47 protein-coding genes (2 of these 47 only partly in view) are annotated in these 56,722 nt (G+C 68.5%); 22 read left to right on the top strand and 25 right to left on the bottom strand.

Annotated features, from left to right (window positions below):
* The 3 genes in view from OV287_RS50190 to OV287_RS50180 are tightly spaced (each overlapping or abutting the next) and all read right to left on the bottom strand, a layout consistent with a single transcriptional unit that may run on beyond the window.
* Window positions 1-41, bottom strand: the 5' portion of a protein-coding gene (locus OV287_RS50190; RefSeq protein ID WP_267541208.1) for a hypothetical protein. The gene continues 151 nt to the left of window position 1, outside the view; 41 of the gene's 192 nt are visible here — the first part of the coding sequence; it begins with the start codon at window positions 39-41; its stop codon lies beyond the left edge, outside the window.
* On the bottom strand, window positions 38-1,027 hold the full coding sequence (locus OV287_RS50185) for a patatin-like phospholipase family protein (RefSeq protein ID WP_267541207.1): 990 nt from the start codon (window positions 1,025-1,027) through the stop codon (window positions 38-40). Before OV287_RS50185 ends, OV287_RS50190 begins: the two co-directional genes overlap by 4 nt.
* Complete coding sequence (locus OV287_RS50180) at window positions 982-1,851, bottom strand: hypothetical protein (RefSeq protein WP_267541206.1); 870 nt, start codon at window positions 1,849-1,851, stop codon at window positions 982-984. Before OV287_RS50180 ends, OV287_RS50185 begins: the two co-directional genes overlap by 46 nt.
* A gap of 154 nt (window positions 1,852-2,005) precedes the next feature.
* Between OV287_RS50180 and OV287_RS50175 the strand changes: the two genes are divergently transcribed.
* Entirely contained in the window at window positions 2,006-2,293 is a 288-nt protein-coding gene (locus tag OV287_RS50175) for a CBS domain-containing protein (RefSeq protein WP_267541205.1), read from the top strand.
* On the opposite strand, the gene OV287_RS50170 is transcribed toward OV287_RS50175, so the two are convergent.
* Entirely contained in the window at window positions 2,290-3,168 is an 879-nt protein-coding gene (locus tag OV287_RS50170; protein ID WP_267541204.1) for an alpha/beta fold hydrolase, read from the bottom strand. The genes OV287_RS50175 and OV287_RS50170 overlap by 4 nt on opposite strands.
* A 165-nt stretch (window positions 3,169-3,333) precedes the next feature.
* Between OV287_RS50170 and OV287_RS50165 the strand changes: the two genes are divergently transcribed.
* Window positions 3,334-4,032 (top strand): nucleotidyltransferase family protein, encoded by a 699-nt coding sequence (locus OV287_RS50165; RefSeq protein WP_267541203.1) that lies wholly within the window; start codon window positions 3,334-3,336, stop codon window positions 4,030-4,032.
* An 87-nt stretch (window positions 4,033-4,119) separates the two neighbouring features.
* Here OV287_RS50165 and OV287_RS50160 read toward each other — a convergent pair whose 3' ends face one another.
* From OV287_RS50160 to OV287_RS50130, 7 genes are all read right to left on the bottom strand, one after another.
* Window positions 4,120-5,094 carry a hypothetical protein gene (locus OV287_RS50160; protein ID WP_267541202.1) on the bottom strand — a complete coding sequence of 325 codons (975 nt, stop codon included), beginning with the start codon at window positions 5,092-5,094 and terminating at the stop codon, window positions 4,120-4,122.
* A 162-nt stretch (window positions 5,095-5,256) separates the two neighbouring features.
* Complete coding sequence (locus tag OV287_RS50155; protein WP_267541201.1) at window positions 5,257-6,309, bottom strand: type VI immunity family protein; 1,053 nt, start codon at window positions 6,307-6,309, stop codon at window positions 5,257-5,259.
* A 3-nt stretch (window positions 6,310-6,312) separates the two neighbouring features.
* Window positions 6,313-6,936 (bottom strand): hypothetical protein, encoded by a 624-nt coding sequence (locus tag OV287_RS50150; RefSeq protein WP_267541200.1) that lies wholly within the window; start codon window positions 6,934-6,936, stop codon window positions 6,313-6,315.
* A gap of 289 nt (window positions 6,937-7,225) precedes the next feature.
* The gene (locus OV287_RS50145) at window positions 7,226-8,062 is read right to left on the bottom strand and encodes an OmpA/MotB family protein (protein ID WP_267541199.1); all 837 of its coding nucleotides are present in this window, start codon (window positions 8,060-8,062) and stop codon (window positions 7,226-7,228) included.
* Between the two features lie 97 nt (window positions 8,063-8,159).
* Window positions 8,160-8,747: a hypothetical protein gene (locus OV287_RS50140; protein WP_267541198.1), complete on the bottom strand. Its 588-nt coding sequence runs from the start codon at window positions 8,745-8,747 to the stop codon at window positions 8,160-8,162.
* A complete protein-coding gene (locus OV287_RS50135; RefSeq protein ID WP_267541197.1) occupies window positions 8,744-9,430 on the bottom strand; it encodes a TetR/AcrR family transcriptional regulator in 687 nt (228 codons plus the stop codon). The genes OV287_RS50140 and OV287_RS50135 overlap by 4 nt, the downstream gene beginning before the upstream one ends.
* 77 nt (window positions 9,431-9,507) lie before the next feature.
* Window positions 9,508-12,078, bottom strand: a complete 2,571-nt coding sequence (locus OV287_RS50130; protein ID WP_267541196.1) for a GAF domain-containing protein — start codon at window positions 12,076-12,078, stop codon at window positions 9,508-9,510.
* Between the two features lie 274 nt (window positions 12,079-12,352).
* Here OV287_RS50130 and OV287_RS50125 point away from each other — a divergent pair, with 274 nt between their 5' ends.
* Window positions 12,353-14,980: an ATP-binding protein gene (locus OV287_RS50125; RefSeq protein ID WP_267541195.1), complete on the top strand. Its 2,628-nt coding sequence runs from the start codon at window positions 12,353-12,355 to the stop codon at window positions 14,978-14,980.
* 435 nt (window positions 14,981-15,415) lie between these two features.
* Complete coding sequence (locus OV287_RS50120; RefSeq protein WP_267541194.1) at window positions 15,416-16,267, top strand: HAD family hydrolase; 852 nt, start codon at window positions 15,416-15,418, stop codon at window positions 16,265-16,267.
* A 78-nt stretch (window positions 16,268-16,345) separates the two neighbouring features.
* Here the strand turns inward: OV287_RS50120 and OV287_RS50115 are convergent, their stop codons facing one another.
* A complete protein-coding gene (locus OV287_RS50115; protein ID WP_267541193.1) occupies window positions 16,346-17,974 on the bottom strand; it encodes a sigma 54-interacting transcriptional regulator in 1,629 nt (542 codons plus the stop codon).
* 82 nt (window positions 17,975-18,056) lie between these two features.
* Window positions 18,057-20,099, bottom strand: coding sequence for a serine/threonine-protein kinase (locus OV287_RS50110; protein WP_267541192.1), 2,043 nt, complete (start codon window positions 20,097-20,099; stop codon window positions 18,057-18,059).
* 255 nt (window positions 20,100-20,354) lie between these two features.
* On the opposite strand from OV287_RS50110, the gene OV287_RS50105 reads away from it, so the two are divergent.
* The 4 genes from OV287_RS50105 (at window position 20,355) to OV287_RS50090 (ending at window position 25,259) form a co-directional block, all read left to right on the top strand.
* The gene (locus OV287_RS50105; protein WP_267541191.1) at window positions 20,355-20,630 is read left to right on the top strand and encodes a hypothetical protein; all 276 of its coding nucleotides are present in this window, start codon (window positions 20,355-20,357) and stop codon (window positions 20,628-20,630) included.
* A 171-nt stretch (window positions 20,631-20,801) separates the two neighbouring features.
* A complete protein-coding gene (locus OV287_RS50100) occupies window positions 20,802-23,888 on the top strand; it encodes an ELWxxDGT repeat protein (protein WP_267541190.1) in 3,087 nt (1,028 codons plus the stop codon).
* Window positions 23,889-23,966: 78 nt separating this feature from the next.
* Window positions 23,967-24,929, top strand: coding sequence for a hypothetical protein (locus OV287_RS50095; RefSeq protein ID WP_267541189.1), 963 nt, complete (start codon window positions 23,967-23,969; stop codon window positions 24,927-24,929).
* Between the two features lie 3 nt (window positions 24,930-24,932).
* Complete coding sequence (locus tag OV287_RS50090) at window positions 24,933-25,259, top strand: hypothetical protein (protein ID WP_267541188.1); 327 nt, start codon at window positions 24,933-24,935, stop codon at window positions 25,257-25,259.
* 161 nt (window positions 25,260-25,420) lie between these two features.
* Here OV287_RS50090 and atpA read toward each other — a convergent pair whose 3' ends face one another.
* From atpA to atpH, 3 genes are all read right to left on the bottom strand, one after another.
* Window positions 25,421-26,968: a F0F1 ATP synthase subunit alpha gene (atpA, locus tag OV287_RS50085; protein ID WP_267541187.1), complete on the bottom strand. Its 1,548-nt coding sequence runs from the start codon at window positions 26,966-26,968 to the stop codon at window positions 25,421-25,423.
* A gap of 164 nt (window positions 26,969-27,132) precedes the next feature.
* On the bottom strand, window positions 27,133-28,608 hold the full coding sequence (locus OV287_RS50080) for a sensor histidine kinase (protein WP_267541186.1): 1,476 nt from the start codon (window positions 28,606-28,608) through the stop codon (window positions 27,133-27,135).
* A 133-nt stretch (window positions 28,609-28,741) separates the two neighbouring features.
* Entirely contained in the window at window positions 28,742-29,287 is a 546-nt protein-coding gene (atpH, locus tag OV287_RS50075; protein WP_267541185.1) for an ATP synthase F1 subunit delta, read from the bottom strand.
* A 198-nt stretch (window positions 29,288-29,485) separates the two neighbouring features.
* Between atpH and OV287_RS50070 the strand changes: the two genes are divergently transcribed.
* Complete coding sequence (locus OV287_RS50070; protein ID WP_267541184.1) at window positions 29,486-31,306, top strand: Hsp70 family protein; 1,821 nt, start codon at window positions 29,486-29,488, stop codon at window positions 31,304-31,306.
* A 12-nt stretch (window positions 31,307-31,318) separates the two neighbouring features.
* Here OV287_RS50070 and OV287_RS50065 read toward each other — a convergent pair whose 3' ends face one another.
* From OV287_RS50065 to OV287_RS50045, 5 genes are all read right to left on the bottom strand, one after another.
* Window positions 31,319-32,212, bottom strand: a complete 894-nt coding sequence (locus OV287_RS50065) for a hypothetical protein (protein ID WP_267541183.1) — start codon at window positions 32,210-32,212, stop codon at window positions 31,319-31,321.
* Between the two features lie 68 nt (window positions 32,213-32,280).
* Window positions 32,281-33,012 carry a YaaW family protein gene (locus OV287_RS50060; RefSeq protein ID WP_267541182.1) on the bottom strand — a complete coding sequence of 244 codons (732 nt, stop codon included), beginning with the start codon at window positions 33,010-33,012 and terminating at the stop codon, window positions 32,281-32,283.
* A gap of 137 nt (window positions 33,013-33,149) precedes the next feature.
* The gene (locus OV287_RS50055; RefSeq protein ID WP_267541181.1) at window positions 33,150-34,961 is read right to left on the bottom strand and encodes a serine/threonine protein kinase; all 1,812 of its coding nucleotides are present in this window, start codon (window positions 34,959-34,961) and stop codon (window positions 33,150-33,152) included.
* Window positions 34,962-34,974: 13 nt separating this feature from the next.
* Entirely contained in the window at window positions 34,975-35,835 is an 861-nt protein-coding gene (locus tag OV287_RS50050) for a DUF2381 family protein (RefSeq protein ID WP_267541180.1), read from the bottom strand.
* Between the two features lie 522 nt (window positions 35,836-36,357).
* Window positions 36,358-37,656: a galactose oxidase-like domain-containing protein gene (locus tag OV287_RS50045; RefSeq protein WP_267541179.1), complete on the bottom strand. Its 1,299-nt coding sequence runs from the start codon at window positions 37,654-37,656 to the stop codon at window positions 36,358-36,360.
* Window positions 37,657-37,992: 336 nt separating this feature from the next.
* On the opposite strand from OV287_RS50045, the gene OV287_RS50040 reads away from it, so the two are divergent.
* From OV287_RS50040 to lpdA, 3 genes are all read left to right on the top strand, one after another.
* Entirely contained in the window at window positions 37,993-39,438 is a 1,446-nt protein-coding gene (locus OV287_RS50040) for an ELWxxDGT repeat protein (protein WP_267541178.1), read from the top strand.
* 61 nt (window positions 39,439-39,499) lie between these two features.
* On the top strand, window positions 39,500-40,096 hold the full coding sequence (locus tag OV287_RS50035) for a TetR/AcrR family transcriptional regulator (protein WP_267541177.1): 597 nt from the start codon (window positions 39,500-39,502) through the stop codon (window positions 40,094-40,096).
* A 13-nt stretch (window positions 40,097-40,109) separates the two neighbouring features.
* The gene (lpdA, locus tag OV287_RS50030; RefSeq protein WP_267541176.1) at window positions 40,110-41,558 is read left to right on the top strand and encodes a dihydrolipoyl dehydrogenase; all 1,449 of its coding nucleotides are present in this window, start codon (window positions 40,110-40,112) and stop codon (window positions 41,556-41,558) included.
* A gap of 3 nt (window positions 41,559-41,561) precedes the next feature.
* Here lpdA and OV287_RS50025 read toward each other — a convergent pair whose 3' ends face one another.
* A complete protein-coding gene (locus OV287_RS50025) occupies window positions 41,562-43,466 on the bottom strand; it encodes a protein kinase domain-containing protein (protein WP_444546341.1) in 1,905 nt (634 codons plus the stop codon).
* A 74-nt stretch (window positions 43,467-43,540) separates the two neighbouring features.
* Between OV287_RS50025 and OV287_RS50020 the strand changes: the two genes are divergently transcribed.
* From OV287_RS50020 to OV287_RS49995, 6 genes are all read left to right on the top strand, one after another.
* Window positions 43,541-44,422 carry a hypothetical protein gene (locus tag OV287_RS50020; RefSeq protein WP_267541175.1) on the top strand — a complete coding sequence of 294 codons (882 nt, stop codon included), beginning with the start codon at window positions 43,541-43,543 and terminating at the stop codon, window positions 44,420-44,422.
* The gene (locus OV287_RS50015) at window positions 44,419-45,954 is read left to right on the top strand and encodes a putative metal-binding motif-containing protein (RefSeq protein WP_267541174.1); all 1,536 of its coding nucleotides are present in this window, start codon (window positions 44,419-44,421) and stop codon (window positions 45,952-45,954) included. The genes OV287_RS50020 and OV287_RS50015 overlap by 4 nt, the downstream gene beginning before the upstream one ends.
* A gap of 198 nt (window positions 45,955-46,152) precedes the next feature.
* Entirely contained in the window at window positions 46,153-48,210 is a 2,058-nt protein-coding gene (locus OV287_RS50010) for a beta-propeller domain-containing protein (RefSeq protein WP_267541173.1), read from the top strand.
* 125 nt (window positions 48,211-48,335) lie between these two features.
* Complete coding sequence (locus OV287_RS50005; protein WP_267541172.1) at window positions 48,336-49,715, top strand: MATE family efflux transporter; 1,380 nt, start codon at window positions 48,336-48,338, stop codon at window positions 49,713-49,715.
* Window positions 49,715-50,272 carry a papain fold toxin domain-containing protein gene (locus OV287_RS50000; protein WP_267541171.1) on the top strand — a complete coding sequence of 186 codons (558 nt, stop codon included), beginning with the start codon at window positions 49,715-49,717 and terminating at the stop codon, window positions 50,270-50,272. Before OV287_RS50005 ends, OV287_RS50000 begins: the two co-directional genes overlap by 1 nt.
* Window positions 50,269-50,637 carry a hypothetical protein gene (locus tag OV287_RS49995; RefSeq protein WP_267541170.1) on the top strand — a complete coding sequence of 123 codons (369 nt, stop codon included), beginning with the start codon at window positions 50,269-50,271 and terminating at the stop codon, window positions 50,635-50,637. The genes OV287_RS50000 and OV287_RS49995 overlap by 4 nt, the downstream gene beginning before the upstream one ends.
* A gap of 10 nt (window positions 50,638-50,647) precedes the next feature.
* Here the strand turns inward: OV287_RS49995 and OV287_RS49990 are convergent, their stop codons facing one another.
* Both OV287_RS49990 and OV287_RS49985 read right to left on the bottom strand, forming a co-directional pair.
* Window positions 50,648-51,361: an esterase family protein gene (locus tag OV287_RS49990; protein WP_267541169.1), complete on the bottom strand. Its 714-nt coding sequence runs from the start codon at window positions 51,359-51,361 to the stop codon at window positions 50,648-50,650.
* 110 nt (window positions 51,362-51,471) lie between these two features.
* Window positions 51,472-51,921, bottom strand: coding sequence for a hypothetical protein (locus OV287_RS49985; RefSeq protein WP_267541168.1), 450 nt, complete (start codon window positions 51,919-51,921; stop codon window positions 51,472-51,474).
* A 240-nt stretch (window positions 51,922-52,161) separates the two neighbouring features.
* Between OV287_RS49985 and OV287_RS49980 the strand changes: the two genes are divergently transcribed.
* A complete protein-coding gene (locus OV287_RS49980; RefSeq protein WP_267541167.1) occupies window positions 52,162-53,322 on the top strand; it encodes an AAA family ATPase in 1,161 nt (386 codons plus the stop codon).
* 18 nt (window positions 53,323-53,340) lie between these two features.
* On the opposite strand, the gene OV287_RS49975 is transcribed toward OV287_RS49980, so the two are convergent.
* Window positions 53,341-54,729, bottom strand: a complete 1,389-nt coding sequence (locus OV287_RS49975; protein WP_267541166.1) for a hypothetical protein — start codon at window positions 54,727-54,729, stop codon at window positions 53,341-53,343.
* Between the two features lie 37 nt (window positions 54,730-54,766).
* Between OV287_RS49975 and OV287_RS49970 the strand changes: the two genes are divergently transcribed.
* The 3 genes in view from OV287_RS49970 to OV287_RS49960 are tightly spaced (at most 52 nt apart) and all read left to right on the top strand, a layout consistent with a single transcriptional unit that may run on beyond the window.
* Window positions 54,767-55,621 carry a hypothetical protein gene (locus tag OV287_RS49970; RefSeq protein ID WP_267541165.1) on the top strand — a complete coding sequence of 285 codons (855 nt, stop codon included), beginning with the start codon at window positions 54,767-54,769 and terminating at the stop codon, window positions 55,619-55,621.
* Window positions 55,622-55,636: 15 nt separating this feature from the next.
* The gene (locus tag OV287_RS56650) at window positions 55,637-56,539 is read left to right on the top strand and encodes a type VI immunity family protein (protein WP_373371887.1); all 903 of its coding nucleotides are present in this window, start codon (window positions 55,637-55,639) and stop codon (window positions 56,537-56,539) included.
* 52 nt (window positions 56,540-56,591) lie between these two features.
* Window positions 56,592-56,722: the 5' portion of a bpX5 domain-containing protein gene (locus OV287_RS49960; RefSeq protein WP_267542579.1), read on the top strand. 319 nt of this gene lie beyond the right edge of the window; only the first 131 of its 450 coding nucleotides appear in the window; its start codon is at window positions 56,592-56,594; the stop codon falls past the right edge of the window.

Here is a 56,722-nt window from a genome sequence, read left to right as displayed (position 1 = left end):
ACTGGCTTCGCCACCAGCGTGTCCCCTCCGGCGTAGCTCACCTGGTAGCTCTTGCCCTTACCTCCACCGGCACGTCGAAGCGCAGGTTCTGGGGAACCTCGGCCTTGTAGTTCGTTCCCTTCGCTCCCGGCACCCGCAGGTCGTCCAGGAAGTCGCGCAGGAAGTCTCGCGTCACCTGGCGCGACTGTCCGTCCAGCACCGGGTCCACCTTGTTGTCGTACCCGAAGGCCAACGTGCTGTTGCTCTTGCTCGGGTCCGTCAGGTCCCACGTCGGCAGCGTCAGCATGAACTGGTTCGCCTGCGGCTTCGTCCGGTCCATGTAGTCGTTGTAGTCCGATGCCGAGTCCTTCAGCATCGTGTAGCCGTTGAGCGCGTTCCACAGCACGTTCGTCGAGTCCAGGTTGCCCGAGGGCAGCGGCTTCGTCGTGTCCCGGTGGTCCGCTGGGTGGCCCGTTGCCCGCGTGTAGAGCGATGCGCCAATCGCTGGCAGCCCATTCTTGTTGTAGCCCATGGGCAGGTTGTCCAGCGCTCCTCCGTCCACCAGGTGCACCCGCCGGCCCGTTGCCGGGTCCACCATCTGCACCGGCTCGAACACTCCCGGAATCGCCATGGAGGCCCGCACCGCCAGCGCCACCGGCGTGTCCGGCGTCGTCTCCTGGCTGAAGACGAAGATGCGGTCCTTGGTCGACGTCATCCCGTCCGCCCCCGCCGCGCTGTCGTACGCCTTCGCTGCGAGCAGCTGCAGCGGCACCTTCAGGTCCGCGAACGTCACCGGCCGGTCGTGAATCCCTGTCATCCGGCGCAGCTCCTGGTCGAAGAGCTCGAAGGCCTGCTCTCCGTTGAGCAAGCCGCCGTCCTTCATGTCCAGGTCCCAGTCGTAGAGGTTGCTCAGCCGCGGGTCCTTCGCCAGCGCCTGGATCTGCTCGGGGCCCGCTCCCGTCGCCGCGAACGCCGCCGCGATCGAGCCCGCGGAGGTGCCGCTCAGACTCGTGGGCACCACCCCGAGCTCATACATCTCCGCCAGCATCGCCCCGTACCGCTTGCCCTTGCCTCCTCCTCCTGGAGGCTCAGGTGCACTCCCTGCGGCTCTCCGTCCTTCACCGGCATCCCCAGCTCCGCCCGTCGCGCCGCTACCGCCGCCCGGTACTCCTCCGGCGTCCGCACCGTGCGCGCCGAGGCGCCCTCGCCCAGCTTCAGCTCTCGCGGCCCGTTGCCAAAGAGGAAGTCCATGGGCGCCGGCGGCTTCGTCACCGGCGTGCCCGTGGGGAAGCGGCTCGCGCTCAGCTTCCCGCCCGGCAGCTCCTTCCCGAAGAACTGCGGATCCACCCACATCGCTCCCGGCTTCGGGGCCGTGGTGCGCGTGTAGCCATAGTCCGCCTTCAGCTTGCCCTCGGCCGCGTCCAGCGCCTTCTGCAACTCAGCACGGCGCGGGTGGTTCGCCGGCGTCATCTCCAGCTCCAAGGACAGCTGTCGCACCTTGCCCAGCGTCTCCCGGAAGTCCTTCGTCTGGTCGACGAGCTTCTTGCCCTGCTCGTCCCGAATCTTCGGCGGGAAGATGCGCTCGAGCACCTTGCGCACGTCCCCCAGGTCCACCTTCTTCAGCGCTTCCAGCGGAATCTGCAGCGGCTTGCCGGTGAGGGTGATGCCCTCCCAGCCCTTCGCTCCCGCGGGCCTCGCCCCCGTGGGCAGCCGCGCCTCGAAGGTGTCCACCACCCGATTGACGTGCTGGTTGACGCTCTTCGCCGCGTTCTGCAGCGCCTGGCCCACCTTCTCCAGTGGGTTGGAGGAGGCCGTCTCAGGCTGACGCGGCAGGGCTGTCGGGTTGGACGTACGGGGGGGCTTCACGGACATGTTTCATTATCCCCACATCCGCCCGGAAAGTTGCGAGGGGGGCAGGGGGCCAGGGTGCACGGCAGGGCGCTTGCTACAGCCGGAGAGAGCCAGCAGGGCTTCTGCACTGGAGGTAGTCGTGACGCGCCGCGCCGTCGAGCCCCAAGTCGTTGCAATGCCTGACATCATTCTCTATCCCCGTGACACGGTGATGCGTGCGCTCGAGGTGATGCACCGTTACGGCGTGCACCTGTTGCCAGTGGTGGATGATCGACACGGTGAAGTCCTCGGCCATGTCTCCGAGGAGGAGTTGCACCGCATCTGGTCCACGCTCCCGCTGGCCCGCATGACTGAAATTCTGACTGCCCGCGCTACCCTCGCTTCGGAAGGAAGTGCAGGTGAGCGTCCGCGCGTCGTCCTCGTGCCGGGCGGGCTCGGCGTCCGCTCCACCTGGTTGCACTAACGCGCGTCCGCCACCCGACGGATGGCGGCGACAATCTCCTCGGGCACCTCCTCTTGGAGGAAGTGGCCCGCAGCCGTCTCGGTGACTCGGGCGTTCGGGAAGACTTCCCGGTGGCGCCGCAGCCCGCGGCCCAGGATGGGGTCCTTCACTCCCCAGACGAGCTCCACCGCTCCCCGGAAGGAGCGCGCCCAGGCATCCCCCTCGGTGAGCTCCGCCACCGTGGGATGGTCCGGGCGGTTGGGCACCATGCGCGCCATCGCCAGCGGCGCCGCTCGGTCCACCACCCTCCGCAATGGCCAGGCGTAGGCCTTCGCCACGTCTCCTGAGATGGAGGCCGGGTCTCCCTGCGTGCGCCCCAGCACGGGCAGTGGGTAGTTGAACAGTCGGAAGGCCACGTCGCTCACTCCCGGCAGGTGGGAGAAGCGGTGGAAGGCCGTGGTGCGGAAGCGCTCGGGTTTGAGCAGCGCGGTGTTCATCACCACCAGCCCCGTCACCCGTCCCTCCGCTCGCGCCGCCATCCACGCGCCGATGGGGCCTCCCCAGTCCTGCACCACCAGCACCACGTCCTTCAAATCCAATCCCCGCACCAGCTCCAACAGCGACTCGCCATGCCGCCGCAGCGTGTGTGCCGACAGCTCCCGAGGCTTGTCGCTCAGCCCCAGGCCAATGAGGTCCGGCGCCACCACCCGGTACGGCCCCCCCGCGAGGCCCGCCATCACCTTCCTATAAAGGAAGGACCAGGTGGGGTTGCCGTGCACCAGCAGCACCGGGCGCCCCTCCCCCTCGTCCACGTAATGCATCCTCCCGAAGACAGTCGCGGCGAAGTGCGACTGGTGCGGGTAGAGGCGGGTGATGAAGGTGGGAAGTTCGCTCATGGGCGTAAAGGCGTAGCACTTCCGTGCATGGTCAACATCAGCCCCTCGTCGAGTGCCGACTTCCCAACGGGCTGCCCCCGGGTGCGCGGCCAGATCGCTGCGCGCTTGCCAGGGTGTAGGGGGTCGCCCCCACGCCAACCGGTGGGGGCCTGAGGAGGGCGTGGCATGAAGGCTGTGGCGATCATCCTCGCTGCGGGGGAGGCCAGGAAGATGGGCTACTCCAAGGCGCTCATCGAGCATGAGGGGGGCAGGAGCTTCCTCCAATCGCTCGCGTCGACGTTTGGCAAGGCCGGCTGCTCGGTCATCAGCGTCATCGGCAAGGACGCCGATGCCGTGCGCGACCAGCACCCTGCCATCCACCTGGTGGAGAACGAGCGGTGGCAGGACAGTCAGCTGGGCTCGGTGAAGTCGGGGCTGGAGGCGGCCATTGAGGAGGGCGCGGACGTGGTGCTCATCCACCCCGTGGACATGCCCGCCTTGCGCGCCTCCACCCTCAAGTCGCTCATCAAGGCGATGGGGGACTCCGTCGAGGCGCTGCGTCCCGAGTTCGAGGGCGCTTCGGGCTTCCCCATCCTCTTGTCGCGCGGCGCCGCCGAGCGGCTGCGGGAGATGGATTCGGGCGAGACGCAGTTGGAGGGCGCGGTGCGCGGCCTGCAGATGCGCCGCATCCCCGTGAAGGACCCGGGCGTCGTCGTCAACATCAACACCCCGGAGACCTACGAGCGGTTGTTCGGCTCCGCGCCGAAGCTCGCCCCTCCGCCCAAGCGCCGCGGCAAGAAGGCTGCCGAGTCCACCGGCTCCACCGCGTCCACCGGGGCCTCGGCTCCGATGGAGGTCTCCTCCGAGGGGATGTCCGGCTCTTGAGCTCGGACGGCTCGCTCGGATGGAGCATGGGTTCGTGGCACCCTCACCCTTTCCCTCGTTTGGAGGGAGAGGGGAGGGGCCCGTTTGCTAGAAGTTCAGGCCGATGCCGGCGTAGGGGCCGCTGAAGTAGTCGCGGTGCACCACGCCGTCCACCTGGCCCCGGTCGTCCAGCATCTGGAAGCGCCAGCCGGTGCGCAGCGTGATCGCGTTCAGGTGCAGCGCCAGGCCCGCCTGCGTGTCCAGCTGGGTGTACGGCACCGGCACCACCTGGGCGCGGGCTTCCAGGTCCAGCGAGCCGAACAGGCATCGCTCGAAGGTCAGCGCGAAGCTCGGGCCCGCGAAGAGGGCGTCCGGCGCCTTCGCCCAAGCCACGCCTCCCTCCAAGCGCAGCCGGGTCTGGTCGTCGGTGAACAGCGCGAGCGTCAGGTGTGCGGAGACCAGGTCGATCCTGTCCTCGCCCGGCGTCCCGTCGTCCGTGGCCAGCCGCAGCCCCGTTGCCCCCGCGGCCACGCCCCAGTGCTGGCCCTCGATGCCTGCGTTGAACGCCACCGACGAGCCCGCCCCCAGCGCCTGCCCGTCGACGCCCAGCCGGAACATCAGCGGATTGCGCCTGCGCTCCTCCGGCGGCCGCTGCTGCTGTACGACTACCGGCTCCTGCCCGTAGGGGTACATCGGCTGCTGGCCGGGTTGCTGCTCTACGGCGGGGGGGCTGGGAGGGGGCTCGTAGTGGACCGTCTCGCGGTAGGCCGACTCGTAGGCCTGCGCCCTCGCCGCGGTGTCCGCCACGAAGAAGAGGATGTCCAGGATGGTCCCCACGGTGTTCACCGTGTCGCTCACGGAGCTGGAGCCGCCAGAGCTGGAGCCACCGGAGCTGGAGCCGCCACTGTCGTTGTCGTTGTCGTTGTCGCTGGAGCCCACCGGACTGGCGTCGTGGACGTTGCCGTTGCTCGAGCTGGAACTGGAGGAGTTGGAGCTCTTACCGAAGCGCGCCTCGGCGGTGCCGGAGGTGAGGAACAGGCTCGTTGCCAGGGACGTGCACAGCAGCTGCCTGAGAGTGGGCACGGGGAGTCTCCAGAGCGGAAATGATGAGGGGCCAGTGGGTGACCAGGGGCTCGGACGGATGCCGGCTCGGTTTATTCACGGCATTTTCCGCGGGATTCCCGGGGTGGGGTTCCGCATGTAGGTGTGAGCCCCTACCTGCTGTCGCCGCGCATTGGCGCCGAGTCAGTCGAGAAAGCGTCTCCACCAGCGCTTCGCCTCGTCCTGGGTGAAGCGAATGCTGGAGTAGGTGGGCGGCTCGTCGAGAGAGTAGGTGTTCGAGAGATTCAGCGGCTCGAGCCAGGGCTCCAGCACCCGTGCGAGCTCTTGGTACGCGGGAAGGTTCTGCCCGGCGGACAGGTCTCCCGCTTCGGGCTCCTCGCCGAGGGCGACCACTGCGCGGGCCTCGTCGAGCGCGTGCACGATGCTTCCGGGGGACTGGAGGCGCGCGCGAAGGCCCTCGGCTCCACCGAGCTCGCCCAGCACGGGCTGCGCGAGGAAGTTGAGCCAGTGGATGCCATCGACACGCGTGCCCATCCGGTGTGCATGGAGCCAGGCCGGGCGCAGGTCGATGCCCGGGTAGCGCAGGAGCTCGGCGCGGAGGGCGTTGTCCGTGGAACGCAGGGGCCAGTAGAGGTGGAGGGCGAGGCCGACGTGGCCCGTGGTGAAACGAAGCTGGGAGGCCATCTCCAGGGCGAGCTCGCGCACCTTCGTGGGGCCGTGCACCTGGAGGTACTCGGTGGGGAGCGTCGCGGTGAGGGTGCTCACCAGGTTGGGGGCGGGCGTGCGCCGCGGAATGCGGGCCTGGTACCAAAGTTGGTAGCCGTTGGCGCTGCCGAAGCCGCCATCGAAGATGAGTTGAGTGGCGTAGCCCCTCTTTTCCATGCTGTAGATGGTGGGCTCGCTGAGCTCGTCGATGAAACGGAACGGGCGTTCGGGCTTGAGGAGGCGGTGGAGATAGCTCCAGCGCTCCTCGGTCAGGGAGTCACCTTCATCATCATTGATGTATGCATGATTGATTGTGCCGGGTCCCTGCTCGACCGCGTTCAGGTAGCTCTGGACAGCGTGGCTCACCCCTGATGCGATCTCCGGGTGGTCGTGTGGCATGTAGAAGGCGAAGCGGATGATGTCTCGCGCGAGCAGCTCCCGCGGCGGGAAGCGGGGTGTTTCGCCACTCCAGAGCTTGACGTAGCCAGGGCGCAGTCCCCGGTGGCGGATGCGAGGATAGAAGGCGTTCATTTTTCAAGGAGAGCCTTCGAGGGGGTCGAGGCCTTTCGGAGATATGACAGCCGCCGGACAGCGCTTTGTGAGCTTCTGGTAGCCATTGAGCTGGGCCTTGACTCCGGACATGGAGAGAGGGTCCAACTTGTGGTTGGCGAGGCAGGGGAACTTGAACTCGTAGACGCACTGCACGTCGGTTGCATTTCTCGTTCCGTGCACCACAAAGTCTGGATGGAGCGTGTTGGGGCCTCCGTTCGTGAGCGCGACTCCGTTCACATCGGGGTCCGGTTTGTAGCGAGGCTCGACGGTGAAGTTCTCACGGAGGTCTGCGGGTAAGCGCGCCTTTATACAGGCAAAGGCAGCTGCGTGTTTGAGCTTCCCGAGTTCCTGGGCGAGTGTGATGGGGTCTCCTCCGTCATCGAATGTGACGACCTTCTTGCACTCGGCGTCGTTCGGGAATTTTCCGTTCTCGAACCTGAAGCCGCCGTCGCGCTGCTGGTAGGCCTCGTTGATGTCCGCGTTGGCCTGCGCCACGCACGCCTTGAGCGTTGCTTCGACGAGATCCAACTCCGCGCCAGTCAGGGCCCGCTCGAGGGTATTGAGGCCCTGTACGGCTCTTGCGGCCTGGACTGCCTTCTCGAGCACCTGGCCGGCCCGAGTCGCCGCTGGCGCGACCAACTCCCCGGTACTCGCATTGACCGGAGCAGCACAGGCGGCGCCACATGATTGGTTGAGCTGAGTCCGTGAGCCGGTGAGCTGCCCGCCCCAAGTGGGCTGGGATTGAAAGTGCGCTGGCTGGCCGGAGAGGACTGGAACGAGAGGCGCGGTGGTGGAGCAGGAGAGGGTGATGAGCGCAGTGGTCGCGACAGCGAGCAGAACGCGCGCGGACGTCTCGGCTCGAGGGCTGCGAGGCCGTGTTTCCATGCGCGGGACTCTACCGCGTCTGTCCCGGGCGCTTCTTGGCCAGCCTCTGATCCACGGGCGGGGCGGGTGGCGGCGTGGGCTTCGGCGGGGCGGGCATGAGTTGTAGTTCCAGCCTCCGGTTGCGCTCCCGGGCCTGCGGGCCGTCATCCACCACCACCGGGTGGTAGGGCCCGTAGCCTGCCGCCACCAGTCGCTCCGGGCCCAGCTTCGTCTTCTCCCCCAGCAGCCGCACCACCGTCACCGCGCGTGCCGAGGTCAGCTCCCAGCTCGTCGGCCCTGGCGCTGTCTCCGCACTCTCAGGCACCGCATCCGTGTGCGCCGCCACCTGCACCAGGTGCCCTTCCACCGCCAGCTTCGCGCCCACCCGCGTCAGCAGCTCCGCTCCCGCCGGTGTCAGCGCCGCCTTGCGCGGCTCGAAGAGCACCCGGTCCGCCAGTTCCACCCGCAGCCGTCCCTCCGTCTCCGACAGGAAGACCTCGCCTCGCTCCAGCTCCGCCTTCAGTAACTGCTCCAACTCCACGCGCGCTGCCTCGCGCCGCGCGAGCAGCACATTCTGCTCCCCGGCCCGCTTGTTCAGCGCCGCGTTCTGCGTGCTCAGCCCTTGCTGCTGTTGCTCCAGCAGCCGCAGCCGCCGCGTCATGCTGTCCCTCAGCACCTGCAGCTCCGCTACCCGTGCCTCGGACTCGCTGGCTTCTCGCTCCAACTGCTCCACCCGCCCGGACAGCGAGGCGATGGAGCGCGTGGCCACCCAACCCCCCAGCACCGTCACTCCCAGCAAGCCCGCCAGCAGCCACCAGGGCAAACGCTGGCGCCGGCGCTTCTCCGTGTCGCTCGCTGGTCTCTCCATCCGGGCCCCTCCTTGGCGCTCGTGGTTGGAGCTCCAAGGGTATTCAGGGCGCTCGGGTAGGTCTCAAGGGGGAAAGGGTGGCGTTCTCTCTCACTGTTCAGCGCAGCCAGGCCACCAGCGCCCATGCCGCCAGCGCTACCGGGGCCAGGAAGAGCACCCCGCCCACCGCCGACATGAGCAGCGACGCCGCCGACCAGCCCGCGAACCTCATCCGGTCCTTCCGCGTCGGCGCGGGCACCGGCTTGTCCAGCCCGAGCGCCCCCCGCATCTCCTCCACCGTCCTGCCCAGCAGCGCGTCGCCGTACTCCGTGCTGTAGAGGTTGCGCGTGTGCAGGCCTCGCTGGAAGGCCCTCGCCACCCGGCGCGGCATGAAGAACAGCCCCGCCCCCATCCCCGAGAGATTCAACAGCCAGGCCACCCAGTGGTCCGTGCACCCGGTCGCCACTTCCCAGGCGGAAATCTCACACTCTCCCGGGAAGTCCGTGCGGTAGCCCGTCAGCACGTGGTGCAAATCATGGAAGCGCAGCGCCCGCACCCGCTCCGCCGAGTTGGGGAACCACACCGGCATCGGGCCCACGTCCACCCGCACCCAGCGGTCGTCATAGTTTCCGCCCTGCCCGAAGCCGTTCTCGTCGAAGTAGCGCTCACGCGCCTGCCGCAGCGTCAGGGTTGCCTCGTGACTCATGACCGTCTCCTCTTGCTCCTGCCAGAAGGCACCGCGTCCTGCTCGAGGCCCCGCAGTTGCAGCGCGAGCGCCCGCTCGAGCACTGGCCGCCACGTCTCGCCTGGGCCCAGGGCCCCGGACAGCCAGCCCATCAACGTCGTGATGTACAGCGCGAAGAGGTTGAAGCCCGCCATCTCCAGGTCGATGTGCTCCGCGACCTCGCCGCGCTCGCGCGCCGCTGCCACCAGTCCCGCCAACCGCGCCGAGAAGGTCCGCTCCAGGTGCAGTCGCTCCCCCGCGGGCCTCGGCTCCAGGAAGAGCAGCTCCCGGATGAACATGCGCGCCAGCTCCTGATCCTTCGCGTAGAGGCGGAAGAAGCCCTCGAAGACATGCACCAGCTGCTCGAGCAGCGGGGCGTCTCGAGGCAGCGTGCGGAAGCGCTCCTCCTGCACCGCCTCCACCCGCTCGGCGAAGATCAGCATCAGCAGCTCCTCCTTCGTCCGCGCGTAGAGGAACAGCGTCCCCGTCCCCACTCCCGCTCGCTCGGCGATCTCCCGCGTCGTCGTCTCCGCGTACCCCTTGCTCGCGAAGAGCTCCCTCGCCGCCTCTCGGATGCGCTCCAGCTTCTCCTGCTTGTTGCGCTCCCTCAGCCCGGGGGCCTCGGCGGCCTTCTGGCGGGCGCTGCTCTTTCGAGAAGTGACCATGCTCATTTCTGAGTATGCTCAGTTTTGTGGCACGGCGCAAGCCAATCACTCCCCGGTGAGACCGCGGGGAGGGGCACTCAGCCGAGAGGAACGCGGAGGATGAAATGGGAGCCCTGGCCCGGGGTGCTCTCCACCTTCAGCTCTCCGCCATGGGCACGGGCTATCTGCCGCGACACGTAGAGGCCCAGGCCCAGGCTCTCGCGCGAGTGTCTGCCCGAGGCCCGCTGATAGCGCTCGAAGATGCGCGCCTGTGCCTCCGGGGAGATGCCTGGCCCGTGGTCCCGCACTCCGAGCACCGCCATCTCCTGCTCGCGCTCCACGTGCAGCTCCACCGGCTGTCCAGAGGCGTACTTCATCGCGTTGGACAGCAGGTTCATCATCACCTGCTCCACTCGCAGCCGGTCCACCTTCGCCACCACGGGTGCTGGGGCCCGCACCATTGGCGTGCACCCGGCCTCCGCCAGCTTCTCTTCGAAGCGCATCACCAGCCGGTGCACCAGCTCGGTGAGGTCCACCTCCTCCGGCTCCAGCTCCAGCCGTCCGGTGGAGATGCGCGACACATCCAGCAGGTGCTTCACGAGCTGCTCCAGCCGCTCCGTCTGGCGCCGCGCCGTCACCAGCGACTGCCGCAGCTTCTCCTCCGTGGGCATGCGGCCCGCGTCCACCGAGCGCTGCAGCGCCGTGAGCTGGAGGCTCAGCGCGGACAGGGGCGTGCGCAGCTCATGCGTGGCGATGGCCACGAACTCGTCGCGCGCCTCCACCGCTTGTTCCGCCTGGTGGTAGAGCCGGGCGTTGTCCGCCGCCAGCGCCGCGCGCCAGGCCAGCTCCTCCACGAAGGCCAGGTCCCGCTCGGTGTAGCGGCGCGCCGGCTCCTGGCTCACCACCGTTAGCACCCCCAGCGTGCGCTCCCGGGCGATGAGCGGCGCCATCATCACCGAGCGCGGACGCAGCAGCTTCAACGCCGCCCGGTAGTTGGCGTCGAAGCCGCTGTCCTCCAGCATCTCGTCGGTCACCTCGGCGATCAGCCTGGCCCGGCCCGACTCCAGCACCCGCCAGATGGGAGAGTTCGGATGGGGCGCGGGGACCAGCAGCAGCGACTCCTCCAGGTGCGGCTGGGTGCCGGGCCTGCGTGCCACCGCCGCCACCCGCTCCAGGCTCCTGCCATCCTCGGACCATATGTCCACCATGCAGTAGTCCGCCATGTGCTCGGCCACCACCCGCGCGGTGCTCTCCAGCGTGGTGCGCAGGTCCAGCGAGGCGGACAGCCGCGGGGTGGCCTCGGCGAGGAAGCGCAGGCCCTCCTCCACCTTCTTCCGTTCGGAGATGTCCATCACCGTGGCGCCCACGCCCAGCGTCTCCCCCTCCACCTTCACTGGGAAGAAGGAGCATTGCACCGGGTGCGGCGGGCTGCCGGGACGTGCGGGCACCATGTAGTCCAGCAGTGTCTGCGGCGAGCCCTGCTCCATCACGCCGCGCAGCAATCCCTCCATCTCCTCCAGCTCCGGCACCACCTCGCGCGCGCGCTGCCCCAGGTGCTCCTCCCGGGGCTTGCCATTCATGGCGGCCAGCACCGGGTTGACGAGCACGTAGCGCAGCTCCCGGTCCAGGAAGGCCATGCCCACCGGCGAGGCGGCGAGGAAGGACTCCAGCAGCGCCAGGGTGGTGTCGCGCGCCCTCAGGGCCCTCTGCGCCTCCCGGTAGAGCCGGGCGTGCTCCACCACGAAGGCCACACGCCGGGCCAGCTCCTCGGCGTACTTCAGCTCCCGCTCCGTGTAGTGCCGGCCCGGGGTGGCGAGGATGAAGTTGATGACACCCACCCGGCGCGCTCCCACCAAGAGCGGCACCGCCATGCCCGAGCGGGGCCTCATCTCCTCCATGGTCCACAGGTGCTCGGGCGAGCGCGCCATCCTGGCCAGCGTCTCGGGGGAGATGTCCGTGTCGAGCATCGGGCGGCCCTCGCGGAACACCCGTGCCAGCGGGCCCTCGCCGTCCACCTTCGGAGGAAAGCGCAACGCCCGGGTCATCAGCTCCTGGTGGGCTGGCTCCCGCGCGGCGGCCACCAGGCGGTGCAGCTCTCCGTCGTCGCCCACCACGTCGATGATGCAGAAGTCCGCCAGCTCTCGCGTGGCCAGCCTCGCCACCGCCTGCAGCGTGCTCTCCCAATCCAGTGACTCCACCAGCAGGCGTGTGGCCTCGGTGAGGAAGGCCTCGGCGTGCTCGGCCTGCCGGCGCGTGGTGATGTCCACCTTCACCGCCACCGCTCCGACGATGGTGCCCCGGGTGTCCTTCAGGGCCGTGGTGGAGTGCAGCACCGTGCGCCGCGCACCATCGAAGGCGACGAGCTCCACCTCCTCGTTCACCACCGGTTGCCCGTCGCGCAGCGTGCGCGCCAGCGCCCACTCGTGCGGCTCCAGCCTCCGGCTGCTCCCGGGCCAGTAGCCCTCGTAGATGCCATAGCCCTCCAGCTCCACCTGGGGCAGAGGGCCTCCCCAGATGGTCTCCGCCATCGGGTTGGACTCGAGCAGCCTCCCCCGAGCATCCACGATGTAGACCCCCACGGGCATCAACCGCAGCAACGCTCGCAGGTGCTCGCGCTCGGCGAGCAGCGCCGTGGCTTCCGGAGAACCGGGTCGGTGGTGGTCGGACATGCCTGCGTGGACTCCCCCCACTTCCACAATAACGTCGTGGGTGGAAAAGGGTCGCCAGCGGGCTTCCCGGAGTCGGCCACTGCGCGTTTCAACCGTCGGCCTGGCGGCGGACCTCCCTCAGCGATTCCCATGGACTGAGAAAACGTCCGTGTCTCCTGCCTCGCGTGAGGTGCACGGGGCCTACCCCCTTCCGAGCAGGGCGCGCAGTGGACAGCCACCCCCGGGGATGGGCATGGGGCCGGTGGGCCCCTAGGTTCTTTCTGGAGGGCCTCGCATGAGCCCGGGTCCGGATGGGGACGGCCAGGCATGGGACGAGCCTGTCCGGCAGGCCGCTGGATTGCCGAGGGAGATGCCCACCGTGAGGAAGGTGACTGCCAGGCCCGCTGTCCTGCTCGTGGACGATCACCCCACGAACCTGCTCACGCTCGAGGGGGTACTGGAGCCACTCCAGGTTCGCTCGGTGAAGGTCACCTCCGGAGAGCAGGCGTTGCGAAGTCTGCTGAAGGAGGACTTTGCCGTCATCATCCTGGATGCACGGATGCCGGGGATGGATGGCTTCGAGACGGCCCGGCTCATCCGTCAGCGGGCGCGGCACCGGGACACGCCCATCATCCTCATCTCGGCCTTCCACCAGGACGAGTCCTCCATCATCCGCGGCTATGTCGAGGGGGCGGTGGACTACCTCACCAAGCCCTTCGACCCCGAGGTGCTGCGCGCCAAGGTGGGGCTCTTCGTGGAGCTGTTCGAGAAGGACCGTCAGCTCAAGGAGAAGGCCGTCCGGCTGCGCGAGGAGCAGGCCGAGATGCTGGCGCGCGAGCATGCGGCGCTCCTGGAGGCCGCCGTGCAGCGGGCCCGGCTCCACAGCGTCTTCACCCAGGCGCCCGTGGCCATCGCCCTGCTGCAGGGGCCCACGCACGTCTATGTGTACGCCAACCCGCTCTACCTCCAGATTGTCAGGCAGCACGACATCCTCGAGCGGCCCGCGCGCGAGGCCCACCCGGAGTTCGACGGGCAGCGGGTCTTCGAGCTGCTGGACCATGTCTTCCGCTCGGGAGAGCCGGTGGCGGGCAAGGCGATCCCCGTCGAGCTCGACACCAATGGGAAGCGGGAGACCGCCTTCTTCGACTTCGTGTACCAGCCGCTGCTCACCAGGGAGGGGAGCACGGAGGGCATCCTTGTTTGTGCCTCCGAAGTCACCGGGCAGATGCGCGCCCGCCTGAAGGCGGAGGAGTTGTCGGCAAGCCTGCAGCGCCAGCACGAGGCCCTGCAGAAGAGCGAGGAGCGCTTCCGCTCCCTCACGCATGCCGTCTCCCAGATTGTGTGGTCGACGGATGCCGACGGACGGGTCTCCACGGACTCGCCGAGCTGGAGGGCCTTCACCGGCCAGGCGATGGAGCGGTACCACGATGGGCGGTACGGCTGGCTGGAGTGCATCCATCCGGACGACCGGGCGCGAACGGTCCGACAATGGGTGGAGGCGCTGCGCCACCAGAAGGTCTTCGAGGTGGAGCACCGGGTGCGCCGGCATGACGGGAAGTACCGCCACATGTCCGCACGAGGCGTGCCCGTGGTGATGGAGGATGGGCAGGTGCGCGAGTGGGTGGGCCTCCACATCGACATCTCCGAGCAGCGGCGCTCCGAGGAGTCCGCCTCCTTCCTCGCTCGGGCCAGCGCGCTGCTCTCCACGTCCCTGGACTACGAGGCCACCCTGGCCAACGTTGCCCTGCTCGTGGTGCCCACGCTGGCGGACTGGTGCGCGGTGGACCTGCTGACGGTGGGGGGGAGCCTCGAGCGCGTCGCGGTGGCCCACCGCGAGCCGGAGAAGGTGGTGCAGGTGCACGAGTTGCTGCGCCACTTCGACCTGGACTGGAACGCTACCCGCGGCCTGCCGAAGGTGCTGCGCACCGGCGAGTCGGAGTGGCTGCCTTCCGTCCCGGAGTCCTTCTTCGACGCGGGCGCGCGGGACGAGCACCAGACGCGCTTGCTGCACGAGCTGGGTCTCTCCTCTTACGTGTGTGTGCCGCTGCTGAGCCGCGGAAGGATTCTCGGAGCGCTCACCCTCGTCTACGCGGAGGAGGCGCGGGTGTATGACGAGCGAGACGTGAGGCTGGCGGAGGACCTCGCGCGCCGCGCCGCCATCTCCGTGGACAACGCCCGGCTCTTCCGCGAGGCGAAGGAGGCGGTGCAGGTGCGCGACGAGTTCCTCTCCATCGCCTCGCACGAGCTGAAGACACCCCTCACGCCGCTGCGGCTCAAGCTCCACTCCATGCGCAGGTCCGCCCGGAGCTCGGAGGGCGCGATGGATGCCGAGACGCTGCGCGCACACCTGGACGTCGCGGAGCGGCAGGTGGCTCGGCTTTCGCGCCTCATCGACAGCCTGCTGGATGTGTCGCGCATTGGCGCCGGCAAGCTCGAGCTGGACTGGGAGGACGTGGACCTGGCGGAAGTGGTGCGCGAGGTGGTGGGCCGCTTCGAGCCCCAGGCCAGCAAGGCCGGGTGCGCCGTCACGGTGCGAGCCCCAGGGCCCGTCATCGGCCGGTGGGATCGGCTGCGTCTGGAGCAGGTGGTGACCAACCTCCTCAGCAACGCACTCAAGTACGGGGCCGGCAAGCCCGTGGAGCTCTCCGTGTCCACGGAGGCGGGCCACGCCCTGTTGCTCGTGTGCGACCAGGGCATTGGCATCGAGTCGGGCAACCTCTCGCGCATCTTCGAGCGCTTCGAGCGTGCCGTGTCCGAGCGCCATTACGGCGGCCTGGGCCTGGGCCTCTACATCACCCGCACCATCGTCCAGGCGCTCGGAGGCACCATCGAGGCCCGCAGCACGCCCGGCGAGGGCTCCACCTTCATCGTGACGCTTCCAGGTGTGTCTGCTGAGCACTCCCTCCAGACACCCGTCTCCTGAGCCCGGGACGCGAGGCGCGCCCGCACGGGGTTGGAAAGCGGACAGGGGGAGGCCACAAAAAGTCGGAGCGGCGCGCCCGGGGAGGGGAACCGGACGCGCCGCCCCCGCCGCCTCGCACCCAGAGGTGCCCAGCGGAAGTGCAGCCCTACTGCATGAATGCACCGGTGGCCTTCCCAGGGGACCGCCAGTACATGCGGCGCTACCTCGCGCCGACACTTGGGGTTGTACTCGGAGGGTCTGACATCCCCGTGGGCCCCAGCGTCTCCCCGGCGCCGGGGCCCACGGTTCCTCCGTCAACCGCGGGACTGGTTCTACACGGAGGGTCTGACACGCCCGCGCCACCAGTGGTTCCGCTCCCAACTGACGCACCCCGGCTTGATTCCAGGGGGGAGGGCGCCTATTTCCTACCTCCTGCGACAGAGAGGACTCGGGACGATGGCGATTCGATGTGTGGTGCTGGATTTCGATGGGACGTTCACCGACGCGGCGGCGGAAGGCGCGCCCTTCGTCCAGCACTTCCGCCGGCGCCTGTCCGAGGAGCTTGGCCGGGACGTCATGGAGGCGGGGTGGGCCGAGGTGGAGGCCGGGGTGCTCGCCAGCAACGAGGAGCACGGCTGGGAGGTGGGAGGCCTCGTGGTGGCGCCGGCCACCGCGGATCCATACCTGCTGGCCAACTTCGTGGCGCGCAGGCTGTGTGATCGGCTCGGGGTGATGCCGGACAAGGCCGAGCGGGCGAAGCTGCTGGACGCGCTCTATCGCGAGGCGTACGCGCAGGTGGGCATGGCCTTCAAGCCCGAGGCGAAGGAGGTGCTGGAGGCGCTGCTGGAGACGGGGCTGCCCGTGCACGTCGTCACCAACGCGCACACGGACACGGTGGAAGCCAAGCTGACGAAGCTGGCCCCGCGCGGCCGTGAGCGCCTGCGCGTGTCGGGCGATGCGCGCAAGTTCCTCATCGAGCCGCCCACCACGTCCGACGCCATCTTCGAGGCCGTGCCGGAGACGGTGCAGGTGGCCGCGCTGGTGCGCCCCATCCACCTGCGCCGCGGCCGTTACTACGATGCGCTGCGCCGCATCTGGAACGAGACGGACACCTCGCCGGAGACGACGCTGGTGGCTGGCGACATCTACGAGCTGGACCTGGCGATGCCGGCGGCGCTCGGGGCTCACGTGCAGCTCGTGGCCCGTGCCAACACGCTCGAGTACGAGCGCCGGGGCATTGCCGCGCTCGGCTCGCGCGGTGGCATGGACCCGAGTCTGCGCGCCATCCTCCCGCGCCTGCGCGGCTGAGGCGTCAGCTGCCAGCCAGCTCGGGCGCGCGACGGCTGCTTCGAACGCGGGCCAGCCGATGGCGACCGGAGGTGCGTTTCAGCCGCCGGCCAGGCCCAGCTCGCGCACGCGGCGCTGGAGCGCGCGCTTGGAGACCTCCAGCCGCTTCACCATCTGGTCCAGATCGCCCTGGCACTCCCGGAAGCAGCGGGAGATCTCCTCCGGGCTCAGGTCCCCGGCGGTGCGCAGCAGGGAGCTCTTCTCGATGATCATGTAGATGGATGCGCGGGAGATGCCCAACCGCTCCGCCGTCGCCTTGAGGTCCCACGCGCAGGCGCGCAGGGCCTCCAGCAGCTCCTGCTCGCCCACGTCCGAGGGTTTGCGCCGCGAGGGGGACAGGTCCTCGAACATGGGGGTGTTGTCGTTGGCGGGCGCGGGGAACACGCTCAGCGAGTGCCCGGGCAGGGGGAGGGCGGCCGAGTCCAGCTCCTGCTCCAACCGCGCGTCGACCCTCAGGTGCGGCAGGCCCCGGCTGCCGATGATGAGCTGCCGGGTGACGTTGCGCAGCTGGCGCACGTTGCCAGGCCACTCGTAGCGTACCAGGCGCACCGCCAGCGACGTGGGCAGCCACGGCTCGTCCTGGGGCTCTCGGGCTGCCAGCCGCGAGGCCTCGCCCGTGGCCTCCAACTCCTGTCGGGCGAAGTGCAGGAAGAGCGGGCCGATGTCCTCACGGCGCTCGCGCAGCGGTGGCACTTGAATCTCGAAGCCCGCCAGTCGGTGCAGCAGCGGCGCTTTGAAGAGTCCCTGGCGGATGCGCTCCTCCAGATGGGCGTCCGTGGCGGTGATGAGCCGCACGTCCACGTGCACCGAGGCCTGCCCGCCCACTGGGAATACCTCGCCCGTCTCCAGCACGCGCAGCAGCGCCACCTGTACCTCGGGCGGGGCCTCGCCCACCTCGTCCAGGAAGAGGGTGCCTCCGTGGGCGGCGCGGAAGATTCCTTCGCGATCCTTCATGGCGCCCGTGTACGCGCCCCGCTGCACGCCGAAGAGCTCGGCGGAGACCAGCTCCCTGGGCAGGGCACCCAGGTTGACGCTGATGAAGGGCCCGTCTCGGCGTGGGCTCTGCTGGTGCAGCGCCCGCGCCACCAGCTCCTTGCCCGAGCCCGTCTCACCGCGGATGAGCACCGGCACGTTCAGGTCCGCCACGCGGCAGACATCCTCGCGCACTCGACGCAGGCGCTCGCTCTGGCCCACCATGCCCAGGTCTCCCACGCTGGGCACCTCGGGCGCATGGGCCAGGTGGAGCAGCAGTACCACCCGCTCGGAGAGCTCCAGCGGCACGCCCGCGGCCAGTGCCTCCATCGTGAACTCCCGGCTCCCGCGCACGGGCTCTCCCCCCACCCGCACCGGTGTCCCATCTTCTGGTACCACCAGCCGCAGGCGCCCGCGTGCCCCGGGCTCGAACCGCACGGGCTTGCGGCTGAGGAACGCGTCCCCCAGAGGTCGAGCCAGGAGGCTGCCGGGCCGGGCAAAGTCCGGGGCATTGCGCGACAGGGAGGCCGTCCTGCCGGCAGCAGCCAACATCTCGAGCAGCAGCCGCTCGCCAATGCGCTCGGATTTAGGGTGGGCGACGATGGTCAGGGCCGGCACGGTGCGCGCGGTGGGCCTCTCCCGACCGCGTGCATTCGCGGCCGTCGTTGCCGAATCGTCGGAAATCTTCTTCTGCATGAGGCGCCCGCCCTTACCGCATCGTGGTTGCTCCTGTTCAGGAGTTTACACCGATGCCCGACGCTGGATCTGGTGGTCACCATCACAGGGGGTGTGTCGCCAGCCACTGGGTCACCCGAGCGAGCTGTCGTTGTTGTCTCAAACTTCGAAAAGATTCCTGGGCCTGGATGGCCAGGTCCCTGGCGCGTGCGTGTTCAGCGCCCGCCTCCCACAGTGTTCGGGCCAGGTGCCACTGCACCTCGGCGCGTGAGCGAGTCTCTATGTGCGCGAGGGCGCGCTCCAGCAAGGGAATGGCCGCCGCGGGCTGGCCGCGAGCCAGTCGAAGCTCGCCCCATCCGAGCAGCGCATGCGCGAGGAGCACGGGGCTCTGGTGGAAGGGCTTCTCTCCGATGGTTTGTGCCCGGCGCAAGTAGCGGGCCGCCTCGTCCCACTTGCCGAGCCGCACCAGGGTCTGGCCCAGGACGACGCAAGTGGTGGCCACGGCGAGGTGGTCGGGCCCCAGGTTCTTCTCCTCGATGGCGAGGGCTCGCTCGTACCGCACCTGGGCCTGCTCGTACTGGTCCAGCTCCAGCAGCACGTTGCCCATCCTGTTGAGCAGCCGAGACAGGTCGACCTCGTTGTGGCCCGGGAGTTGTTCCAGTAGCGCCAGTGCGCGCGCGAAGTCCTCGCGGGCCTGCTCATTCTCTCCCTGGCTCCAACGCACGCTGCCCAGGGTTTCGTGCATCAGCGCTCGTTGCCGCGCGTCTCCAAGGCGCTCCGTGGAGGCTCTCAGGGGCAGCTCCATCCACAGGGCCTCGGCATGGCGGGCCTGCCGTGTTCCCACCACCGTGACGAGCAGGTTCCAGGCGCGTGTCTCCATCAAGGTGTCCTTGCCCTGGGCTGACAGCACGAGCGCCTCGCGCAACGAGGCCTCGGCGCCCTTGTAGTCGCCGGCCCCGTCCTGCAGCGAGGCGTTCCAGTAGAGGACCCGGGCCGACAGCGGAGGATGGCCCAGGGCTTCCACCCGCGGCCAAAGCTGCTCCGCGAGCGACAGGCCCTCCTTGTACTTTCCCGTGTGGTGGAGCGCTGCCAGCCGATCCACCTGCCGCTCCAGGCCGTACTCGCGCAGCACCGCCAGGCGTGGCAGCTGGTCGGCTCTTTCTTGGCGTGCCAGCTCACAGGCCTCCGTCCGCTGGTTCACCCATCGGCGCGTAGAGGCAGCTGGTTGCTTCGGGTCGTTCTCCAGCTCTTCCAGCAGCTCCCTCAGCGAGCTCGGGCGCTGGAGGGGGTCGGCCCGCAGTCCGCGCAGCACCGCCCGCGCCACCCACGTGGGCACTTCGGTCTGCGCTGGCACGGGGGTGATGCGCTCCGCCAGCCGCGCCTCGAGCAGCTCGGCCTCGCTGTCACCTGCGAAGGGCCGCTGGTCGTAGAGGGCCTCGTAGAGGGCCACACAGAAGGTGAACAGGTCGCTCCGCGCATCCACGGGTCGGCCCTGGAGCTGCTCGGGAGCCATGTAGCGCGGGGTGCCGAGCATTCCACCGGACTCGGTGAGCGGCTCCACCCACGTGCGTGGTAGCGCGCATTCCTCCTTCCATACAGGCGTGCTGGCGTCCGAGGCGGGGGCTGCCTGGGCCAGGCCGAAGTCCGTCACTCGCACGCGCCCGTCCTGGCCTACCAGCACGTTGTCCGGCTTGAAGTCCCGGTGCACCAGCCCCGCGGCATGCGCCGCTGCCAGGCCCTGGCCGGCCTCCAGGAAGGCACGCAGCACTTCCCTCCAGGTGCGCGGCTGCTGCTGGAGCCACTGCCGCAGCGTTCGCCCCTCCACGTACTCCATGGCGATGAAGACCGAGTCGTCCTCCAGCCGCCCCGCGTCGTATACGTGCACCACGTGGGGGCTATTGAGCCGCGCCATGGCCTGGGCCTCGCGCAGCAGGCGCACCTGGGAGTCGTCACCGTCATCGAGTCCCCAGCGGGGACGCAGCAGCTTGAGGGCCACGCGCCGGTTGAGCCTCGCGTCGTAGGCGGCCAGGACCAGGCCCATGCCGCCATGTCCCAGCGGATTGAGGACCGTGTAGCGCTCAGCCAGGACGTGCCCGGGAGGCGGTGAGGGCAGCGCCGCTTCCATGGGGAATGAGGGTGGGGGCATGCCCGCAAGAGCCAACTTCCCCAAGGTCGGCGCCTCCTCCGCGGAATCGGAGTGGTGGAACCCATCCGGACGCTGAGCGGTCATGCCCCGGAACTCTAGCTCTTCATCGCGGAGGGCGTTGGCTCGCATCGTGTCCGAGCGCTCGGTGGGCAGAAATGCGAGTCCAATAGAGTGGTCCGACTCCACATTCGTTTGAGGGAATCCGATTGATTCATCCGGTCCAAAGCCTGCTTGATTCTCCTCGTAGGAACCCTCGTGAGTGCCTGCGCTATGCCGGGCGCGAAGCGCGAGCTCTCTGAATTCAAGAAGTGGCCCTCGAAGCCACCGGATTGTGACTTTGAGCTCCTCGAGGAGGACTTCGAGCCGTCGCGTCCCTACGAGGTGCTGGGCTCGCTGACTTTCGACGGCAACCAATGGTTGGGGCAGAAAGGGTGCAAGGAGGTGCTGCGCGACACGGCGTGCAAGGCGGGTGCGGACGTCGTTCTGCCCAGCCGCCGCCTCCTCTACCGCGCTCCTCTGACACGGTGGTGATTCCCGCCCCCCTCGTGGACGGGGGACGTGGAGGGCACGAGCGTCATCCGGAAGGAGTAGGCCGGGGGCACTCACACGCGGGCCTATCCGACACCGTCGTTCACCCCCGTAGGACAGTTGGCGTGGGGGGGCGCCGCCGCAGATTCCAGCCTTCGAGAGAAGGAGGTCCCCATGCCGATGCATGGTCGCCTGCCGCTATTGCTGGCTGCGCTCTGCTGCCTGGTGCCCGCTTCGGGCCTGGCCTCGAAGGATGACCCGGGGGGGGCCGCCTCCTGGAGCAACGAGCCCGAGTGTCCGGTCCTCCGATGTGCTCCCGCCTTCCTGGTCAGGGACATCGCCTTCGGCTCGCGAAGCGCGGTGCCCTCGGCGTTCACGGACCTGGACGGGGTGCTCCTCTTCAGCGCGGAGGAGCGCGAGCACGGCCGCGAGCTGTGGCGGAGCGATGGGACACTGGCCGGAACCGTGCTCGTCCGGGACATCCAGCCCGGCCCCGCTGGCTCCATTCCCGGGCCGGACGAGGAGTCGGGCTTCACCTTCAAGGTGATGGTGGCGGGGGAGGGCTTCGTCTTCCTCGTGGCCGACGATGGCGTGCACGGCTCCGAGCTGTGGAAGAGCGATGGCACCGCGGCTGGCACCGTGCTGATCAAGGACATCTTCCCCGGCGCGGATTCCTCCTCCCCCTCGGAGCTGACCTTCGTGGGCGGAGTGCTCTACTTCTCCGCCGAGGACGCGGACGGCGGGCGCGAGCTGTGGCGGAGCGACGGGACGGAGGCTGGCACCTTCCGGGTCGCGGATATCTCCCCGGGCAGCGCGGGCTCGGGCCCGAGCGAGCTCACCGTGCTGGGCAGCCTGCTCCTCTTCTCGGCCGACGATGGAGTCCATGGCGCGGAGCCGTGGCGGAGCGACGGGACGACGGCTGGCACCTTCCTCCTCGGGGACGTCTTTCCAGGCGCGGACTCTTCTTTCCCTGGAACCCCGACACCGGTGGGGGGGGTGGCTTTCTTCGACGCCGACCATCCCGACTTCGGCCGGGAGCTGTGGCGGACCGATGGGACGGTGGCCGGCACCTTCCTCGTCGAGGACCTCATTCCGGGACCCGAGGGCACGAGCATCGGCGGGACCGGCGTGGGTGGGCTCTTCCTCTTCTTCGCCAGGGACCCGGAGCATGGCAACGAGCTGTGGAGGAGCGACGGAACGGCGGCGGGCACCTTCCTCGTCAAGGACATATTCCCCGGTCCCACGGACTCGTTCGACGATGAAGAGGCGTCCCGTTCCTTCACCGCGCTGGGCGGGCTGCTGATGTTCACCGCCAACGAGGGGGTGCATGGCGAGGAGCTGTGGCGGAGCGATGGGACGGAGGCGGGCACCGTCCTCGTCGAGGATCTCAACCCCGGCCCCGATGGCTCGAGCCCTGGCGGCCTGACGGACGTGGGGGGAATCCTGCTGTTCTCCATCGGAGACCTGTGGCGGAGCGATGGGACGGCGGCTGGGACGTTCCGTCTCCGGGAGGTCACCGGCGGAGTGAACTCCTTTGGCGCCCGGGGGTTCACCGTCTCCGGCTCGCACGTCTTCTTCCTCGCCTTGGGGCCCAGTACCGGGAACGAGTTGTGGGCCCTACCCCTGGCGTCGCTGGACTGCCTGCCCTCGAGCTCGGGGGGAACCATGGGCTCCCGGACTTCCGGTCGCGGGGAGGCGTTGGCCATGGGCGAGGGGACCTGGCTGCCCGGAGGTCTCGGGGGACTGCTCTGGGGTGGATTGCCGATGCTCGCGCTGTGGGGCGTGGTGCGGTGGCGAAGGGGCGGCCGCTCGCGCCACGGAGCGACGGGCTTCCCGTGGGGGCTGATGCTTCTCTCGTTGCTCCTCCTTCCGGGCCTGCTCGGTGGGTGTTCTCCTGTGGCGCGGGAGACCGATGAGGTGCCCGCCGGGGAGCTGGAGCAGGAGGCCACCTCCAGCAACTCCTCGTGCAGGGGCCCCTTCCTGGTCGAGGACATCTTTCCCTGTATCGATGGCTCGTCGCTGCGGGAGCTCACCGACGTGAAGGGGACGCTCTTCTTCTCCGCGAACGATGGTGTTCATGGCCCGGAGCTGTGGAGGAGTGACGGGACGCGCGGCGGGACGAGGTTGGTGGAGGACAGCTTCCCCGGTCCCGTGGGCGCGGCTCCCTTCCGGTTCGCCGTCCTGGGCCGGACGCTCTTCTACACCGCGGATGACGGGGTCAATGGACGGGAGCTGTGGAAGAGCGATGGGACGCGCGCAGGGACGAGGATCGTGAGGGACATCATCCCCGGTCCTGGAAACTCGGACCCCTTCGCGCTGACGCCCGTGGATGATCTGCTCTTCTTCGTCATCAACGTGCCGACGGGCGGCTCCGAGCTGTGGAGGAGCGATGGTTCGCGGAGCGGGACGTTCCGGTTGAGAGCTGTAGGAGATCTCTTCCAACTGGGGTCCGTGGGCGACAGGCTCCTCTTCGCGGGTTTCGACGAGGAGGCCGGCCGGGAGCTGTGGAGGAGCGACGGCACGGTGGCCGGGACGAGGCGCGTGAAGGACCTGTCCCCGGGGCCGGCCAGCTCGGATCCCATCAACTTCACCGAGGTGGACGGAATCACCTTCTTCGCCGCCTTCGCCGGGGGAGAGAACCGCGAGCTGTGGCGGACGGATGGGACGACGGCCGGGACGAGACTCGTGAAGGACATCATCCCCGGGCCCCGGGGCTCGTTCCCGGGTGATTTCGTCGCGGCGGATGACACGCTCTTCTTCACAGCGGAGAACGAGCGCTTCGAGCGCAGGCTCTTCAAGAGCGATGGGACGGAGGACGGCACCGTCCAGGTGGGGGACGTCGAGCCCCTGGGGGGCGACATCGGCCTCGAGGCCGTGGGGGAGCGGGTCTTCTTCCTCGTCGAGGACGCCACGACGGGACGCGAGCTGTGGGTGAGCGACGGCACGGACGCGGGCACGATGCTCGTCAAGGACATCGTCCCCGGCCCCGACAGCTCGGAGCCCGAGGAGCTGACGGCGGTGGACGGGCTGCTCCTCTTCACCGCCTTTGATGGCACCACGAGTGGCCGCGAGCTGTGGATGAGCGACGGGACGGAAGCGGGCACGGTGCGCATCACGGACATCGCGCCCGGCGCCGATTCGTCCACCCCACGTGACATCACCCGCTCGGGCTCCAAGGTGTTCTTCATCGCGGACGACCTCACCCATGGCGAGGAGCTGTGGGCCCTGCACCGCGCCTGCCTGCCTCGCGGAAGACGGTGACGCCCTTCATGGGCTTCTCCCGCCATCCGGACGCAGTAGGCTGGGGGGGTCGACACCACCCAGACGCAGGGGGAGCGCATGAGATGGATGCGAGGAGGGGCGCGGACCGTAGCGGGTGTATCGCTGGCGCTCGCCATGGCGCTGCTGCCGGGCTGCAAGACGCCGGGCAGCTTCCGCGAGCCCATAGCCCGGTTCCAACAGGGCAACACCGAGGCCAGTACGACGCTCGGCCTGTATTACTCGGAGCTCAACCGCTACGAGCGCGACCTGTACCTCGACGAGCGCCTGTACGACACCTCCCTGGAGGTGCTCGCCAGTGACTCCGCCGGACGGCCCACGCCCCTGGTGGGGAAGCTCTTCTCTCCCGAGTCCATCCAGGCCCGCCTGGATGCCATCTCGCTCCTGGGCGTCTACGCCGAGCGGCTGGCCACCCTGGCCGGTGCGGAGAACGCGGGCAAGCTGCCCGAGAGCGCCCAGGCCCTGGGCACGCAGCTCGGCACCCTGGGCAAGCAGATGGAGTCGCTGGCCGGGAAGGGGGATGTCTCGGCCAGCCGGTACGTGGAGCCGGTGACCACGCTCGTGGGCGTGGCCACCTCGCTCTTCCTCGAGGCCCGGCAGGCCGCGGCCCTCCAGAAGGGCATTGAACAGGGCTCGCCCCAGGTGACTGCCATCCTCGACTTGCTGGAGAAGGACCTGGTGGAGGTGTTCGGGCCCCAGCGCCTCACTGGGGCGAAGCAGGCGCTCGCCTCTCGGGTGATGTTCTACAACCTCCAGCGCGACAAGCTCTCCCTGGCCGAGCGCCGCGCCGTGCTCGAAGATATCCGCCGCGCCTCCGACTCCTACGAGGCCCTCGTGGTGGCCCAGCCCGTGGAGGTGGCCCGCGCCCTGCGCGATGCCCACGACGCACTGCTCCGCTTCGCCCGTGACGAGCGCAAGGTGGAGTCCTTCGAGGAGCTCTCCGCCGCCATGCAGTCCTTCCAGGGGCGCGTGCAGACCGCCTCCGCCGCCGTCCAGCGTCTCAGCGAGCCCCCGAAGGAGTAGCCCATGCTCTTCGACACCCAGACGTTGAGCCGCGTCGCCGAGCGCTGCTTCGACCTGTCCATGAGTGGGGCGCTGCCCGCGGAGACGCGCGCCCAGTACCTCGCTCACGGCAAGCGCCTGCGCGAGCTGCTCGTGCAACTGCTCAGCGCCCGCTTCGACGCCAACTCCGCCGAGTTCAAGCAGGCCACCGATGCCATGCACGACATCAACCACGCCCTCACCGAGGCCGCCGAGGACCTGAACAAGGTGACCCAGGCCGTCGCCCGCGTGGCCGCGCTCGCCGGCTATCTGGACAAGGCCCTCGGGGTGGCGGGACGGATCATCTCGTAGCAACCCGGGGTCCGGATACCCTCACCCCGACCCTCTCCCGGAGGGCGAGGGGAAGTGACGCGGTGTGGGCTTCATTGAAGCATCCGGCTCTGAAACACGAAGCCCCGCGTCCCTTATCGGGAGCGCGGGGCTTGTGGTGAGGCTTCAGCTCGTGGCGCTGGTTACACCTTGGCGCCAGGCGTCGGCTGGAACATCTCGTTGAACTCGGTGATGCACTTGTTGAGCACCGGCTTGATGTCGCCCGTCAGCTCGCGCTTGGCCGAGATGTCCTTGGCCAGCTGCGGGTAGCGGCCGTCCGAGAACTCGATGAACTCGCGCATCCAGCGCACCACGTCGGACACCGGCACCTGGCGGATCCACCCGCGCTTGTTCGGGTCCTCGCGGTTGGTCGCCGCGTAGAGCTGCATCACCTGCTTCTCGACCGGCATGGGCTCGTACTGGCCCTGCTTCAGCACCTCCACCAGACGGGCGCCGCGCGCCAGCGTCTCCTGGGTGGCCTTGTCGAGGTCCGAGCCGAACTGCGCGAACGCCGCCAGCTCGCGGTACTGCGCCAGGTCCAGCTTCAGCGTACCGGCCACCTGCTTCATGGCCTTGATCTGCGCCGCGCTTCCCACGCGCGACACGGAGAGACCCACGTTGATGGCGGGACGCACACCGGCGAAGAACAGGTCCGTCTCGAGGAAGATCTGCCCGTCGGTGATGGAGATGACGTTCGTCGGGATGTAGGCGGACACGTCACCGGCCTGCGTCTCGATGATGGGGAGCGCGGTCAGCGAGCCGGCGCCCTCCTCGTCGGACAGCTTGGCGGCGCGCTCCAGCAGGCGGCTGTGGATGAAGAACACGTCGCCCGGGTAGGCCTCGCGTCCCGGCGGACGGCGCAGGAGCAGCGAGAGCTGGCGGTACGCCACGGCCTGCTTGGACAGGTCGTCGTACACGATGAGCGCGTGCATCTTGTTGTCGCGGAAGTACTCGCCGATGGACGCGCCGGCGTACGGCGCGAAGAACTGCATCGGCGCGGGGTCCGAGGCGTTCGCCGCCACCACCACCGTGTACTCCATGGCGCCGGCGCGGGCGAGCTTCTCCACCACCTGGGCCACCGTGGACTGCTTCTGGCCGATGGCCACGTACACGCAGTAAACGTTCAGGCCCTTCTGGTTGATGATGGCGTCGATGGCGACGGCCGTCTTGCCCGTCTGACGGTCACCGATGATGAGCTCGCGCTGACCGCGGCCGATCGGAACCAGGGCGTCCAGCGCCTTGATGCCCGTCTGCAGGGGCTCGTGCACGCTCTTGCGCTTCACGATGCCGGGGGCCTTCACCTCCAGGCGGCGCGTCTCGGTGGACGTGATGGGACCCTTGCCGTCCAGCGGCTCGCCCAGGGGGCTCACCACGCGGCCCAGCAGCCCCTTGCCCACGGGCACGGAAGCAATCTGCGAGGTGCGCTTGACCAGGTCACCCTCGCGGATGTCCTTGAAGTCACCCATGATGGCGACACCGACGTTGTCCTCCTCGAGGTTGAGCACCAGGCCCTTCACCCCGTTGGAGAACTCCACCAGCTCGCCGGACAGCACGCCCTCGAGCCCGTAGACACGGGCGATACCGTCGCCCACGGAGAGCACGGTACCGGTCTCGGCGACGGTGACCTTCTTGCCGTAGTCCTTGATCTGCTCCCGGATGATTCTGCTGATCTCGTCGGCGCGGATTTCCATCTTGCGTCCTTGCACAGGGGCGGCCGGTGGGAATGCCGCCAGAGAAACTTAAATCGCGGGGCCCCCTTACCATGCGTACCCCCCCACCGCAACGCGCAAGGGCTCCTCTGGGCACCGGTTGTCATCGGCGCTGTAAGTGTCACTAGCGGGGAGGGGTTTCCCTCTCAGGCGCCCGGGGCGTGCCGGGGGAGCCAGACGATGAAGCGCGTCCCCAGCCCCACTCCGGACTCCACCGAGATGCGGCCCCCATGGGCCACGACGATCTGCCGGGCGATGTAGAGGCCCAGGCCCAGTCCGTCGCCACTGGCGCGCTTGCCGCGCTTGAAGGGCTCGAAGAGGGTGGCCCGCTCCTCCAGCGGCACCGGCGGGCCCTCGTTGCGCACCGTCAGGGTGATACCGTCGGGCACCCCCGCCACCTTCACCTCGACCGGGGTGTCCTCGGGGCTGTGCTGCACCGCATTGCCCACCAGGTTGTCCAGCAGCTGGCCGAGCCGCGACTCGTCCCAGCTCCCCCGGACGTCTCCCTCCACCTTGGAGGCGATCAGCCGGGTGGGGTGGGACACCTGGAACTCCTCCACCACCCGCTCCAGCAGCTTGTCGAGCGACAGCGGCGTGGGGCGCACGGGGATGCCACCGGCCAGTCGGGCGCGGGTGAAGTCCAGCAGCTCGTGGATCATCCGCTCCATGCGCCTGGTGGCCGTGGACACGTGAGCCACCTGGCGCGCCTGGTTCTCGGTCAGCCCTCCGCCCCGCTGGAGCGCCCCCGCACTGAGCTGGATGGCGTAGAGCGGGGTGCGCAAGTCGTGCCCCACCACGCCCAGAAGCTGATCCCTGAAGGCGTCGGCCCGGGCCGCGGCCTCCTCGGCGGCCTTGCGCGCGCTGATGTCCCACACAGCCGTCATCCGCACGGTGCGTCCGGCGTACTCCACCGTCCGTCCCAGCACCTCCAGGAAGAGCCGTTTGCCGTCGGCGCGCAGCCCCATCAGCTCGTAGGGAGACTCCACCTGCCGCGACATCGCCCGCTGCACTGCATCGCGGGACTCGGGCGCCACCCAGCGCGCCTGCGGCTGGCCCACCATCTCCTCCGGCGCGCAGCCGAAGAGGTTGGCCAGCGAGCGGCTCACCTCGAGGATGACCCCCGAGTCATGCAGGAAGTAGCCATCACACGAGACAGCCACGAGGCCGCGCAGCCGTTCCTCGCTCGCGCGCAGGGCCAGCTCCTTCTCCACGCGCTCCGTCTCGTCCTCCATCATGATGCCCACGCCCGAGCGCAGACCGCCCGAGGACGCCGGCATCAGCCACATCCGGAAGTGACGCACGCCCCCGGAGGCGTTCAGGGGACCGGACACCCGCGTGCCCACCGACGACTCACCGGCCAGGGCGCGCGTCAGCAGCGGCACCAGTCCCGGAGCCAGTCCGGGCCATACTTCACCCGTGGAGCGGCCCTCGTACGCACTGCTGGGCATCCCCGTCAGGGTGATCAGGGGGGTGTTGACGAACCGGAAGCGCAGCTCCTTGTCCAGGAAGGCCAGTCCGAGACCCGATGCCTGCAGGAGCGTTCCGAAACAGGAATGAGCCTCCTCGGGAACAGCAGAGGCCGGAGCGGCGGCGTGGGGGCGGTGGAGGACGGGCTGCGCCATGGGGAAAGGGCACGAGCTGGGACCCGTGCGGCCCCACCATAGCCGTTCCCTGGCCCGCTGGGAATACCGGGCTTGCCGGGAAGTGGGGAGGAGCCGACAGCTCGGCTTCCTCCGGAGTCCACCGGCGAGACGGTTAGCGCTGCTTCAGCTCGCGGCGAAGCTGCTCGAGCTGGGTGCGCAGGGTGCCGTCATAGAGGGTGCTGCCGACCTGGGCGGCGATGCCACCGAGGACGGAGGGGTCCACGCGGGACTCCAGCACCACGTTGCGCTGGGTGAGCTGCTTGAGGTTGCCCGCCAGGGACTGGAGCGTGTCGGTGGACAGGGGGACGGCGCTGGTGACGTGGCCGCGCACGCGCCCGGCCTGGGCATCCACCATGTCGCGGTAGAGGCGGGCGATGTCCGGCAGGTAGCCCAGCCGGTTGCGGTCCACCAGCAGGCGCAGGCTGTTGGCGAGCACGGGCTCCACGGGGCCGATCGCCTTGAGCAGCGCCTCGACCACGCCAGTGCGCTGGTCGCGGGTGAAGGCCGGGTTGAACAGCACGTCCGCCAGCTCACGGCTCTGGCCGATGGAACTGGAGAAAGAGGAGAGCTGCTCCGACACGGCATCGGCGCGGCCAGCTTCAGTGGCGACGTCGAGGAGCGCGCGGGCGTAACGGCGGGCGATTGACACGTTCACCATGGCGCGGCGGCCCTTAGCACGCCCCCCGGCCCGGGGCAACGCCAGGCCGTGTGCCTTGTACGGAGTCTCCAATAAGTTCCCCTGGGGCTGTACCCGCCAGGTGGGGGTCCAGGGGGGACTCCGGAAGCGCGCATCTCCGGCGTATCATGCGAAGACAGGCCCCCCCCGACTCAGCCCCCGGACACCAGCTCTTCTTCAATGCGCGACCCCGTCATCGGCATCGACCTGGGCACTACCAACAGCGCCGTGGCCTCCGTAGAGGAGGGCCGGCCTCGCATCATCCCCTCGCGCACGGGAGGGCGGCTGACGCCCTCTGTCGTGGGACTCACCCCCAAGCTGGCCGAGCGCGTGGTGGGCACCAAGGCCCAGGAGCTCGCCCAGGAGCACCCCGACTGCGTGGTGTGGGCCACCAAGCGCTTCATCGGGCGGCGCTTCACCCCAGAGTTGGTGCAGGAGGCCAAGGCGGTGGTGCCCTACCACCTGGCGGGCGGCAACACCGGGGACGTGCGCGTGAAGATGGCGGGGCGCACCGTGCCCGTCACCCAGGTGTCGGCGATGATTCTGGGCGAGCTCAAGCTGGACGCCGAGGCCTTCTTCGGGCGCGGGGTGAGCAAGTGCGTCATCACCGTCCCGGCCAACTTCGATGACAGTCAGCGCCAGGCCACGCGAGAAGCTGCCTCCATTGCTGGGCTGGACGTCATCCGCCTCATCAACGAGCCCACCGCCGCGGCGCTCGCCTACGGACTGTCGCGCGGCTTCCAGGGCCATGCGCTCGTGTTCGACCTGGGCGGCGGCACCTTCGATGTCACCGTCCTGGAGATTACCGACGGCGTCTATGAGGTGAAGGCCACCGGCGGCGACCCGGCGCTGGGCGGCGAGGACTTCGACCTGAGGATTGTCGACTGGCTGCTGGCGCAGGTGGACGACAACCACCGCGAGCTGGTGCATCGGGACGTGGTGTCCATGCACAAGCTGAAGGTGGCCGCGGAGCAGGCCAAGCGCGAGCTGACGGAGTACGAGGAGACGCTCATCTCCCTGGCGGGGCTGGGCGACCATACCCAGCCGGCGCGCAAGCTGACGGGCCTGGAGACGGCGCTGACGCGGAGCTTCTTCGAGCAGCTGTGTGAGCCGCTGTCCAAGCGCTGCCTCGCGGTGTGCGAGTCGGTGATGAAGGAAGCGGGGATGGACCCGCACTCGGTGGGCACGGTGCTGCTGGTGGGCGGCATGACGCGCGTGCCGCTGATTCGCCGGCTGGTGTCGGACTTCTTCGGCAAGTCGCCCTCCACGGAGGTGAACCCGGACGAGGCGGTGGCGCTGGGAGCGGCCATCCACGCGGACGAGCTGGCGCGCCAGTCGGGCGCCGCGCTGCTGCTGGACGTGGTGGGCAACTCGCTGGGCGTGGGCGTGATGGGGGGGAAGGTGCGGCACCTGATTCCCCGGAACAGCTCCGTGCCGGTGGTGGCCAAGGACGTCTTCCACCCGGGCCGTCACGGGCAGACGGAGGCGCGCATCCCCATCTACCAGGGCGAGAGCGAGCTGCAGGACGAGAACCGCAAGCTGGGCGAGGTGGTGCTGCGCAACTTGCAGGGCGCCTCGCGCGGGGACACGCCGCTGGAGGTGACGTTCGAGCTGTCCAACGAGGGCACGCTCTCGGTGCGCGCCACGGACCTGAAGACGGGACTGAGCGAGGCCGTGAAGCTGGAGGCGCGTCCCCACCTGCCGGGCCAGGAGGCCGAGCGGCTCGTGAAGGAGCAGGCGGCGTACGCGCAGAAGCAGGCGCAGGCGGACGCGAAGAAGACGGAGGAGACGTTCCGCAAGCTGCTGGAGCGCGGCGAGAAGCTGGCGAAGCTGCTGCAGCGCACCGCCGAGGAGAACCCCAGTGACGAGGCGGACGCGGCGATGATCAACGTGCGCTCGCTGCTGGCCACCGGCTTCTCCGCCTTGGAGGCCCGCGACGCCGAGCAGTGCGCCCAGGTGGCGCGCCAGCTCACCCAGCTGCTCTCGGGCCGCCGGGAGTAGGGGGAACATCCGCTACCGGCGATCCGCCGTGCTCGAGGAGGCAGGTTCAGGCAGGAGCAGCAGCACCCGCGCATCTCCATCTCCAGCGCCAATGGCTTCCCACTCCTGCCAAGAGAGGCGATGGCGGGCACAATGATCGAGCTGGGTTCCGAGCGTCACGAGCCCGTCCTCCGCCATTCTGGTGGAGCGGAGTGTCTCGCGAACGGAGGCCTGGGCCGTGGGCTCCATCATGAGGAGCTCCGGGTGCTTCTGGAGCTCTCGCAGCGGTGCCCTCAGGGATTCGGCGAAGTGCTCCACGTGCCGTCTGACAGGATTGAAGTGCTCCCAGGCTCGTGCCGGACCATCTAGAAGGGAATCGCAGCGTGCCCGCGCGAGCCCTAGCTGAGCTAGGGCCATCAGATGTGCGCCGTATGCTTCCGCATGCGCGTGGGCCCGTCCGGCTCTGAGGGCCTCTGCAAGCAGCGCCTGGTGGTGGGCACAGGCTTCCGTGAACGCGTGCCGCAACGTGACCAGCTGTTCGAGCCGGCCGGTCCGTTCCGCCCATTGCGCGGACTCGATGGCCGCTGCGGAGCGCGCGAACACCGCCGCATCCGCGCGTCGGTTTAGCCACGACACCTCCAGCTTCAGTTCGGCGAGTCGATTCAGCACCTCGTCCAGCCGCTCCTGGATACAGCCGAGCTTGCGGTACAGCAGGGCAAACCCGATCGCCGTGAGCCCGAGTTGGAGCGCGGGCAGTACCACCGCGCTGGTCATGGGCACCCCCGCTCTCGCCAATGCACCCTGCAGCGCCTCGTTCGCGGAGGGCGCGGGCTGCTTCTCTAGCACCTCCCGGAGTCCACCGGCCTCACGCAACCACATGACGACGGGTCCATCCACGCGCTGCACGACCCCGCCACGCCTAATCAACTCCCCAGCCTCCAACCCCCGGCGGATCCACGCGGGGACCTCGAACGCGACAGAGATGGTCGAGCCGTTCACAGCTCCCTCCCGTAGGCGTGCTTCTGGCGCAGGAACGCCACGTGGCAGACGCAAGGCAGCGTCACCCGGAAGGCCGGGCCCGCCAAGTCGAACGCCGCCCATAAAGCCGAAAGCACCCAGCCAATGGGGCCGGTGGCGAGCCCCAATACCCGCATGAGTGCCGCATTGGCTCCGATCGAAAGCCCGCGTCCCAGGACGGCTCGCGCCACGGCATTGGCCACGATAGTGGCCAGACGGTAGGCCATGAATCCGGACAGGTTCACGCCCCCTTGGAGCAGGAGCACGCTCAATGGCAGGGTGGCTCCTCTGTCTCCCGCCGCCTGCCCCGCTGCGGCGAACGCGTCATCCAGCCGCTGCCGTTCCTCGGGTGACATCTTCTTCAGCATGTCTTGCAGCACCTTGGTGACGATGCCACTCTCCCACTCCTCAATGCTCGCGTTCTCCGGGATGCGGAGCTTCAAGCGTTTGGCCACGTCCTGGACGATTTCCCGATAGGGAACACCATCCTCCCGGAATAGATTGGCGAATGTGTTGCCGCCGAAGGTCTTGATTTCATAGACAATCTCCGACACGTACGTTGACGGAACTCCAGGCCGGGCCTTGTATCCGGGGAACCCGTCGAGCTCGTTGGTTGATGCTTTCAAAATGTATCCGACGAGCGGCTGAAGCTCTTCATCGCTGCATCGATTGAGCAGCGGAGTCAGATCGTGATCGGTCGCAACCCCCATGTATGGACCTCCGGCTTCGTGTGTCGGGATGCAAGGGTTCACGAAAGCATTTCGTGTCCACGTTCGCCAGTGGGCTTCTGACCGACCTCTTCGTGTGGCTCCATCATGGAGCCAGGCCTGGTCCGGTAGGGAACCTCTCAAGGCCAGCGCAAGACGGCGCTCATCGTAACCTCTCGCGGCAGCACGGCAGTGTCGGACGTCGAGCCAGGTCCTTTAATCCATCGCCCGTAGGCGGGTGTGTTCAAGACGATGCACACTGGCACCTTGCGGCCATCCGGCAACAGGGCCTGGGTGTAGCGGCCAATGACCGACTCCAGTCCGTCCCGATCCTGGATCCCAGGGCCCGTCCAGAGCTGTCCATAAAGCAGGGTACCGCCGGGCAGGGCGGGGTCCGTATAGGCTTGTTGGACCACGCGCCCAACAATGGGGCCGTTGCGGTAGATGCCGTCCTCCTGGGAACCCCCAGGCTGGTTGATGTCGAGGATGGCCACGATGTACTGGCCCCGGCTTAGCTTCAACTCCTCGAACATGACGCGGCGTGCGTCCTCGGAGCAGTCCGCAGGCTCCGGGGGCTTCACCTGGGCCGCGGGGCAACCCAGGCTGGTGGCGGCGCATAGCCAGGCGGCAAGGAGGCTTGAGAGTGAGGAATTGTGAGGGGAGGAGGCGGAGTCCTGGGCTTGGCTGGGGTGAAGCACGGGCGGGGTTCCTCTCTGAGTAGGGGCGGACGCACTTGGCGCCGCCGCAGGTGTAGGCGCGAGTAATGCTCGTCCGGAGAGCAGTCCGACAGCGCCAGGAAGGAGGAGTCCCGCCAGCAGGGCAACGAGCCACCTACTTCGCCCTGCGCTGCGCGCCGTGGGTGGTTGAGCTCCCTCCTGCGACGGAGCGTTCTCCGGGGGTCGAGCCACATGATTCTCGGGCACCGCTTTCCGGTGCTGGGCAACTCGCTCCTTCTTCTCCTCGAGCGTCGCCTCCGCTGGGTCATCTGGCGGAGTGAGGGGCACCTTCCAGGCCGGAGACTTTCTCTCCTGCTCAGCGGCCGTTCCCAGTGCCTGGAGCAGCGCTTCGGTGTCGGGGTAGCGAGCCTCGGGTTTCTTCTCCAGCAGCTTCAGGGTGATGTCGCTGAGGGAGCGCGGCGCCAGGGGGTTGAGAAGGTGGGGCGCGGTAGGGGGGACGGTAGCGATGGCGGCCACCAGTTCCTTGTCTGTCAGTTCAGGATTGAAGGGGTGCAGGTCCGTGAGGGCCTGATAAAGCAGCACTCCCAGGGCGTACAGGTCCGCGGCCACGCCCCCCTGGAAGGGCTCGCCTCGCTTCCACGCTTCGGTGCGCGTGTAGGCCAGGAGCTCGGGCGGCAATAGGTGCAGGACGCCCTCTGGCAGGCCCAGCGTCTTCGTGAGCGCTCCGGGCAGGCGCACGGTGCCGAAGTCGATGAGGAAGGGCCGGCCGTCCTCACGGCGGATGAGGAGGTTCTCCGCCTTCAAGTCCCGGTGGTACACGCCGCGCGCATGCAACACGCCCACGGTGCGCACCACATCGGAGTAGGTGTCCACCAACCCAGCGGCGTGAGGGGGCTTGCGCCAGCGCCACTGGTGCCAGGTGTCCCCGTCCACGAAGTCGGTGACGAGGAAGGGGTAGCCCTTGCTGGGGTTGGGCCAGAAGTCCACCGCGTACACGCGCAGCAGGTTGGGGTGGGAGGAGTATGTGAAGAGGGCCGCCGCCTCACGCGCCAGCCGACGGTAGACGCTCTTCTCCTCTACATACTCCTCCTCCTGAAGCGCTTCCTGGGAGTCGGAGACGGGGTGCAGCGCCATCTTCATGGAGTAGGGACGGCCTTCCCGCTCCACCTTGAAGACGCGGGAGGAGCCTCCACGGCCCAGCACCTGGACGATACGCCAGGGCCCCACCATGTCGTCGGGCTTGAGTTGGTCTGGGTGCAGGGCTTCCGTCGGCATGGGGGCTGCCCTTCTAGAACTGCACGTCGTGGATGGGAAGCAGCCGACCACCTTCCGTGTCCAGCAACTCCAGGCGGTAGGGGGGCTTGCCGGAGGTGGGGGGATCCGTCTCCACCACGACGAGTGCCGCCTCTCCAGGCTGGAGCTGCGGCCTCTCCATGCTGATCCGGCGTACACCCAGCGGAGTCCCCTCCGCGTTGAAGAGGCGGGCGGACCCAGGTGCCCAGGGTTTCTGGCCGGGCAGGTTGCTGACAGGGATTGCCAGCAATGCCCAGCGAGTGGCCCGGTAGCCCGTGCCTTTCTTCGCAGCAAGGCCGCTCTTATTGCCTGGGGGGATCGTGCCTTGGAAGTCCGTGGCCTGGACTCCCTCTCTATCCAACTGCCCCGACAGCACCAGCCTGGCAGGCCCAGCCGCTTCACATTGGGCGAGCGCTACTTCCAGTGCCTCTGGGGTGCGTTGACGGCGCACCACATCCATCCGGGAATCCACCAGCGCTGGGTGGGAGATGAGGGCGAAGGTGGCATACGTCGGAGAGGCTCCGTCCTTGAACCGCAACCGCACGGCCAACCGCTCTCCGTCCCCTGGTGCCACGAGAGGCTCAAGAACGAGGGTGCGCTCGCCCGGGTCCACCAACCGGAAGCGCATCGCCCGGCCCTCCACCTCCACCGAGGACCTGTCGATGGGCGTGTCGAACACGAGGAGGGTGGCGATGCCGGCCGCCACCCTCACCTCCGGCACCGGCTCGTTGGCGTTGTTGGGAACGACGACTTGCCGCTCCTGGCGCTCGTGGGGTGGTAGTGGAGGCTGCTGCGCCGCCGCCGCACTCCCCGTCAGGAGGAGAGCGAGCGGTAGCCACGGTAGAAGTCGTGCCAAGGGAGGATACCTCCTGAGTCCACCCTAGCAGATACCACAACCAGGACGACCGCCACCGAGAGTGCGCTCGGCTCCACGGAGAGGACGCCGCTGGGCCCCTCGCTCCTTTCTGTCTACGGCCGGTGTTTCCTCGGAGGAGGCCAGCGAAATAGGAAAGGTCGAAGAGATCGCGCGCCTTGACATCGACTCTTCCCTGTTTAGGTAGAGGCTGCGGAAAGGAGGATTGTGGGTTCAGGTTTGCGGGTGCTGTGGGTTCGATTCCCTACGTGGTAGCGGGTCTCTTGATGGCCCTCTTGCTCTTCTCAAAGTGGCAGTTCAACCGGACCACCCGTGAGAAATTTCTAAACGGCAAGGAGGCAACCATGACCAAGAAGCGCTACACGGAAACGGCACTGAAGTACTCGGCCCTCAGTGGTAATGGGGCCATCGTGAGCTGCACCGCGGCGTTGGTCGAGCGCCTGCTGTCCTGAGCCCACAATCCATCTGAGTCTGCCTGGATGTTCCGCGACGGACGCCCGCCTGTCACGGTACCGGGGCAATCCGCACCATCCGGCCCATGGAGGGCACGCCCGCGTCGTTCACCAGGAAGAGCTGGTAGTAGCCTGGCGGCGCCCGGTTGTTGTTCGCCGGCGCGGTGACGGTGACGACGCCGCTGCCTCGCGTGAAGGGCAGGGTGAGCAGCCGCTGGTTCTGGTCGAAGGCGTGCGTCACCGAGCCGAGGGCGATCAGCGTCACCTTCGTCACCCGGCTCGCGTCCGGCGTCGAGATGGTGAACGTGGTCCCGGGCGACACCACGTCCGGCACCGAGCTCACCACGGGCCGCGCGCCCTTGAAGAGGTAGGGCGGCGAGAAGACCTCCGCGGAGTTCGCGTTGCGGCCTCCCGCGCTCAGCACCCGCCCGTCCGGCAGCAGCACCGCCGTGGCGTGGTAGCCGCGATAGCGCGTATTGCTGGACAGCCGCGTCCAGCGGTTGGCCACGGGGTCATACACCTCGGCCTGGAAGACCGGCGAGCCGCTGTTGTCGAAGCCACTGCCCCGGCTGCCGCCCGTCACCAGCACCGTCCCATCCGGCAGCAGCGTGGCGTTGTGCTGCCGCCGCGGCGTGTTCATGGGCGTCATGTATCTCCAGACCGGCGAGGCCACGTTCAGGTCGATCATCTCGACGGTGGCCGTTGGAGGATCTCCTCCTCCAATGAGCAGCACCCGGCCATCGAGATACACCGCGGGCCCGTAGCTCCGGGTGCCGTAGTTGCTCGAGGGCCCCGTGGTCCAGGAACCCGTCCCGTTCGGGTCCATGAAGCGGCTCACCCGCTGCGGCCCCGCCAGGAAGAGCCTGCCATTGGGCGCCAGGAACATCCGTGGGTAGTACGGCAGCTTGAGCCGCGCCGTGGTCATGGTCCGCCACGTCCCGCTCGCCGCCAGGTAGCGCTGGGGAATCTCATTCATGATGCCGGAGCCCACCGTCTCGCCGGAGAGCACCATCACGTCTCCGTTGGAGAGCGTCACGTTGGTGGGGTACCAGCGCCCATCGTTCATGTCCGGCTGGCGGATGAAGCGCGAGCCGAACGGGTCCCAGATGGTTGCGTCCTCGAGGCCCACGTGGCTCTCGATGTGCCCACCGGTGATGAGCAGCCGCCCGTCCGCGAGGAAGGAGTGGCCCGCGCAGAAGATGTTGTAGCCCGGCGCCGGCAGCCTGCTGATGCCTCCCGTGTTCGGGTCCCAGAGCCCCGGTGGATCATCCCCCTGGGCGAACTCGCCGAAGAACATCACCCGGCCCGTGGGCAGCAGGCTCGTGTGGGTGGCGGAGAGTGGCCAGGACATGACGCTCGACCACTGCCCCACCTCCGCGGGAGTCTGTGCCCGAGCGGGGCTTGTCAGCGCCACACATCCCACGAACCAGAGTGCGAGCGCTCCTGGCCGGGAAAGAATCGGTCTCGTCGACATCGCCGCCTCCAGGGGAATCCCCGCTGATTCAGGGACAGAACCTAAGTGGCCGGGCTCGCACGCCAATCGGTCCCGAGGTCCGAGGCAATGATGGGTGGTGGGCTGCCCGGGACTGTTGCGTGGGGGTTGCTCACCCCGGACCTTTGCGCCGGTTCCCGTGTGACGCCGTGCCCCCACATTGCGGGCCGTTCCCTTCACGTCCGGGAGGTTTCCATGAGGTGCTGGCGTCCGCTCTCCGTGCTGCTGGCCCTGATCTCCAGCCCCGCCCTCGCCCAGGCAGGTGCGTCTCCGCTGGCCTCGGACGCGGACCCCTTCACCGCTCAGTCGCAGCCCTGGACGCCCTGTGGGCGCACTGCCTCTCCCCTGACGGACCTCGCTCCCGGCACGGAAGACCCGGAGCCAGGGAGACTCGTCCGCGGCGACCGCGTCCTCCTCTTCTCCTCCGATGATGGAGTGCACGGCCTCGAGCCGTGGGTGAGCACCGGGACGGGAGGTCGCGGCACCTCCCTCGTGGTGGATATCCGCCCCGGGCCGGAGGGCTCGGAACCCGCGGTGCTGACCCCCGTGGGTGACAGGGTCTTCTTCGTCGCCGATGACGGCGTGCACGGGCGCGAGCTGTGGGTGAGCGATGGCACCTCCCGGGGCACTCGCCTGGTGAAGGACATCTGGCCCGGTGCGGAGGGCTCGTTCCCGCGTTCCCTGGCCGAGTCCGGAGGACTGCTCTACTTCGCCGCGGGAGACGCCGAGCACGGGCGCGAGCTGTGGCGCAGCGATGGGACGCCCGAGGGCACCTACCTCGTCGAAGACCTGGACCCCGGTCCCGAGGGCACCAGCCCCTACCTGATGACGCGCGGGGGCGATGGCTCGCTCTACTTCGTCAGCAACTTCCAGGGTTTCTTCATGCGGTTGATGCGGACCGATGGGAAGTCCCCCGCCGTCGAGCTGTTCCGCAGATCGAGCGAGGGGGGAGAGCTGGATGCGCTGACGGCGGTGGGCAACAAGCTGTACTTCGTCTCGAGCACCGTCCACGACGACGCCATGGCCGAGCTGCGGGTGACGAGCGGAGGGACTCCCGCGCTCGTGGGCTCGTTCCACACCATCCATGAGCTAGTGGCCATGGGCGGGCGGCTGTACTTCAGCGCCAACGGGGAGAACGACTCCGCCGGTGAGGAGCTGTGGCGCAGCGATGGCTCCCGGAAGGGGACGCAGCGGGTGAAGGACGTCTGGCCCGGTGCGGAGGGCTCGTCTCCGAGCGGGCTCGCCGTCCTGGGGCGCCGGCTCTTCTTCTCCGCGGATGATGGGGCGCACGGGCGCGAGCTGTGGGTGAGCGATGGCACGGCCTCGGGCACGCTCCTCTTCGAGGACCTCGTCCCGGGCGCCGGGGGCTCGTCTCCCGAGGGGCTCACCGCCCTCCAGGGCCACCTCTTCTTCAGCGCGGACACGCCGGGACGAGGCCGGGAACCCTGGGGGAGCGGCGGCACGCCCGGAAGCACGGCGCCCTTCGACGAGCTGGCCCCGGGCCCGGACTCCTCGGAACCGGGTGGCTTCGAGCGCTCCGGCTGGGATGTCTTCTTCTTCGCCCGGGATGCGGCCCACGGCCTGCGGCTCTGGGCCCTGCCTTTCCGCCCCGCCCACGAGTGTGACGCCAACGCCCGGTGAGCAGCAGGCGGCCAGGCGGGCGAAGTTGACAAATCGAACGACCGTTCGTATTTCTTGAGGCATGTCGAAGGGAGCAGCCACCCGGGAGCGAATCCTCGAGCACGCCTTCCGCGTCGCCACGCGGGAGGGGCTGGAGGGGCTCACCATCGGCGTGCTCGCCGAGGAGCTCCGCATGAGCAAGAGCGGACTCTTCGCGCACTTCGGCTCCAAGGAGGAGCTCCAGCTCGCGGTGCTGGAGGACGCGGGGGAGAAGTTCCGCCGCTACGTCCTCGAGCCCGCCTTCGCCGCCCCCAAGGGACTGCCCCAGCTCCAGAAGCTCTTCGAGCTGTGGCTCGCCTGGCTCACCCACCCCATGGCTCCCGGGGGCTGCATCTTCATCGCGGCCTCCTCCGAGCTGGACGACCGCGAGGGCAAGCCGCGCGACTTCGTGGCCGGCGCCGAGCGCTTCATGCTCGATGCGGTGGTGCGCACCGTCCGCGGCGCCATCGAGGCCGGTCACCTCCGCGCCGGGCTGGATGCGGAGCTCTTCGCCTATCAGGTCTTCTCCCTCATCCTCGGCGCCCACCACCTCCGGCGCCTCCTGCGCGACCCGCGTGCCGAGGCCCACGCCCGCTCCGGTTTCCAGCAGCTCCTGGACTCCGCTCGCCCCTCTCCCTGAAAGGACTCCCGTCATGACCTCCCGTGATTCTGCTTCGTCTCGAAATGGCACGACCGTTCGTTCTGGGGATGTGCTCGATGTGGTCGTCATCGGCGCCGGGCCCGGCGGCTACGCGGCGGCCATCCGCACGGCCCAGCTCGGCCTCCAGGTGGCCCTCGTGGAGCGGGACAACCGGCTCGGCGGCGTGTGCACGCTGCGCGGCTGCATCCCCACCAAGGCGCTCCTCCACACCGCCGACGTGCTCGAGGACGCGCGGCATGGTGGGGAGCTGGGCGTCGTCGCCTCCGAGGTGCGGTTGGACCTGGCCGCCGCGCACGCCTTCAAGAACCGCGTGGTGGAGAAGAACAGCGCCGGCGTGGGCTTCCTCATGAAGAAGAACGGCGTCCGAGTGGTGCAGGGCTTCGGCACGCTCGCGGGTCCGGGCCGGGTCCGCGTCACCGACAGCCGCGGCGAGGTCCAGGAGCTCCAGACGCGCCACGTGCTGCTCGCTACCGGCTCGGCACCCAAGCCCCTTCCCGGGCTGCCCTTCGACGGCGAGCGCGTGCTCTCCTCGGACCATGCGCTCGAGCTGTCGAGAGTGCCGGGCTCGCTCGCCATCATCGGTGGCGGCGCGGTGGGGGTGGAGTTCGCCTCCCTCTACAGCCGCTTCGGCAGCCGCGTCTCCCTTATCGAGATGATGCCGCACCTGCTGCCTCTCGAGGACGTGGACGTGTCCACCGAGCTGGAGCGCAGCCTGCGCCGGCGCGGCCTCGAGGTGCACACCGGCGCGAAGCTGGAGGACTCGCGCGTCACCCCGAACGGCGTCACGCTCACGCTGCGCACCGCCGATGGGGGAACGCGGACTGTCGAGGCTGAGAAGCTCCTCGTCGCCGCCGGGCGTCGCCCGCTCACCGAGGGGCTCGGACTGGAGGCGCTCGGGGTGAAGCTGGAGCGGGGCTTCGTCCCCGTGGACGGGCGGATGCGCACGAGCGTGCCGGGCCTCTACGCCATCGGTGACATCGTGCCCACGCCCGCGCTCGCGCACGTGGCCACCATGGAGGCCATCGTCGCCGCCGAGGCCATTGCCGGGCTCGAGCCGCAGCCCATCGACTACGCGCAGGTCCCCTCATGCACCTATAGCGCACCGGAGGTGGCCTCCATCGGGCTCACCGAGGCGCGTGCGCGCGAGCGTGGCTTCGACGTGCGCGTTGGCCGCTTCCCGTTCTCCGCGCTCGGTAAGGCGCGCGTGCTGGACCACACCGAGGGCTTCGTCAAACTGGTGAGCGACGCTCGTTACGGGGAGCTGCTCGGCGTGCACCTCATCGGGCCCCACGTGACGGAGTTGCTCGCGGAGGCAGGTGTCGCGCTCCGGCTCGAGGCCACCGTCGAGGAGCTCGCGCGGACGATGCACGCGCACCCGACACTCTCCGAGGTCATCCACGAGGCCGCGGAGGTGGCGCTCGGGCACCCGCTGCACCTCTAACCCTCAGTCCGCCGTGAGGTCCTGCTTGACGATGTTGGGCTGGCCGGCCTTCACCTCGATGGTGCGGGTGATGTCCTTGTCGAGGTCACGATTGATGAGCCGCACGGTGTGGGGGCCGACGGAGACCTGGACGGGCGCGAAGGGCGTCTGGCCGATCGGCTTGCCGTCCAGGAACACCGTGGCATAGGGCCGGATGCGGAACTCCAGCTTCGCCTTCTGAGCACCCTTTCGTCGCGTGGGCTGCGCTTCCGTGGACTCCTGCGGGGTGGGCTCCGGCGAGGGCTTCTCCCCGGCGGCCACGGGCGCGCTGGCTTCCACCGGCTGCGGCCCCGTGGGAGGAGCCACCTTCTCGGCGACGGGCGGCTCGGCGGGGGGCGGGGCCACGGCCACAGGTTTCGGCTCCGGTGCCGGAGTGGGCGCGGCCTGCATGGGCGCGGGGGGCGCGGTGTTGCTCCGGAAGAGCACAACACCACTGCCCGCGGCGAGGAGCACCAGGCCTCCCACTGCCAACCCCAGCCGGGCACGGCTCTGGCGAATCCCGAGCGCGACGTCCTCCTTCTCGAAGCGCTCCGTCTGCGCGGGAGCCGCCGGCTTCTGGGTGTCCGTCGTCGCAGGGCTCACCGCGGGCAGGTCGTTCCTGCTGGGGGAGATAGCCGTGGGCGCGAGCGGGAGCTCTTTGTACTGCCCGGTGTGCACCGCGGGCAGGTCACGCCTGCTGGGAGAGATGAGCGTGGGCGCCAGCGGGGGCTCTTTGTCCTGCGCGGAGGGATGGGACAGGGCGGTCTGGTGGTGCGTCCTGTCCGTATGGGTCCTGGAGTCCTTGTCCGCGTCGAGCGGGGCGGCCATGCTCCCGGGGCGCGGCTCGCCAGTGGGGGTCCGCATGGGCGACATGGCCGTGGCGTTGAAGCCGATGTCCTTCTCTCCAGTGGGCGAGGGCCTCGCCGGACCGCTGTTCCTCGGGCACAGCCGCTCCACACATTGCGCCAGGTCTCTCGCGCCCACCGACTGGCCGGTGGAGAGGATGAACCGCTCCAGGTCCGCCTGGAAGGTGATGCAGTCCGGATAGCGTTGCTCGCGCACCTTGGCCAGGGCTCTGTCGAGGATGCTGCACAGCGCTTCGGGCAGATCCGGCCGGCGCGACGCCGCGGGGACGAGCGGCTCGAAGAGGATGGCCTGCATCATGCTCACGTCGGTGGTGGCCTCGAAAGGCAGCTGGCCGGTGAGCAGCTCGTAGAGGACGACGCCCAGCGCGTACACGTCCGCGCGCCGGTCGAGCTGCTGGCCCTGCAGCTGCTCCACCGGCATGTAGGCAATCTTGCCCTTGATGAGACCCGTCTTCGTCTTGTGGCTCTGGTTGGAGGCCTTGGCGATGCCGAAGTCCACCACCTTCACGGCCCCTTGCCGTGACAGCAGGATGTTGTCGGTGCTGATGTCCCGGTGGATGAGCTCCAGGTGCCGTCCGCTGGACGGGTCCACGAAGTCGTGGGCGAAGGCCAGACCCTCGCATACGGCGGAGATGACCTTCGCGCAGAAGGTCGGCGGCAGAGGAACTCCCGCCTGGATGGCACGCGCGGACAGCGTGCGCAGATCCGGCCCGTCGATGTACTCCATCGCCAGGTAGTAGGTGCCGTCGGCCTGGCCGAAGTCGAAGATCTGCACGATGTGGGGATGGTTGAGCTGCGCGGCCACGCGCGCCTCGGTGAAGAACATCCCCACGAACGTCGGGTCCTCGGCCAGATGCGGGAGAATTCGCTTGAGCACGAGCGTCTTTTCGAAGCCCATGGGCCCTTCCACCCGGGCGAGGAACACCTCGGCCATGCCTCCGGTGGCGAGCTTGCTGACCAGCTGGTACTTGCCGACTTGCGTCAAAGCCAAAAGCCGTCTCCTGGGCCGCGAATGCGGCCGCATCATATGCCCAGCTCATCTCCAGAGCGGAGGGGGGGCTGCCAGCGGCGGGCTCCCTGCTGCTACGTTGATGCATCATGAAAGCCAGTTCCCTTCGGACAGGGCGAGCGCGGGTGCTCGCCCTCTGTCTCGCGGCATGCATGCCTGCCCAGGCGCTCGCCGCCGCTCCCTCGCCCGCCCGGAAGTCACCTGCCCGGAAGACGCCGACTCGCAAGACCCCGGCTCCCAAGGTGGACTTCCAGAGCGCGTTCGATGCCGCCGTCCGGCTCTACGAGAACTTCGAGTACGAACAATCTCTGGAGCAGCTGTCCCGGGCCAAGGCCTTGGCGCAGGGCGTCGAGCAGGAGGTGCCGGTGGTCCTGTACCAGGGCATTGTCCAGGCGGAGCTCGGGCGGCGGGAGGAGTCGCTGTCTGCCTTTCGTACGGGTCTCTACCTGAAGGCGGACGCGAAGCTGCCCGTGAAGGTGTCCCCCAAGGTGGAGCGCGACTTCGAAGACGTGCGCCAGTCCGTCCTGGCCGACCTGGGCCTCTCCGGGTCGAGCACCCAGACGCCCGCGGCCACCGCGCAGGCCCCGGCAGATCGCCCGGTGCAGTCCCCCGGCCTCACCTCCAGTGTGGAGCCGCCGCCCCAGGCGCCCGCTTATGTCCCCACGGCCAGCACGGAGAGGTCGTCCGGCCGTCCGGTGCTGCCGCTGGTGTTCCTCGGAGCGGGCGCATTGGCTGGCGGCGCGGCGAGCTTCTTCGGCCTGCAGTCGGCCACCAACGTGCGCTTCGCGCTGGAAGCCGACTACTATGATCAGCGCACCTCGCGCCTGAAGAGCGCCGAGGATCAGGCCCTCATCGCCAACATCCTGTTCGGCACCGCGAGCGCCGCCGCGCTGGGGGCACTCGCCACGTTCCTCATTCCCGGGAGCTCCGACGCTCCTGCCTCCACTTCCACGGGAGGGGGTTCTCCGTGAGCCACGCTTCCAAGCTCCTGCTGCTGTCCTGTCTGACCTGCGCCTTCGCCTGCACCGTCCCGACCATCGAGGAGCTCGACAAGGAGCACCCCATCGAGAAGTGCAGCGCGGAGCACAACACGTGCGCGCCGGGCTCGGTGTGCTTCGAGGACCAGTGCATCCCCTACGAGGGCTTGGACTGCAAGCCTGGGGACCGCCGGGCCTGTGGCTCCAGCGTGGGCGAGTGCCGCCCGGGCACGGAGCTGTGCGGCGCGGATGGCACCTTCGGCGCCTGCCAGCCAGAGGTGGGGCCGGTGCGCGAGACGTGTGACGGCAAGGACAACGACTGCGACGGCTCGGCTGACAACTGGAAGGGGGCCCTCGAGCTGACCCGGAACCACGACAACAGCGCCCCCGCGGCAGCCGTCGCGGTGAGGCGCTCCTCCGATGATACCCGGGGCACGTTGCTCACCTTGACGTCGGAGGACGGCAAGCTCGTGACGAGGACCCTCGGGGCCGATGGCACCTGGATGCAGGCGAAGACGTTCGCCCATCCCCAGATGTCCTTCAAGATGCCCGTGCTCGCGGCGCATGGAGACACGGTCGCCGCGGCGTGGCTGGGCGTGAAGTCCCCGGTGGGCACGGAACCGTTCGTCCATCAGGTCTTGCTGACCCTGATGGATGGGAGCGGCTTCCCCATCACGACCCAGGTGCTCGACATTCCCCATGTCGAGCCCTTCGATAGCAGTATCCCGGTGCAGCAGCTCCGGGTCGCGATCAACAAGTCCCACGTCCTCGTGCTCATCCTGGCGGCGAACAAGTCCTTCGCGGTCATCGTCTCCCGGAATCTCGACGCGGGCAGCCGGAAGGGCCCCATCGCGCTCGGCACCGTGCACCCGAGCTGGCCCGAGGACCGCTGGTTCAGTGCCACGGTGGGCGGCAAGGGGGAGGAGTTCCTGGTGGCCTACGAAAGATATTCCATGCTCCCCTCCGGCGGCGTCATCACCAAATCCAACTACACGCTCACCATCACGAACGAGGGCGCGCTGGGCCTCGAGCATCTCATCAACAACGACCCCGACGTCCATTCGCCCTTCATGCTTCCGCTCCAGGGCGACCCTTGGGAGCACACCGTCTACTTCGTGGCGGCCGACACCTCGTCGGACTCGTCCTGGATCGCCTCATTGAGGTGCCAGGAGAGGGGTTGTGCCCAGCAGCAGCAGGAGTTCTTCTCCTATGGGCACCGGATCCGCCGCATGCAACTCGTGGCCCAGCCGGGGGCGGCGATCCCCGAGAATGCTCTGTTGAGGTGGCAGGATTCGAACATGAGAAGCCACGCGCTGACCGCCGTCACCTTCGCGGACAAGGCGCCCTCGTACACCGAGCTGCAGCCGCCCGGGCAACCGACCCTCTCCGAGTCGCTCATCGTCATGCCCGACTCCATCCACCACCTGCTCTACAACCAGGACCTCCCGCCGCCCTCGACGGTGTCCTCGCTGGCGGTGGGGTTCTCCGTGACCGAGGCGCACGTCCTGACCTTCTGCAACCCGTAGCACCTCTCGGTTTTCCGGCTGCTGCGGACGAGGGGTCTCGACTTTTCGAGGCTCCGCACACTGTCCGTATGAGTCCAACTCCGCGAAATTTCGGGCCTCCCGTGAAGCCTCCGGCCCCTGGCACACGGGTGGCAGAAGCCGGCGACGCATCAGCCCGGCAGACGACAGGCCGGAAGACGAGTTCGAGGAGTCACGGACATGACAAAACAGGGTGGATGGGCGCTCGCGCTGCTGGGATTGGCGGCGTGTAGCGACGAGAGCAGTATTCCCAAGAACGAGCCGGTGCAGATGAAGGCGCGGATGGAGTCCTTCGAGAGCTGCGCGGCGCTCGAGTCCTATATCGAGGACGCCGCGGTGCTCGACATGCGCTCGAGCATGGAGCGCTCCAAGCCGTCCTATTGGAAGGGGCGGGGCGGCTGGTTCGGCGGCGAGCCCGCGCCCGCGGAGGACTCGGCAGGGGGCGGCGGCACTGGCTCCGGTGGCCCGAATGCGCATACCGGCACCAACAACCAGGTGGAGGGCGTGGACGAGGCGGACTTCGTGAAGAACGATGGCACGCGCATCTTCGTCCTCTCCGGACAGAAGCTGTACGCGCATCGCTCCTGGCCGGCCGAGTCGCTGCGCGCGGAGTCCTCGCTGACGCTCGAGGGTTGGCCGCGACAGATGTTCCTCCACGGGAACAAGGTCGTCGTCTTCTCCGAGATCTATGCACCGGACTCGGGCTCGAGCGGAGGCAAGGATCTGCCGGTGGCCTGCTCGCCCATGGGCCCGTGCGGTTACGGAGCCCCAACCACCAAGGTGACGACGGTAGACGTGTCCGACCTCGCCGCGCCTCAAGTGACGGGCGAGCTGTACCTGCCGGGCGGCTACCACGACGCGCGTCTGGCGGGCAGCTCGGCGCGGCTGGTGATGCGCGACTCGTTCCGTTGGCCCGCTGGCGTGCGCTGGTGGCCCGACTACTCCCGGGACCTCTGGGATGACCAGTCGCGGTTGGAGAAGGAGCTTGATCGACTGATGGTGGAGAACGAGCAGCTCATTCGCGCGCAGACCCTGCCGCAGTGGCTGCCCGAGGGCCGGCGCAAGCGGTCGGATGGCACCGTGGAGACGGTGGGCTATGACTGCCGCGACTTCCACAAGACGAACGCGCCCACCCGGCTGGGGATTGTCACCGTGGCCTCGCTGAACCTGGACGCACAGGGCTTCCAGGCGCCGGGCCGCGTCTCGCTGGTGACCGAGCCGGGTCAGGTGTACGCCAATGGCACCTCGCTCTACATGGCTACGCCCCACTGGTGGTGGTGGCCGGAGGCGGGGCAGACGGATTACACCTATGTGCACAAGCTCGACCTGACCCAGCCGGACCGGGCCTCGTACGCGGCCAGCGCCACGGTGCCGGGCTTCCTGTTGGACCAGTTCAGCATGGATGAGCACGAGGGCGTGCTGCGGGTGGCCACCACCATCACCTCTCGGGTGGCGGAGGCTGGCAACCAGTGGGGCCGCACCGAGACGACCAACCGCGTCTTCACCTATGTGCCGGAGGACGGCCAGCTGCGGATGCTGGGGCAGAGCGAGGAGCTGGCCAAGGGCGAGCGCATCTTCAGTGCGCGCTTCGTGGGCGACAAGGGCTACGTGGTGACGTTCGAGCAGGTGGATCCGCTCTTCACCTTTGACCTGTCCGACCCGGCGAACCCGCGCAAGGTGGGCGAGCTGAAGATTCCAGGCTTCTCTCGGTACATCCATCCGGTGGGGGACACGCACCTGCTGACGGTGGGCGTGCACATCGCGGAGGGCGGCAACTGGGGCACGGCCATCAAGCTGACGCTCTTCGACGTGACGGACATGGCTCAGCCTCGCGAGGCCTTTACGCAGGTGGTGGGCACCGCCTACAGCTGGAGCGAAGCGCTCTATGACCACAAGGCCTTCAACTACTTCCCGGCCAAGGGGCTGCTGGCCATTCCCTTCATGGACTGGTCGTCGCAGTACTCCGGGGACTACTGGAACAACTTCGTGAGCGAGCTGCGAGTGTTCCGCGTGGACCTGGCCAACGGCTTCAGCCCGGTGGGGGCCATCTCCATGAGGGACATGTACCAGACGGTGAACTACAACCAGTGGAGCTGGGTGTACACGCCCTACGTGCGCCGCAGCGTGATGGCGGACGACTACGTGTACGCCATCACCGACGCGGGTGTTCGCGTGGCCCACGTGAGCAACCTCTCCAAGCCGCTGGCCACCACGCGCTTCAGCCCCTTCATCCAGTAAAGGGGCCTGGCCGGCCGCTTGCCAGACAGGCGGCCGGCTGATGGGTCAGGCGAGCAGGGGTTGGGACGTCCGCGAAGGCAGCCCGCGCATCCGCGGTGGAAACCCGCTATAGGCCCCTCGCGCCCATGTCGTCCGCCCCACTGCCCAACCGCCGCGAAGAGTTCCGAGCCCTCTGGAGGCTTGCCCTGCCCATCGCCATTGCTCAGGGGGGCCAGTCCCTCATGAGCTTCGTGGACACGGCGGTGGTGGGGCGAGCTGGGACGCAGGCCCTGGCGGCGGTGGGGCTGTCCTCCGCGGTGTTCTTCGCCCTCAGCAGCTTCGCCATCGGGATGATGATGGGGGTGGACCCGCTGGTGTCCCAGGCCTTCGGGGCGCGAAATGCGCCACGTGCGCGGGTGCTCCTGTGGCAGGGCAGCTACCTGGCCGTCATGGTGGGCACCGTGCTGGCGGTGCCGCTGGTGGTGGTGCCGCGGGTGCTGCCCTACTTCGGCGTGGACTTCGCGGAGCTTCCCGAGGTGCGGGACTACCTCACCTGGCGAGCGCCCAGCCTGCCGCTGCTGCTGCTCTTCATCACCACGCGTGCCTATCTCCAGGCGACGGCGCGCCCCCGGGCCCTGGTGGTGGCCACGGTCATCGCCAACCTGCTCAACCTGGGAGCGAACATCCTGTTCGTCTTCGGCGGAGAGGTGTTGCCGGCGTGGTGTGGGCCGCTGCGCCTGATGCCGGCGCTGGGGGTGAAGGGCTCGGCGATCGCGACGCTGATGGCGTGCGTGGTGCAATGGGGCATCGTTGCGTGGTCGGTGCGTCTGACGCCAGCCGCTGGGGGCACCTCCTGGGTGTGGCCGGTGCGCGCGGACATCCTCCAGGCGCTGCGGGTGGGGATGCCCATTGGTCTGCACATCGCGGCGGAGGTGGGGGTCTTCTCTGGGGCGGGCGTGCTGGCGCGGTGGTTGGGCCCGGAGAGCATGAGCGCGCATCAGATTGCCATCTCCTTTGGCAGCCTCTCCTTCTCCGTGGCGATGGGCATTGGCAACGCGGGCAGCGTGCGGGTGGGCTGGGCCGTGGGAGCGCGCAATACGCCGCAGGCACGGCTGAGCGGGCTGATGGCCTTCGCCTCGGGCACGGGCTTCATGTCGTTGTGCGCACTGGTGTTCGCCTTGTTCCCCGAGTCGCTGGCGCACGTCATGGGCACGCCGCCCGAGGTGATGCCTCTGGTGGTGCCGGTGCTGATGGTGTGCGCCGTCTTCCAGATTTCCGATGGCATCCAGGGCGTGGGCGCGGGCGTGCTGCGCGGGGCGGGGGAGACGCGCTTCACCTTCATCGCCAACATGGTGGGGCACTACCTGGTGGGCCTGCCCGTGGCGCTGCTGTTGGGCTTCGGGTTGAAGCTCGGCGTGGTGGGCATCTGGTGGGGCCTGTGCGCGGGGCTCACCGTCGTGGCGCTCGCGCTCTTCTGGCGCTTCGAGCGTCAGAGCTCCGGCACCCTCCAGCCGCTGGAAGCGTGATGCGAAGGCTTCGAGTGCTGGTGTTCGGGCTCCTGCTGGTAGCGGGAGCCGCGTCCGCGCCGGTTCAGGCGGCATCGCCCGCGTTGGCGGCCACGCTGGTTCAGTCCAGCGTGCTGTCCGCGGACACCACCCGGGTCAAACTGATGGCGTACCTGGCCCGCGGCGATATCGCTGGCGCCATCGCGATGTACGAGGCCCATACGGGGCGAGTGGCACCGGCATGGTTGATGGACCTGCAGGGAGCCTACGGCGTGGCGAATCAGGCCGCCGGCAGGTGTCAGCAGGTAGCCCGCATCATCCACACCGCGTTCTTGAAGCTGGGCCAGACGCCGCAATACATCGCGTTCAAGGCAAGAGAACGTGAGGACTACATTGTTTTCGAATTGGCGAATGGGAAGGACGCCCCTGTCTCCCGCACTGGGTACCATGTGGCTGTCCGGGTTGGGGACATGGTTCACGATGCGTATACGGGGCCGCTCGGGATGACGCTTTCCGATTATCTTTCCCGATTGCATGCTCGCCAGGGTGTCGTTTGGGAGGTGGTTTCCACACCATGAATGATGGGAATGCTTCGGACAGCCAAGCTCCTCGGCGCCATGTGTACCTGCTCGACTACCTGATGCGGTTGCGGCAGGAAAAGACCAGGGGCCTGTTGCTAAACATGGGGGAAATCAACGTCACCCGGATGGTGGCATTCATCGATGGTTACCGGGCCTGTCACTACGCCAACGGTATAAAGGACGAGGAGTACGGTCTCTTTCACGACTGGCTCCGCGACGTGAAGCACGAGTTCCCTGGGGAAGGCTGGGACGTGAAGTACCTGAACGACTGCGACGGCGACCACGAGCGCGCCATTCGCAAGTTCCTCGACTTCGTCGCCGAGTTCGTCGCCCTGCGTGAGCGTGAGCAGCAGGGCGTCTGAGCCCGCGCCCTCACCACGGCAGGTAGTGTTGAATCATCTCCCGCCACACCGGCCAGTCGTGTGTGCCTCCCCACCAGATGGCCAGGTGGTTGGCGATGTCCTTCGACCACAGCAGCTTCGAGAGCCGCTCGTTCGACGGTCGGCAGAAGTCGTGCTCGCCCACCGCCAGCACCATCTCCACCCGCCTCAAGGCCGCCAGATGCGCCGCGTCCGATACCCCCGGCAGCCACTGCATGCTCGAGTGGTAGTACACGCTCTCGTCGTGGTGGCCATCGAGGAAGTCCTCCGTCTCGAACTTGCCCCCCATCGAGACCAGCCGCCGGAACGTGTTCGGGTTGCGCAGCCCGATGTTGTACGTGTGGAAGCCTCCGAAGCTGCACCCGCCCAGCGTCAGCCGGCCTCCCGTGCTGCGTGACATCAACAGCGGCACCACCTCGTGCAGCAGGTACTGCTCGTACGCTTCGTGCCTCGCCACCCGGTCATGCGGATGGATGGACGTGTTGAACCAGCTCTCCTCGTCCACCGAGTCCGCGCACACCACGACGTAGCGTCCCGCCTGAATCCGGTCCGCGATCGCCCCGATGAGCCCGAAGTCCTCCGCTTGATAGAAGCGCCCCTTGCTGGTGGGCAGCAGCAGCACCGGCTCGCCCGAGTGCCCGAAGAGCAGCACCTCCATGTCCCGGCCCAGCCGCGAGCTATACCAGCGGTGATATTCGCGATTCATGCGCCCACCTTACCCGCCGCCCTCGCGCCACGGGCGGCTCACTTCCGCCTGGTACCGGCGGGGCGCGCGACAGTGAACACCTGCCCGCGGGGTGGGGGCGGGCTGGGTCCCTAGAAGCGCACCGTGGGGCCGATCAGGATGCTGTGCAGCGGCTTGGCGCACGCGTCGAGTGACGGGCTCTCTGAGCTGTCCACCCGCACGTCACACCATTGCCACGCCGTGGAGGCGGTAATCCCCAGGTGCTCTCCCAGCCACGTGTCCAACCCCAGGCGCACGGCCGTGCTCAGCCCATCGTGCAGCATCCGCCGTGGCACGCTACCCAGGTCGTCGAACGTCAGCGGCGTCGAGCGGCTCTGCGCCACCCTCAGCCCCACCCACGGGTTCACCCCGCCGTCCCGTAGGAAGCGCAGCCTCAGCTCCAGCCCCAGCGAGCGGTAGTCCAGCTGCAACTGCTGGCCCTGGATGGTTGCGCCCCACGTCTCGGCGCCTTCACCCACCACTCCTAGTGACAGGCCGAAGGGCGTCTCCGCTCCCACGTAGACCTGCACCGCACCACCCATGGCCCGGACGCCCGAGGTATGATCCAGGACAAAGCCGGTGCTGGCTGCGGCGTAACCCCGCCATCCCCCCGCTGCAGATGTCCCTGCCCACAGGGCAACGACCAAGCCTCCGAGACTCGCAACGTGTCGCATGCGGGGCGGAGTCTAGCCCAGACCCGCCCCGTCAGGTCTACCCATACAGTGGGTACGTTTCCCGGTGGGCGTTAGCTCGTCGACGCGAGCCGAGTAGAGTCCCGCTCCATGTCACTCTCTTTCGACGCGGCCGCCACCTCTGTGCGTGACGCACTCACCGACGCGGGCCAGGGCCTGGTGGAGCGCGAGGCCATGGTGGAGTTGGTGGCGTTGTGCGCCGTGGCGGGCGAGCACCTGCTCGTCATCGGTCCTCCTGGCACCGCCAAGAGCGAGGCCGTGCGCCGCACCGCGCGGGCGCTCGGCGGCGGCTACTTCGAGTACCTCCTGGGCCGCTTCACCGAGCCCTCTGAAATCTTCGGCCCGGTGGACCTGCGCAAGCTGCGCGAGGGCCTCGTGGAGACGGAGACGGCCGGCATGCTACCCGAGGCCGAGGTGGCCTTCCTCGACGAGGTGTTCCTCGGCTCCACCGCCATCCTCAACACGCTGCTGGGCCTGCTCAACGAGCGCGTCTTCCGCCGCGGCCACACCCGCATGAGCTGCCCCCTGCGCGTGTGCGTGGGGGCCTCCAACGCCCTGCCCGAGGACGAGTCGCTCGCCGCCTTCGCTGACCGCTTCCTCGCCCGCACCTTCGTGGAGCCCGTGCCCGACCCGCGGCTGGAGGACCTGCTCGCCGGTGGCGCCTCGCTCTGGAAGGCCGAGTCGGCGCGCACCGCTTCCCTGGAGGCCGTGGACGTGCTCGCCCAGGCGGCGCGCGAGGCGGACCTCGGACCGGTGCGCCCCCACCTGGCCCACGCGCTGCGCACCTTGCGCGGTGCCGGCATTGGCTTGAGCGATCGGCGCATGGTGAAGGCTCAGCGGCTGGTGGCTGCCGCCGCCGCACTCGCCGGACGCTCCACGCCGAGCGTGGCGGACTTGTGGCCCCTCGTCTATGCCGTGCCTACCAAGGAGGCTCAGGCTCTCGCGCGTGATGTGCTGCGCGACTTGCTCGCGCACTCGGAGAACCCCTCCCTGGCTGCCGCCGCCCTCGAGGCCAGCGCGGGCCCCCGGGCGCGGGCTCAGCGCATCGCCCAGGCCGGGCGAGCCGTGCTCGACGCTCGGCCCCTGGATACGGACGCCGAGGCCCTCGCCTCTTGGAGGCTGAAGCTGGAGGGCGTGGCGCGAGAGATGGACGCGGGCTTTGCCCCCGAGGCTCTCCCCGAGGACCTGCGCGCCGTGCGCGAGGAGCTCCGCGCGGCCCTGGCCGTGGCTCCCCGGATGGAAGCGGCTTGAGGGCTCACGCTGGTGGCTTCAGGGCAGCGGGTTTTTGCCCGCGAAGGCCTTCAGCCAGGTGTGCTCGTCGTATAGCCGGGGGGCGCGGGACTCCTCATGCAGCGAGGCCAGCGGCCAGCGCTTGAAGCCCGAGCGCTTCAGCGCCTCCTCCCACCTGCCCAGCTCCACCCACAGGTCGATGCTCTCCATCCGCGTCGGGCTGTGCCCCGTCAGCTCGGAGCCGTACACCTGAAGCAGCAGCCCCCTCTCCAGCTCCAGGCGCGAGCGCTGCTCTCGCAGACGGGCACCCACCTCCCACAGCAGCCGCCCCATCCACCGCCGCTCGTCCTCGAGGATGTGGGCAGCGCTGGCTCGGGCGCGCCGCTGAAGCTCCTGGCCGAGTGACACTCCCTGGGCCCAGGTGGCCAGCAGGAAGGCATGGTGGCCGGGCAGCAGCAACACGTCCTTCAGGGACTCACGCATCTCCTGGAAGAAAGGCTCACTGGACGGTTGCTTCCACTCCAGGGAGACGAGCGGCTCGAGGGCCTCCAGGTCGCGGCGTTGGAGGAGGGCCTCGGGGGGACGCTCCGCGAGGAAGGTGCGCAGGGCGAGCTGGAGGGTGGAGGGAGTGGAGCTGGTGAGCTGAGTGAGTCGCGCTTCCGCGGCGGGCAGCAATTGCTGGCGCGCTGGCTCCTCCGCTCCGAGCAACGCCAGCCGCTCGCGCAGGGCCATGAGCAGAGGCACGGAGTCGCTGGCGCGCACCTGGCCGGGCCCCCACTCCAGGAAGCCCTCCTGCTCCGGGATGACGGTCAGCAGTGGCAGGCCCTGGGGTCCCTTGAATGGCAGCTTCTCGTCATGCACCAGAGGGAGGAGGTGCGTATCCTCCACGGGCTCGGGCAGCAGGGGGCTCTTGCTGAAATCCGGACGCCCGAGCGCGTCCCAGGACTCGAAGAAGGCATGCCGCCAATCCGGGGACCGGGAGCGGCGCTCGGCGAGCGCCAGCAACAGGGCCGCCTCCGGCGTGTGCTTCACCTCGGGCCACCGCAGGTCGTGCCGCATCGCGTCCAGCGAGCCGTGCTCCAGGTAGAGGCATGCCCGCATCAACCGGGCGGGCGCATTCGTCCTGTGGATGGGGGGTTGGAGCAGTCGGTCCAGGAAGGAGTACGCACCCCGGTGGCCGGCGAAACAGAGCCAGATGCGCTGCTGCGACAGATTCGCCCAGGGGTCCTCGTCCGCGCTCGCCTTTTCTTCATCGAACCCATCCAGGGCAAGCTGGCTGCCGACTGCCGCGGCGGACACCAGCCCAAGGGCTCCCAGCAGCAGACGGCGGCGAGACCAGCGATTGCCTGTTCTTCCAGCTACCATGGAGGGCTGTTTGCTCCCGGGTTCCGTCTCGCCGTTCTCGCGCTTCGTCACGGTGACCTCCATGGTAGCCTCCAGGCTTCATAACGCAAGAAGTGGGCTCGTGCGGCTGCTGGTGCTCCTGGCCATGCTCCAGGCGGGGTGTCTGTCGGAGGCGGATGAGTCCACGCTCGGTATGGAGTGTGGTCCACGGGACCTGACCCCGGAGTGCTGTCTCAAGAAGAACCCCGGTCAGTGGGAACGTTGTACCGGTTCGTCCGAGCTGGCGCGGGCCGCCGGGGTGGAGAAGACCTCTCCCCTGATGAAGGCGGCCGCCGTCGGCACGGTGGTGGTGATGGGGGCGCAGGCTGTGCACATCGGCTCCGCCGAGCGCCGGGGCGTGGAACTGGCGATGGACCTGTTCAAGAAGGTCGAAGGGGAGATCGTGCGGTGCGTGCGCCGGGCGGAGCAGGAGGTCAACGACTACCACTTCGGCGGGAAGAGCCCGACGTGGGCACAGTGTCAGGAGGTGAAGGTGGGGGAGAGGACGACGTGGGCTGCCTACCTGGGACTCCTCAAGCACGAGATGGCTTGGCCGTGCCTGCGCAAGGCGCTGGACAAACTGTTGGGGAAGGACAGGTACCTGCTCCACCCACGGTTCTACGTCAACCAGCAGACGGGAGCGTGGGAGCACATGCCCGAGGACATGATGAGCCAGATCGTGACGCACCAGGGGTGGTCGGGGCTGCGCGGAACCATCGAGCCGGACATCGTCCTGCTGGATGCGAACAACGTCGTCATCCACGTGTACGATCTCAAGTTCCCGTGCCCGAAGACCAATGCTGCGAAATGGGAAACGTATGGGCAAGGGGATTACTGGAAGGATTGGTTCCAGGGTGACCTCTATAGATTCGCCCTCAATGTGGAGCCTTTGCTCGTTTCCCCTCGTGGCGGAGTATCAATACCGAAGGGGCAGTAGAACGAGAGACCAGCTATGCGCTATCCGAGATTGCGGTACCACAATGAGCGTGGATGGCTGAGCGCGAGCGATGCCTTGCTCATATGCTTCTATATTCCGCATCCCAACGAGCGGATCGCCCCCGCCGTCATTCGTGCCGTGGAATGCTTCCGGGAACGGATAAGGCCTTATCCGTTCGTTTGGAACGACACCGGGGACGGGCAGGCCGAGCCGCTCGATGATGCTTCCTGGGAAAGAACCCGCCGCAAGACGCTGGATGCGGAACCTGGGGGGAGCGGCTCCCTGAGATTGGAGGGCAAAGACCCTGGAGTCGATGACCTCCTCGTGGACTACCGCGGATTGTCCCCTGTCCCCCTCCCCTGGCCCGAGCGGAAGGAGGACGTGTGTGTCCTGTACCTGCGCCTGCCCACGGAGTTCCTGGAGGAACGGGGAGCGGAGCATGTGCATGCGCTCGCCCTCGAGCTGGCGGTCGAGCTTCCCTTTGCCTCGGGGTATGTGGACTTCATCCTCTGCTCGTCTCTCCTCCATGAGGTCGGCGCCCTCGAACTCATCCGCTCGCGCTACCCGGGCGTGCACCTCACGTCGAGCGGGGCCACCATGTACGTGGGCACCCGTGTCGAGGGCGTGCACTGGATGAACTTCCTCGGGCAGCCGGTGCTCGGCGAGCTCGGTGGCATGTCCGGCCTGCGCGAGCGTCTGGCGCTCCCAGGCATCACGCTCCAGGAGATGAGCGGAGAGCGGGTGCTCATCACCCTGGGAGAGCGGCCCGAGGTGGGGGAGGTGGAGGCGGATCCGCGGCTCGCCCCGTACCGTGTGCTCGCCCGGGTTCTCGAGCCCTGCCTCTACCGGCGAAAATCCATGTTCGGCCGCCCGGTCCCCGAGGAACTGCTTCGCTGGGACCGCCGCTTCCTGGAGTGACGGAGCCCCCCGGAGAACCCGAACCACCGGGTGAGGTAGGCTCTCCCTCGTGGTGAGCCCGTTGAGCCCTGTTCCCTCCTTCTGCCCCTCCTGGAGCCCTCGCACCAGCCCGTTGACCGCGCTCGCGGTGGCGGGGGTGGGGCCGGTGGCGCTCGCGCTCGCGCGGCGGGTGCTGGAGGCCGA

The organism is Archangium lansingense, assembly GCF_026626635.1.
Lineage (GTDB): Bacteria > Myxococcota > Myxococcia > Myxococcales > Myxococcaceae > Archangium > Archangium lansingense.
The sequence above is the reverse complement of the archived record's forward strand: the minus strand, read 5'-3'. Positions and strand labels throughout refer to the sequence as shown.

Excerpts from the sequence above, each read along its gene's own strand:
- OV287_RS49995 (WP_267541170.1), top strand. The coding sequence starts at position 50,269 with ATGAATGATGGGAATGCTTCGGACAGCCAAGCTCCTCGGCGCCATGTG.
- OV287_RS50145 (WP_267541199.1), bottom strand. The coding sequence starts at position 8,062 with ATGGAGAGACCAGCGAGCGACACGGAGAAGCGCCGGCGCCAGCGTTTG.
- OV287_RS50180 (WP_267541206.1), bottom strand. The coding sequence starts at position 1,851 with ATGTCCGTGAAGCCCCCCCGTACGTCCAACCCGACAGCCCTGCCGCGT.
- OV287_RS50000 (WP_267541171.1), top strand. The coding sequence starts at position 49,715 with ATGCGAAGGCTTCGAGTGCTGGTGTTCGGGCTCCTGCTGGTAGCGGGA.
- OV287_RS50130 (WP_267541196.1), bottom strand. The coding sequence starts at position 12,078 with ATGTCCGACCACCACCGACCCGGTTCTCCGGAAGCCACGGCGCTGCTC.
- OV287_RS50045 (WP_267541179.1), bottom strand. The coding sequence starts at position 37,656 with ATGTCCTGGCCACTCTCCGCCACCCACACGAGCCTGCTGCCCACGGGC.
- OV287_RS50095 (WP_267541189.1), top strand. The coding sequence starts at position 23,967 with ATGAGATGGATGCGAGGAGGGGCGCGGACCGTAGCGGGTGTATCGCTG.
- OV287_RS50070 (WP_267541184.1), top strand. The coding sequence starts at position 29,486 with ATGCGCGACCCCGTCATCGGCATCGACCTGGGCACTACCAACAGCGCC.
- OV287_RS50185 (WP_267541207.1), bottom strand. The coding sequence starts at position 1,027 with ATGCTGGCGGAGATGTATGAGCTCGGGGTGGTGCCCACGAGTCTGAGC.
- OV287_RS50055 (WP_267541181.1), bottom strand. The coding sequence starts at position 34,961 with ATGCCGACGGAAGCCCTGCACCCAGACCAACTCAAGCCCGACGACATG.
- OV287_RS50170 (WP_267541204.1), bottom strand. The coding sequence starts at position 3,168 with ATGAGCGAACTTCCCACCTTCATCACCCGCCTCTACCCGCACCAGTCG.
- OV287_RS50100 (WP_267541190.1), top strand. The coding sequence starts at position 20,802 with ATGCCGATGCATGGTCGCCTGCCGCTATTGCTGGCTGCGCTCTGCTGC.
- OV287_RS56650 (WP_373371887.1), top strand. The coding sequence starts at position 55,637 with ATGCGCTATCCGAGATTGCGGTACCACAATGAGCGTGGATGGCTGAGC.
- OV287_RS49990 (WP_267541169.1), bottom strand. The coding sequence starts at position 51,361 with ATGAATCGCGAATATCACCGCTGGTATAGCTCGCGGCTGGGCCGGGAC.
- OV287_RS50035 (WP_267541177.1), top strand. The coding sequence starts at position 39,500 with ATGTCGAAGGGAGCAGCCACCCGGGAGCGAATCCTCGAGCACGCCTTC.
- atpH (WP_267541185.1), bottom strand. The coding sequence starts at position 29,287 with ATGGTGAACGTGTCAATCGCCCGCCGTTACGCCCGCGCGCTCCTCGAC.
- OV287_RS50155 (WP_267541201.1), bottom strand. The coding sequence starts at position 6,309 with ATGAACGCCTTCTATCCTCGCATCCGCCACCGGGGACTGCGCCCTGGC.
- OV287_RS50115 (WP_267541193.1), bottom strand. The coding sequence starts at position 17,974 with ATGCAGAAGAAGATTTCCGACGATTCGGCAACGACGGCCGCGAATGCA.
- OV287_RS50090 (WP_267541188.1), top strand. The coding sequence starts at position 24,933 with ATGCTCTTCGACACCCAGACGTTGAGCCGCGTCGCCGAGCGCTGCTTC.
- OV287_RS50135 (WP_267541197.1), bottom strand. The coding sequence starts at position 9,430 with ATGGTCACTTCTCGAAAGAGCAGCGCCCGCCAGAAGGCCGCCGAGGCC.
- atpA (WP_267541187.1), bottom strand. The coding sequence starts at position 26,968 with ATGGAAATCCGCGCCGACGAGATCAGCAGAATCATCCGGGAGCAGATC.
- OV287_RS49975 (WP_267541166.1), bottom strand. The coding sequence starts at position 54,729 with ATGGAGGTCACCGTGACGAAGCGCGAGAACGGCGAGACGGAACCCGGG.
- lpdA (WP_267541176.1), top strand. The coding sequence starts at position 40,110 with ATGACCTCCCGTGATTCTGCTTCGTCTCGAAATGGCACGACCGTTCGT.
- OV287_RS50005 (WP_267541172.1), top strand. The coding sequence starts at position 48,336 with ATGTCGTCCGCCCCACTGCCCAACCGCCGCGAAGAGTTCCGAGCCCTC.
- OV287_RS50110 (WP_267541192.1), bottom strand. The coding sequence starts at position 20,099 with ATGCCCCCACCCTCATTCCCCATGGAAGCGGCGCTGCCCTCACCGCCT.
- OV287_RS49985 (WP_267541168.1), bottom strand. The coding sequence starts at position 51,921 with ATGGGTGGTGCGGTGCAGGTCTACGTGGGAGCGGAGACGCCCTTCGGC.
- OV287_RS50175 (WP_267541205.1), top strand. The coding sequence starts at position 2,006 with ATGCCTGACATCATTCTCTATCCCCGTGACACGGTGATGCGTGCGCTC.
- OV287_RS50025 (WP_444546341.1), bottom strand. The coding sequence starts at position 43,466 with ATGCGGCCGCATTCGCGGCCCAGGAGACGGCTTTTGGCTTTGACGCAA.
- OV287_RS50120 (WP_267541194.1), top strand. The coding sequence starts at position 15,416 with ATGGCGATTCGATGTGTGGTGCTGGATTTCGATGGGACGTTCACCGAC.
- OV287_RS50020 (WP_267541175.1), top strand. The coding sequence starts at position 43,541 with ATGAAAGCCAGTTCCCTTCGGACAGGGCGAGCGCGGGTGCTCGCCCTC.
- OV287_RS50140 (WP_267541198.1), bottom strand. The coding sequence starts at position 8,747 with ATGAGTCACGAGGCAACCCTGACGCTGCGGCAGGCGCGTGAGCGCTAC.
- OV287_RS50010 (WP_267541173.1), top strand. The coding sequence starts at position 46,153 with ATGACAAAACAGGGTGGATGGGCGCTCGCGCTGCTGGGATTGGCGGCG.
- OV287_RS50165 (WP_267541203.1), top strand. The coding sequence starts at position 3,334 with ATGAAGGCTGTGGCGATCATCCTCGCTGCGGGGGAGGCCAGGAAGATG.
- OV287_RS50040 (WP_267541178.1), top strand. The coding sequence starts at position 37,993 with ATGAGGTGCTGGCGTCCGCTCTCCGTGCTGCTGGCCCTGATCTCCAGC.
- OV287_RS50125 (WP_267541195.1), top strand. The coding sequence starts at position 12,353 with ATGAGCCCGGGTCCGGATGGGGACGGCCAGGCATGGGACGAGCCTGTC.
- OV287_RS50060 (WP_267541182.1), bottom strand. The coding sequence starts at position 33,012 with ATGGGGGTTGCGACCGATCACGATCTGACTCCGCTGCTCAATCGATGC.
- OV287_RS50080 (WP_267541186.1), bottom strand. The coding sequence starts at position 28,608 with ATGGCGCAGCCCGTCCTCCACCGCCCCCACGCCGCCGCTCCGGCCTCT.
- OV287_RS49980 (WP_267541167.1), top strand. The coding sequence starts at position 52,162 with ATGTCACTCTCTTTCGACGCGGCCGCCACCTCTGTGCGTGACGCACTC.